The sequence below is a fragment of the uncultured Thiothrix sp. genome, from assembly GCF_937876535.1.
Classification (GTDB): domain Bacteria; phylum Pseudomonadota; class Gammaproteobacteria; order Thiotrichales; family Thiotrichaceae; genus Thiolinea.
Genome location: NZ_CALFHZ010000006.1, coordinates 115,344 through 173,014, shown reverse-complemented (window position 1 = coordinate 173,014; position 57,671 = coordinate 115,344). Strand labels below are relative to the sequence as shown.

56 protein-coding genes and 1 riboswitch (2 of these 57 cut by a window edge) are annotated in these 57,671 nt (G+C 45.0%); of the genes, 14 read left to right on the top strand and 42 right to left on the bottom strand.

All coding sequences use genetic code 11. The features are described from left to right. Together Q0230_RS03170 and Q0230_RS03165 are read right to left on the bottom strand one after the other, a co-directional pair. Positions 1–360: the 5' portion of a hypothetical protein gene (locus Q0230_RS03170; protein WP_298608081.1), read on the bottom strand. Its footprint begins 150 nt before the window's first position; 360 of the gene's 510 nt are visible here — the first part of the coding sequence; its start codon is at positions 358–360; its stop codon lies beyond the left edge, outside the window. Continuing rightward, positions 361–1,122 carry a TatD family hydrolase gene (locus tag Q0230_RS03165; RefSeq protein ID WP_298608220.1) on the bottom strand — a complete coding sequence of 254 codons (762 nt, stop codon included), beginning with the start codon at positions 1,120–1,122 and terminating at the stop codon, positions 361–363. An 85-nt stretch (positions 1,123–1,207) separates the two neighbouring features. Here Q0230_RS03165 and Q0230_RS03160 point away from each other — a divergent pair, with 85 nt between their 5' ends. Then, the gene (locus Q0230_RS03160; RefSeq protein ID WP_298608079.1) at positions 1,208–2,869 is read left to right on the top strand and encodes a mucoidy inhibitor MuiA family protein; all 1,662 of its coding nucleotides are present in this window, start codon (positions 1,208–1,210) and stop codon (positions 2,867–2,869) included. Between the two features lie 4 nt (positions 2,870–2,873). Continuing rightward, the gene (locus tag Q0230_RS03155) at positions 2,874–3,665 is read left to right on the top strand and encodes a metallophosphoesterase (RefSeq protein ID WP_298608077.1); all 792 of its coding nucleotides are present in this window, start codon (positions 2,874–2,876) and stop codon (positions 3,663–3,665) included. On the opposite strand, the gene Q0230_RS03150 is transcribed toward Q0230_RS03155, so the two are convergent. Beyond that, positions 3,662–4,318, bottom strand: a complete 657-nt coding sequence (locus tag Q0230_RS03150; protein ID WP_298608075.1) for a thiopurine S-methyltransferase — start codon at positions 4,316–4,318, stop codon at positions 3,662–3,664. The two genes, Q0230_RS03155 and Q0230_RS03150, sit on opposite strands and share 4 nt — an antisense overlap. A gap of 70 nt (positions 4,319–4,388) precedes the next feature. Here Q0230_RS03150 and bioD point away from each other — a divergent pair, with 70 nt between their 5' ends. After that, positions 4,389–5,036 carry a dethiobiotin synthase gene (gene bioD, locus Q0230_RS03145; RefSeq protein ID WP_298608073.1) on the top strand — a complete coding sequence of 216 codons (648 nt, stop codon included), beginning with the start codon at positions 4,389–4,391 and terminating at the stop codon, positions 5,034–5,036. 5 nt (positions 5,037–5,041) lie between these two features. Here bioD and Q0230_RS03140 read toward each other — a convergent pair whose 3' ends face one another. From Q0230_RS03140 to Q0230_RS03130, 3 genes are read right to left on the bottom strand one after another with little or no spacing between them, the layout of a single operon-like run. After that, complete coding sequence (locus Q0230_RS03140) at positions 5,042–6,229, bottom strand: PilT/PilU family type 4a pilus ATPase (protein ID WP_298608071.1); 1,188 nt, start codon at positions 6,227–6,229, stop codon at positions 5,042–5,044. Continuing rightward, positions 6,230–7,390 carry a PilT/PilU family type 4a pilus ATPase gene (locus Q0230_RS03135; protein ID WP_298608069.1) on the bottom strand — a complete coding sequence of 387 codons (1,161 nt, stop codon included), beginning with the start codon at positions 7,388–7,390 and terminating at the stop codon, positions 6,230–6,232. A 36-nt stretch (positions 7,391–7,426) separates the two neighbouring features. After that, entirely contained in the window at positions 7,427–8,461 is a 1,035-nt protein-coding gene (locus Q0230_RS03130) for a type IV pilus twitching motility protein PilT (RefSeq protein WP_298608067.1), read from the bottom strand. Between the two features lie 52 nt (positions 8,462–8,513). Between Q0230_RS03130 and Q0230_RS03125 the strand changes: the two genes are divergently transcribed. Further along, positions 8,514–9,218, top strand: coding sequence for a YggS family pyridoxal phosphate-dependent enzyme (locus Q0230_RS03125; protein WP_298608065.1), 705 nt, complete (start codon positions 8,514–8,516; stop codon positions 9,216–9,218). On the opposite strand, the gene Q0230_RS03120 is transcribed toward Q0230_RS03125, so the two are convergent. From Q0230_RS03120 to Q0230_RS03100, 5 genes are all read right to left on the bottom strand, one after another. Then, on the bottom strand, positions 9,123–9,806 hold the full coding sequence (locus tag Q0230_RS03120) for a DUF4124 domain-containing protein (protein ID WP_298608063.1): 684 nt from the start codon (positions 9,804–9,806) through the stop codon (positions 9,123–9,125). The two genes, Q0230_RS03125 and Q0230_RS03120, sit on opposite strands and share 96 nt — an antisense overlap. A 133-nt stretch (positions 9,807–9,939) precedes the next feature. After that, the gene (locus Q0230_RS03115) at positions 9,940–11,730 is read right to left on the bottom strand and encodes an acyl-CoA dehydrogenase C-terminal domain-containing protein (protein ID WP_298608061.1); all 1,791 of its coding nucleotides are present in this window, start codon (positions 11,728–11,730) and stop codon (positions 9,940–9,942) included. A gap of 2 nt (positions 11,731–11,732) precedes the next feature. After that, positions 11,733–14,054, bottom strand: coding sequence for a 3-hydroxyacyl-CoA dehydrogenase/enoyl-CoA hydratase family protein (locus Q0230_RS03110; protein ID WP_298608059.1), 2,322 nt, complete (start codon positions 14,052–14,054; stop codon positions 11,733–11,735). After that, a complete protein-coding gene (locus Q0230_RS03105; RefSeq protein WP_298608057.1) occupies positions 14,054–15,178 on the bottom strand; it encodes a thiolase family protein in 1,125 nt (374 codons plus the stop codon). Before Q0230_RS03105 ends, Q0230_RS03110 begins: the two co-directional genes overlap by 1 nt. 57 nt (positions 15,179–15,235) lie before the next feature. Next, positions 15,236–15,628, bottom strand: a complete 393-nt coding sequence (locus Q0230_RS03100) for a MerR family DNA-binding transcriptional regulator (protein WP_298608055.1) — start codon at positions 15,626–15,628, stop codon at positions 15,236–15,238. 339 nt (positions 15,629–15,967) lie between these two features. Here Q0230_RS03100 and Q0230_RS03095 point away from each other — a divergent pair, with 339 nt between their 5' ends. After that, complete coding sequence (locus Q0230_RS03095) at positions 15,968–16,888, top strand: porin (RefSeq protein ID WP_298608053.1); 921 nt, start codon at positions 15,968–15,970, stop codon at positions 16,886–16,888. Between the two features lie 72 nt (positions 16,889–16,960). Here the strand turns inward: Q0230_RS03095 and Q0230_RS03090 are convergent, their stop codons facing one another. The 12 genes from Q0230_RS03090 to Q0230_RS03035 all read right to left on the bottom strand — a co-directional run bounded on the left by Q0230_RS03090 (position 16,961) and on the right by Q0230_RS03035 (position 28,728). Continuing rightward, positions 16,961–18,142: an O-succinylhomoserine sulfhydrylase gene (locus tag Q0230_RS03090; protein WP_298608051.1), complete on the bottom strand. Its 1,182-nt coding sequence runs from the start codon at positions 18,140–18,142 to the stop codon at positions 16,961–16,963. A 192-nt stretch (positions 18,143–18,334) separates the two neighbouring features. Next, positions 18,335–19,027 carry a L,D-transpeptidase gene (locus Q0230_RS03085; protein ID WP_298608049.1) on the bottom strand — a complete coding sequence of 231 codons (693 nt, stop codon included), beginning with the start codon at positions 19,025–19,027 and terminating at the stop codon, positions 18,335–18,337. Further along, positions 18,963–20,468: an amidophosphoribosyltransferase gene (purF, locus tag Q0230_RS03080; RefSeq protein ID WP_298608047.1), complete on the bottom strand. Its 1,506-nt coding sequence runs from the start codon at positions 20,466–20,468 to the stop codon at positions 18,963–18,965. The genes Q0230_RS03085 and purF overlap by 65 nt, the downstream gene beginning before the upstream one ends. Positions 20,469–20,573: 105 nt before the next feature. Then, entirely contained in the window at positions 20,574–21,128 is a 555-nt protein-coding gene (locus Q0230_RS03075) for a CvpA family protein (protein ID WP_298608045.1), read from the bottom strand. Between the two features lie 21 nt (positions 21,129–21,149). After that, on the bottom strand, positions 21,150–22,436 hold the full coding sequence (locus Q0230_RS03070) for an SPOR domain-containing protein (protein ID WP_298608043.1): 1,287 nt from the start codon (positions 22,434–22,436) through the stop codon (positions 21,150–21,152). 59 nt (positions 22,437–22,495) lie between these two features. Further along, positions 22,496–23,794 (bottom strand): bifunctional tetrahydrofolate synthase/dihydrofolate synthase, encoded by a 1,299-nt coding sequence (gene folC / locus Q0230_RS03065; protein WP_298608041.1) that lies wholly within the window; start codon positions 23,792–23,794, stop codon positions 22,496–22,498. Next, on the bottom strand, positions 23,791–24,681 hold the full coding sequence (accD, locus tag Q0230_RS03060; RefSeq protein ID WP_298608218.1) for an acetyl-CoA carboxylase, carboxyltransferase subunit beta: 891 nt from the start codon (positions 24,679–24,681) through the stop codon (positions 23,791–23,793). Before accD ends, folC begins: the two co-directional genes overlap by 4 nt. Positions 24,682–24,697: 16 nt before the next feature. Continuing rightward, on the bottom strand, positions 24,698–25,501 hold the full coding sequence (gene trpA, locus Q0230_RS03055; protein WP_298608039.1) for a tryptophan synthase subunit alpha: 804 nt from the start codon (positions 25,499–25,501) through the stop codon (positions 24,698–24,700). Beyond that, positions 25,498–26,682 (bottom strand): tryptophan synthase subunit beta, encoded by a 1,185-nt coding sequence (gene trpB / locus Q0230_RS03050; RefSeq protein WP_298608215.1) that lies wholly within the window; start codon positions 26,680–26,682, stop codon positions 25,498–25,500. Before trpB ends, trpA begins: the two co-directional genes overlap by 4 nt. Before the next feature lie 149 nt (positions 26,683–26,831). Next, a complete protein-coding gene (locus Q0230_RS03045; protein ID WP_298608037.1) occupies positions 26,832–27,461 on the bottom strand; it encodes a phosphoribosylanthranilate isomerase in 630 nt (209 codons plus the stop codon). After that, the gene (locus tag Q0230_RS03040) at positions 27,461–28,024 is read right to left on the bottom strand and encodes a chalcone isomerase family protein (protein ID WP_298608035.1); all 564 of its coding nucleotides are present in this window, start codon (positions 28,022–28,024) and stop codon (positions 27,461–27,463) included. Before Q0230_RS03040 ends, Q0230_RS03045 begins: the two co-directional genes overlap by 1 nt. Before the next feature lie 125 nt (positions 28,025–28,149). Next, the gene (locus Q0230_RS03035) at positions 28,150–28,728 is read right to left on the bottom strand and encodes a hypothetical protein (RefSeq protein ID WP_298608033.1); all 579 of its coding nucleotides are present in this window, start codon (positions 28,726–28,728) and stop codon (positions 28,150–28,152) included. Between the two features lie 435 nt (positions 28,729–29,163). On the opposite strand from Q0230_RS03035, the gene Q0230_RS03030 reads away from it, so the two are divergent. The 3 genes from Q0230_RS03030 to Q0230_RS03020 are packed head-to-tail and all read left to right on the top strand — an operon-like array spanning position 29,164 to position 31,656. Next, a complete protein-coding gene (locus tag Q0230_RS03030; RefSeq protein WP_298608031.1) occupies positions 29,164–30,066 on the top strand; it encodes a zinc ABC transporter substrate-binding protein in 903 nt (300 codons plus the stop codon). After that, positions 30,059–30,784 (top strand): ABC transporter ATP-binding protein, encoded by a 726-nt coding sequence (locus Q0230_RS03025; RefSeq protein ID WP_298608030.1) that lies wholly within the window; start codon positions 30,059–30,061, stop codon positions 30,782–30,784. Before Q0230_RS03030 ends, Q0230_RS03025 begins: the two co-directional genes overlap by 8 nt. Positions 30,785–30,804: 20 nt before the next feature. Next, positions 30,805–31,656 (top strand): metal ABC transporter permease, encoded by an 852-nt coding sequence (locus Q0230_RS03020; RefSeq protein ID WP_298608028.1) that lies wholly within the window; start codon positions 30,805–30,807, stop codon positions 31,654–31,656. A gap of 137 nt (positions 31,657–31,793) precedes the next feature. Here Q0230_RS03020 and Q0230_RS03015 read toward each other — a convergent pair whose 3' ends face one another. From Q0230_RS03015 to Q0230_RS03005, 3 genes are all read right to left on the bottom strand, one after another. Continuing rightward, entirely contained in the window at positions 31,794–33,851 is a 2,058-nt protein-coding gene (locus Q0230_RS03015) for a molybdopterin oxidoreductase family protein (RefSeq protein WP_298608025.1), read from the bottom strand. 60 nt (positions 33,852–33,911) lie between these two features. Continuing rightward, on the bottom strand, positions 33,912–34,514 hold the full coding sequence (locus tag Q0230_RS03010) for a hypothetical protein (protein ID WP_298608023.1): 603 nt from the start codon (positions 34,512–34,514) through the stop codon (positions 33,912–33,914). 91 nt (positions 34,515–34,605) lie between these two features. Then, positions 34,606–34,827, bottom strand: coding sequence for a hypothetical protein (locus Q0230_RS03005; RefSeq protein WP_298608020.1), 222 nt, complete (start codon positions 34,825–34,827; stop codon positions 34,606–34,608). Between the two features lie 121 nt (positions 34,828–34,948). Here Q0230_RS03005 and Q0230_RS03000 point away from each other — a divergent pair, with 121 nt between their 5' ends. Together Q0230_RS03000 and Q0230_RS02995 are read left to right on the top strand one after the other, a co-directional pair. Continuing rightward, on the top strand, positions 34,949–35,419 hold the full coding sequence (locus tag Q0230_RS03000) for a hypothetical protein (RefSeq protein WP_298608018.1): 471 nt from the start codon (positions 34,949–34,951) through the stop codon (positions 35,417–35,419). A gap of 15 nt (positions 35,420–35,434) precedes the next feature. Beyond that, the gene (locus Q0230_RS02995) at positions 35,435–36,085 is read left to right on the top strand and encodes a hypothetical protein (protein ID WP_298608016.1); all 651 of its coding nucleotides are present in this window, start codon (positions 35,435–35,437) and stop codon (positions 36,083–36,085) included. 77 nt (positions 36,086–36,162) lie between these two features. Here the strand turns inward: Q0230_RS02995 and Q0230_RS02990 are convergent, their stop codons facing one another. Together Q0230_RS02990 and glnK are read right to left on the bottom strand one after the other, a co-directional pair. Then, on the bottom strand, positions 36,163–37,572 hold the full coding sequence (locus Q0230_RS02990; RefSeq protein WP_298608014.1) for an ammonium transporter: 1,410 nt from the start codon (positions 37,570–37,572) through the stop codon (positions 36,163–36,165). Between the two features lie 11 nt (positions 37,573–37,583). After that, positions 37,584–37,922 carry a P-II family nitrogen regulator gene (glnK, locus tag Q0230_RS02985; RefSeq protein WP_298608012.1) on the bottom strand — a complete coding sequence of 113 codons (339 nt, stop codon included), beginning with the start codon at positions 37,920–37,922 and terminating at the stop codon, positions 37,584–37,586. A 228-nt stretch (positions 37,923–38,150) separates the two neighbouring features. On the opposite strand from glnK, the gene Q0230_RS02980 reads away from it, so the two are divergent. Then, positions 38,151–38,426, top strand: coding sequence for an accessory factor UbiK family protein (locus tag Q0230_RS02980; protein WP_298608010.1), 276 nt, complete (start codon positions 38,151–38,153; stop codon positions 38,424–38,426). Between the two features lie 2 nt (positions 38,427–38,428). Here the strand turns inward: Q0230_RS02980 and Q0230_RS02975 are convergent, their stop codons facing one another. Next, positions 38,429–40,000 (bottom strand): flotillin domain-containing protein, encoded by a 1,572-nt coding sequence (locus Q0230_RS02975; protein ID WP_298608008.1) that lies wholly within the window; start codon positions 39,998–40,000, stop codon positions 38,429–38,431. 103 nt (positions 40,001–40,103) lie between these two features. Between Q0230_RS02975 and Q0230_RS02970 the strand changes: the two genes are divergently transcribed. Then, positions 40,104–40,880, top strand: coding sequence for a YdcF family protein (locus Q0230_RS02970; protein ID WP_298608006.1), 777 nt, complete (start codon positions 40,104–40,106; stop codon positions 40,878–40,880). Here the strand turns inward: Q0230_RS02970 and Q0230_RS02965 are convergent, their stop codons facing one another. Continuing rightward, positions 40,881–42,860 carry a U32 family peptidase gene (locus tag Q0230_RS02965; RefSeq protein ID WP_298608004.1) on the bottom strand — a complete coding sequence of 660 codons (1,980 nt, stop codon included), beginning with the start codon at positions 42,858–42,860 and terminating at the stop codon, positions 40,881–40,883. Positions 42,861–42,910: 50 nt separating this feature from the next. Then, positions 42,911–43,129: an isocitrate lyase/phosphoenolpyruvate mutase family protein gene (locus tag Q0230_RS02960; RefSeq protein WP_298608002.1), complete on the bottom strand. Its 219-nt coding sequence runs from the start codon at positions 43,127–43,129 to the stop codon at positions 42,911–42,913. Positions 43,130–43,306: 177 nt separating this feature from the next. On the opposite strand from Q0230_RS02960, the gene Q0230_RS02955 reads away from it, so the two are divergent. Further along, a complete protein-coding gene (locus tag Q0230_RS02955) occupies positions 43,307–45,610 on the top strand; it encodes a M12 family metallo-peptidase (protein ID WP_298608001.1) in 2,304 nt (767 codons plus the stop codon). Between the two features lie 51 nt (positions 45,611–45,661). Here the strand turns inward: Q0230_RS02955 and Q0230_RS02950 are convergent, their stop codons facing one another. Together Q0230_RS02950 and Q0230_RS02945 are read right to left on the bottom strand one after the other, a co-directional pair. Further along, positions 45,662–47,530: a TonB-dependent receptor gene (locus tag Q0230_RS02950; RefSeq protein ID WP_298608000.1), complete on the bottom strand. Its 1,869-nt coding sequence runs from the start codon at positions 47,528–47,530 to the stop codon at positions 45,662–45,664. A 61-nt stretch (positions 47,531–47,591) separates the two neighbouring features. Further along, a riboswitch (cobalamin riboswitch) is annotated at positions 47,592–47,777 on the bottom strand. Positions 47,778–47,827: 50 nt separating this feature from the next. Further along, positions 47,828–48,136, bottom strand: coding sequence for a hypothetical protein (locus Q0230_RS02945; protein WP_298607999.1), 309 nt, complete (start codon positions 48,134–48,136; stop codon positions 47,828–47,830). Between the two features lie 110 nt (positions 48,137–48,246). Here Q0230_RS02945 and Q0230_RS02940 point away from each other — a divergent pair, with 110 nt between their 5' ends. Beyond that, positions 48,247–48,951 (top strand): DUF3108 domain-containing protein, encoded by a 705-nt coding sequence (locus tag Q0230_RS02940; protein WP_298607997.1) that lies wholly within the window; start codon positions 48,247–48,249, stop codon positions 48,949–48,951. A gap of 264 nt (positions 48,952–49,215) precedes the next feature. On the opposite strand, the gene Q0230_RS02935 is transcribed toward Q0230_RS02940, so the two are convergent. The 9 genes from Q0230_RS02935 to Q0230_RS02895 all read right to left on the bottom strand — a co-directional run. Further along, positions 49,216–50,136: a porin gene (locus tag Q0230_RS02935; protein WP_298607996.1), complete on the bottom strand. Its 921-nt coding sequence runs from the start codon at positions 50,134–50,136 to the stop codon at positions 49,216–49,218. Between the two features lie 154 nt (positions 50,137–50,290). Then, positions 50,291–50,683, bottom strand: a complete 393-nt coding sequence (gene rpsI / locus Q0230_RS02930; protein ID WP_298607994.1) for a 30S ribosomal protein S9 — start codon at positions 50,681–50,683, stop codon at positions 50,291–50,293. Positions 50,684–50,689: 6 nt separating this feature from the next. Continuing rightward, positions 50,690–51,130, bottom strand: a complete 441-nt coding sequence (rplM, locus tag Q0230_RS02925) for a 50S ribosomal protein L13 (protein WP_298607991.1) — start codon at positions 51,128–51,130, stop codon at positions 50,690–50,692. A 276-nt stretch (positions 51,131–51,406) separates the two neighbouring features. Continuing rightward, on the bottom strand, positions 51,407–52,477 hold the full coding sequence (locus Q0230_RS02920; RefSeq protein WP_298607988.1) for a glycosyltransferase: 1,071 nt from the start codon (positions 52,475–52,477) through the stop codon (positions 51,407–51,409). A 21-nt stretch (positions 52,478–52,498) separates the two neighbouring features. Further along, positions 52,499–53,401, bottom strand: coding sequence for a glycosyltransferase family 2 protein (locus tag Q0230_RS02915; RefSeq protein WP_298607987.1), 903 nt, complete (start codon positions 53,399–53,401; stop codon positions 52,499–52,501). A 3-nt stretch (positions 53,402–53,404) separates the two neighbouring features. After that, positions 53,405–53,614 (bottom strand): hypothetical protein, encoded by a 210-nt coding sequence (locus Q0230_RS02910; RefSeq protein WP_298607984.1) that lies wholly within the window; start codon positions 53,612–53,614, stop codon positions 53,405–53,407. Between the two features lie 10 nt (positions 53,615–53,624). Continuing rightward, on the bottom strand, positions 53,625–55,694 hold the full coding sequence (locus tag Q0230_RS02905; protein ID WP_298607981.1) for an HAD family hydrolase: 2,070 nt from the start codon (positions 55,692–55,694) through the stop codon (positions 53,625–53,627). Continuing rightward, entirely contained in the window at positions 55,687–56,979 is a 1,293-nt protein-coding gene (locus Q0230_RS02900) for a glycosyltransferase (protein ID WP_298607979.1), read from the bottom strand. The genes Q0230_RS02905 and Q0230_RS02900 overlap by 8 nt, the downstream gene beginning before the upstream one ends. Before the next feature lie 86 nt (positions 56,980–57,065). Continuing rightward, positions 57,066–57,671: the 3' portion of a class I SAM-dependent methyltransferase gene (locus Q0230_RS02895; protein ID WP_298607977.1), read on the bottom strand. 399 nt of this gene lie beyond the right edge of the window; the window shows 606 of its 1,005 coding nt (coding positions 400–1,005); its start codon lies off the right edge, out of view; the stop codon is at positions 57,066–57,068.

Below are 57,671 nucleotides of genomic sequence, written 5' to 3'. Positions count from 1 at the left end.
CCACCAATCCATTGGTGGTGGATTATTCAGCCAAATAGCTTGAAGCGCTGTTTGATCCAAGTTCACTTGTTGCAGACGAGCATTCAGCACGAACTGCGCGACTGGTTCACGACTTGCTTCAAACATGAGCCAACTGGTATTCCCTTCATTGGTGCGGCGGCGGATTGCTTGCGCAGCTTTAATGTCTTCAGGCTTCACACCAAACCAATCAGCTACTGCTTGACGCGCATCAGCTGGCTTCGCCTGCTGATAATTAGACGCACTCACCGGTAAAAACCAATCGGCAATATACGGCGTAAGTGTCAAGCCCATACCGAATAAAATGACGATTCCCATTAAGATTGGAAAAAAATACTTCATCTAACTAATTCCAAATAAGTTTTGTGCATTCGTGGTGGTGATCTTGGCTATAGACTCTACAGGGCAGCCCCGCAACTGAGCCAAAGCGGCTGCAATAACCGGTAACCGTAGTGGCGTATTACGCTGTCCACGCCATAAGCTATCTGGCTGATCCGGAGCATCAGTTTCTAATAGCAACGACTCAAGAGGTACTGTTTTTAACACATGTCTAAGACGCTGTGCGCGCTCATAAGTCAAAGTTCCTCCAGCTCCCAGATAAAAACCTTGAGTAATGAATTGCTCAGCTTGTTGTAAGCTCCCCGCAAAGCTATGCACTACCCCACGTAAACCACCAATCCGCCGAATACAGCTCAAGACGGCATCCACTGAGCGCCTTGCATGTATAATCACTGGCAAATCATACCGCTTAGCCAACTTTAGTTGCATGATAAATAGCTCAGTTTGGCGCTGCACATCCAAGTCTGGTAGGAAAAAATCCAACCCACATTCACCTACAGCAATAACTTGTGAGCGATTTTCCCGAATAAAATCCCCTAACTCTGTGAGGTGTTGCTCAGTATGCTCCGCCAAATAAATCGGGTGTAAGCCATACGCTGCATGTAGCCTAACCTGATCTAGGCATAGGGTTTGAACACCTACCCAGCTTGCTTGAGTAATCGCTGGAATGATTAGATCGCTAACGCCCAAGCCTTGCATCTGGTGCAAAATTTGCAAACGGTCTGGGTCAAAGCTCTGATCATCGAAATGGCAGTGGGTATCAATTAACTGGATGATTTTCCAAGTCCTATTTTTGTTGCTATGCTAGCAGCAACCATAATGAAGAAAAATACTTTGGAGTTTTGACAAATTGCGTATTAGCTCAGTCATAATTAGTAGCCTTTCAGTTACCTTATTCTTACCACAAACCACCTATGCGGATTTGCAAGCTAACTCCAATATTAGCGCGGTTACAATCTACCCAGATAGTGCACGAATTACGCGCATGGTCACTCTTGACTTAGCAGCGGGTGAAACTAAAGTTATTTTACCAGGCTTACCCTTGCAAATGGATGCGACTTCCTTACGGGTATCCGGCTCTAGTACAACCCCAGTGAGTTTAGGCAGCGTGCAACTTGCTGAACAATTAAGTTCAGAAGCCGTGCAAGCCAAAGAACACCAATTAGAAGAAGAAATTCGGCGCTGGCAAGAAAAACGCCAAGAAGTAGCCGATGCTAAAACTCGTGCTGGGCAACAACTGGCCTTTATTCGTGCAACCGGTATGCAACAGCCTAACAAAGATACTCCAGCGCAAGGCACAACCGCCCTACCCTTAACACAATGGCAACAAGCTTGGCAGACCTTGGAAACCGCAACCGCCGAAGCACAAACCAAAGTACGTACCGCGGATAAAACTTTGCAAGAATTTGATCGTGGTTTAGCGCAACTGCAAGCACAGTTAGAGCAAATTGCGACGGGTGAAACCAGTAATCGCACAGCTAGCTTATATGTTAAAGCCGCACAAGCTAGCAATCTAACCCTCAGCTTAAGCTATCAAATTCCAGCCGCTCATTGGTCTCCCGTCTATGAAGCTGAATTAGACAGCAGCACAGGTAAACTTCAATTTAAAACTCAAGCAGCAATTCAACAAAACACGGGTGAAGATTGGTCGAATGTAAAAGTGAATCTGTCTACTCTACGGCCAACCGCTAGTGCGAGCCTACCTGAGCTAAATAGTTGGGTTATTTCTTTGTATGAGCAACCGGTAGTGTCCGAGGCTGCTGCAGATACGCTGCGCATGGCAGCAGCTAATGAAGCAATGCCTGCACCACAAGCAGCACCTATGCCAACAACGCTGGCTAAAGAGCGTCCCGCTATGAAGATGCTTGAAGAAAATAGTGCTTTAGTAAACAGTCGATATAACGTTGAATACCAAGTGCCTGGTGCTTTAACACTAACTTCAGGCAGTGATACACGCCGTGTGACTTTAGAAAGCCAAACCTTGGACGCAAAACTGCAATTAAGTAGCGCCCCACGTCTAGACCCAAGAGCTATTTTAACGACAGAAGCGGCCTATCAAGGTCAAGCTCCACTCATTCCGGGTACAGTCGCCTTATATCGTGATGGCAATTTCATTGGCAATTCACAACTAGCTGAACTAAAAACTGGGGAACTCATGAAATTAGCTTTTGGCGAAGATGATCGGGTAAAAATTCGCTTTCAGCCTATACCAGAAAAAACGACTCAACCTGGCCTCTTAAGCAGTCGCAAGCGCTTAGATTATAGCTACCAAGTCACCATCCAAAATGAACATACGGAAGCCCGCAGCGTCAAAATGTACGATATGCTTCCAGTACCCAATAACTCAGATATTAGTGTGACACCTACTGGTGATATTCCAAGCGCCAAAGACGTTGATAATAAAAAAGGTGTGAATACTTGGGTGCGTGAGCTAGCGGCAGGTGCTAAGGTAGAGCTTAACTATGGTTATAGCATTAGCTATCCACAAGATCAGTCTTTATCTGGGCTTTAAATCAATGGCTGAAACAACTCCACTGCGTATTTGGCAGCTTAGTGACACACACTGCTATGCTGACGATGCTTCTCGCTTAATTTGGTCACCGCTACCTGTTTACCCGAATCAAGCACTGATGCGGGTTTTAAGCTATCTAGGGCAACAGCCACCTTGTGATGCCTTAGTATTGAGTGGTGATCTAGCACAGGAAGAAGTCGCGGCAACTTATCAGCGTATTAACCGCTTGTTAGATAATTTTCCAGCCCCTATTTATGTCTTACCCGGGAATCATGATCATCCTGAGCTGATGCAAGCAGAGCTAAGTAGCTCACATATCCATCTAGTACCACAGGCACAATTAGGGGATTGGCATTTACTATTTTTGGATAGCAGTCGCCCCTTGCACGGAGAAGGCTATTTAACGACAGAAAAGCTAGATACTTTACTCAATACACTTAGTCAGATTCCAACTGAAGAATATGTTGTAGTCTTTCTACACCATCACCCACTACCGATTGGCAGTGCTTGGATGGATAAGATGGGTTTACAGCAGCCAGAGCAGCTTTGGGCGATTTTAACAAACTTTCCTCAGGTGAAGGCTGTAGCTTTCGGCCATATTCATACTGAATTTGTAGGCGCAGTCACGAATCGACAAGGCCAAACCATCGCCGTGTATGGTACACCGGCAACTTGTGTGCAACTGACACATGATGAAACATGTTTAGGGTTTAAACACGCCAATCCGGGTTGGCGTGAGTTAGAATTACATGCGGATGGAAAAATCACCACTCAAGTACATTATTTGGAAGCCTAAGCTTTAGGTTTAAGTAAATAAATACCTTCATATAACTCTTTAGCTCCCTTAGCGATAATGCCATGTTGAGTCTGGCTAATGTCGACACGCGCTAAGGGTTCAATATGATACTGAGTTGCATAATACTGCTCGACTTCTATTGGGGTCACCGAGAAGGGCGGCCCACCCGTGACGGTTTGATCATATTCTAACGTGATTAACAGACTGGGTTTATCAGCTGCAATCTGCTGGAGATGGGCTGCATATTGCTCACGCATATCGGGAGGCAAGGCAATCAAGGCAGCGCGATCATAAATAGCACGACACTCAGCTAAATCCTTAACCGTCAGTTGAAAGAAATCACCCAGCAGAATTTTTAAACCCTCTACTTCCCATAATTCAAACGAACCCTGTTGAGTAATTTGTGGCTCTAATCCATTCTCTGCAAAAAAATCCTTTACCGCAATCGGGCTTAACTCAATCCCTAAAACAGCATACCCTTGTGCTCGCAACCAAAGCATATCAATACTTTTGCCGCATAAAGGTACAAATACGGTGCTACCAGCGGCTAGTTGTAGGCGGGGCCAATAAGTTTGTAGATAAGGATTAATCTCGTCTTGGTGAAAACCAATTTGGTTTTGCTGCCAACGTTCATGCCAAAATCGGGCGCGCATTTTGAAGCTCGCTATGCAGTTGAAAGGCTTGCAGTATAATAGAAAATTTTCTCGACTTAGAGTTTCCCAATTGAATTCAAGTTATTTTGCAGCCTGGTTACAGCAGCTTAGTCAGTTACCGGGTATTTTTATGACTGGCACGGATACAGGGGTAGGTAAAACTTGGATCGGTACACGGCTCTTACAACATTTGCGACAACTTGGAATACAAGTTACACCACGCAAACCAGTGGAATCGGGTTGGTCAACTGAGCAAATTACTGACAGTGATACGTGGAAATTAGCTTTAGCGGCTAGCGGGTTTCAGCCGTTAAACCAAATCTGCCCTAACCGCTTGCTAGCACCCTTATCGCCCCCACGAGCTGCACAATTAGAAGGTAAGCAATTAAAGATTCAGCAACTGGCTCAGCAATGCCGTGAGCATTATCAACCACCAAACTTTCTCTATGTAGAAGGTGCTGGGGGCTTTTACTCGCCTGTCGCAAGTGATGGTTTAAATGCCGATTTAGCGGCTGCTTTAAAGCTACCAATTTTATTAGTGAGTGAAGATCGAGTGGGATGCCTTAATCATATTTTGCTTACAGTCGAAGCCATTCGAACCCGCCAGTTAAGTCTAGCAGGGATTATTCTCAATCCGATTCATCCAGCGCCAGCAGGTATGGACAACCAGCAAGACTTACGAGCCTTGCTAGAGGTGCCGATTATTCGGTGGAGCTAGTTTTTTTAAGTGTCGATAGAGCCAGTAATTTTATTTTTCGTCGATTCCAACACTTTTTCATAGACACTGGGTTCAGTTGGCTTATTTTTATCAGGTGCAAAGCTGCCATTACCGAAGCTAATTTGCCATTCGAGGTTATTACGTGAAGTGGCATATTCCAAGGCATGGGCTTTAGTGATTTTCTGATCACGCAATAAACGGAATAAAGACTGATCAAAGCTCAACATACCATCAGAAGTGCCTTTCTCAATAATCTCTGGTAAATCATTGAAATGTCCCTTACGGATCAACTCGGACACATAAGGTGTATTCACTAACACCTCAGCGGCTAAGTGAATACCCTCACCGCTTGATGCTGGAATCAAACGTTGGGCTACAATCGCCCGTAAGTTCAGAGACAAGTCCATAAGTACTCGATTTTTATCTTCGCTACCAAATAAATACAAAATCCGCTCAAGTGCTTGCACAACATTAATTGCGTGCAAAGTAGATAGCACTAAATGGCCAGTATCCGCAAAGCCTAGGACTGCTCCCATAGTTGAAGCATCACGTGCTTCCCCGACCATAATCATATCGGGTGCTTCGCGCATGGCTTCGCGCATCGCATTCGCATAACTTAAAGTATCAAAGCCGACTTCGCGTTGACCAATAATTGATTGACCATGCCGAAAAGTGTATTCAATAGGATCTTCAATCGTCAGAATATGCCCGCAATGACGTTCATTTCGGTACTGAATCAAGGAGGCCATCGAGGTCGATTTACCAGAACCCGTTGAGCCTACGAACAAGATCAAACCATCGCGGCGCATCACCAGCTCTTTTAACACTTCTGGTAGATTTAAATCGTCGGGATTAGCAATATTGCTGCGAATATGCCGCACCACCATCGAAACTTCGCCACGTTGGAAGTATAAATTCATCCGGAAGCGGCCAATCCCCTTTAAAGCAATCCCTTTATTAAACTCACGAGCCGTATAAAAAGTTTCCATTTCACTGGAAGTTAGAACCTCTTCGGCAAGCTGGCGAATATTGCCGGGCTTCATGGGTTCTTTGCTGATTTTGCGTAAAGAACCACGCACTTTAACCGAAGCATGTGCGCCAGTAGTTAAGTAAATATCTGAAGCCTGCTGTTTAACCATCATGTGTAATAATGGTGATAGGCGCATATCCTCTTCGATTAGATTAGCCATCATTTACCTTCTTACATTATTCGCTACAGGTTCTATTTCCAGATGATCCGTTCCTCGGAAGAAATCGTTCTCTTTAGAGAAACGACTTTCCAATTTCAGACGCAGCCGCAGATCATTCACTGAATCCGCATTACGTAAACCTTCTTGTACAGTAATTTTTCGGGTTTCAATTAAGTCAAATAGTGCTTGGTCAAAAGTACACATGCCGTATTCACGAGACTTTGAGGCCAAAGTTTTCATCCCCGAGACATCGCCTTTCAGGATTAAATCGGCCATCAAGGGTGTATTAATAATGACTTCAACCGCAGGGACTCGTGTTTTTTCATCTACTGAACGGACTAAACGCTGGGAAATAACGGATTTAAGATTGAGCGATAAATCCATCAATAACTGTGGATGACGCTCTTCAGAGAAGAAGTTAAGAATCCGTTCAATCGCTTGGTTAGCGCTATTCGCGTGTAAGGTGGTCAAGCATAAATGCCCGGTTTCAGCATAGGCAATTGCATACTCCATCGTTTCTTTATCACGCACCTCGCCCATTAGAATGACATCAGGCGCTTGTCGTAGAGTATTTTTCAGTGCAATTTCATAGCTAGTGGTATCTAAGCCCACTTCGCGCTGGGTCAGTAAACAGCCTTTATGCTGATGAATAAACTCAATGGGATCCTCGATTGTGACAATATGCCCCCGCGAATTTTCATTCCGATAGTCAAGCATAGCCGCTAAGGATGTGGACTTACCTGAACCTGTTGCCCCAACGAAGATAATTAGGCCGCGTTTAGTTAAGGAAAGATCACGCAAAATCGGTGGTAAATCTAAATCCTCAAACCTGGGAATTTTAGTAGGAATGTGCCGCAACACCATCCCAGAGCAACCACGTTGGGTAAAAGCATTCACACGGAAACGTGCTGTGCCTGGTAAGCTAATCGAGAAATTGCACTCCATTTGCGATTCAAATTGTTGTAGCTGGTAGTCATTCATAATGGAACGCACTAACATACGTGCATTCATTTCTGTCAGAATATTCTGGGTAAGCGGCATCATTTCCCCATTCACTTTTACTGAAGGGGCGGCATCCGCGGTAATAAATAAATCTGAACTGCCTTTTTCGAGCATGCCGCGCAGTAGTTTCTGCACGTAACCCATTGCATTATCGCGATCCACGAGCGTTACTCCTTCTAATCATTCATACCTGTGCACTTAAATGGCATCAGGGTTATCCGCTTTACGACGTGCTGTTTCTTTATCAATAATGCCTTTCATCACTAAGGCTTGGAGTGACTGATCAAGAGTTTGCATGCCATCACCTTGACCGGTTTGCATCGCTGAGCGCATTTGAGCAATTTTGTTTTCACGGATTAAGTTACGAATTGCCCGAGTTCCGATCAAAATCTCATGGGCTGCAACCCGTCCACCATTCCGTTTACGCAGTAAGGTTTGGGAAATAACCGCTTGCAAGGACTCGGAAAGCATCGAGCGCACCATTTCTTTTTCCGCAGCAGGGAAAACGTCCACAATACGGTCGATGGTTTTAGGTGCGCTGGTAGTATGCAAAGTACCGAACACTAAGTGACCCGTTTCAGCCGCAGTCAAAGCTAAGCGAATGGTCTCAAGGTCACGCATCTCCCCAACTAGAATCGTGTCCGGGTCTTCACGTAGCGCTGAGCGTAAGGCCGCCTCGAAGTTTCGGGTATCGCGATGCACTTCACGTTGGTTGACTAAGCTTTTCTTGCTTTGATGGACGAATTCGATTGGGTCTTCGATGGTGAGAATATGACCGTATTCACTGTCATTTTTATAATCAATCATGGCCGCTAAGGTGGTAGATTTCCCCGAACCAGTAGGCCCTGTGACTAAGACTAAACCCCGTGGATTATCGGCAATCTTCTTAAAACTAGTGGGTGCATTCAACTGCTCTAAGGTAAGAACTTTACTTGGAATCGTCCGGAATACTGCGCCTGCTCCACGACCCTGATTAAAAGCATTAACCCGGAAGCGCGCAATCCCAGGAATTTCAAAGGAGAAGTCACACTCCCAAAATTCTTCATAGGCTTTGCGCTGATTATCATTCATGATGTCATACACCATGCTATGAACTTGTTTATGCTCTAGCACCGGTAAGCTGATGCGACGCATTTCGCCATCAACCCGGATCATAGGGGGTAAACCTGCTGACAAGTGCAAGTCAGAGGCATTATTCTTCACACCAAAGGCTAAGAGCTGAGTAATATCCATCGTTACTAAGTTTTTTATAATTTTTAGGATTTAATCAAAGTTAACACAAAGCATGACCATTAAAGACAATCTTCTGATAATCGGAGAACGCATTCGTGCGGCTGAAGCTAAGTATGGCCGCCCTGCAGGGAGCGTTAAATTATTAGCGGTGAGCAAGCATCAAGATTTAGTTGCTTTGCAGGAAGCTTTACAAGCAGAACAATGGGCTTTGGGTGAAAATTACGCACAAGAAATGGCTGAAAAAGCTAGCTACTTAACAGCTTACCCCGTTGAGTGGCATTTTATTGGCCCGATTCAATCTAATAAAACTCGACAGATTGCAGAGCTAGCAACTTGGGTTCATTCCGTCGATCGTCTAAAAATCGCGGAACGGTTGAGTGCACAAAACTCTCAACCTGATCAAGCTATTCAGATTTGTTTACAAGTCAATATCAGTGCTGAAGACAGCAAATCTGGTGTTCAAGGAGAGCAAGTTTTTGAATTAGCAAGAGCGGTGCAGAAACTACCGAACCTGCATTTACGGGGATTGATGGCTATTCCGGCACCCGAGGAGGATTTTGCTAAACAGCGCCAAGCCTTTGCGGCGGTGCGCTGTTTATTAGAAGAGCTAAATCGTGATGGCTTTCAGCTCGATACCTTATCGATGGGTATGACGAATGACTTAGAAGCGGCTATTGCTGAGGGTGCTACTATCGTCCGTATTGGTACTGCTATCTTTGGCGCTAGAACTGTCAGCACGGCGAGTATTCGTTCTTGAGGCTAAAGAATTACGCATCATCGTAAAATTCACTGCTTCGGTATTACCTAAGATTGCGTCTTGCGCATCATGTAAGACTGCAAACACACTATGCTCGCCACGATCAATGCCAGTGACATCAATAGTATCATTGGTAGTTTCACCTACTTGGCGACCATCTACATAAACAACAATGCCATGTCCTTTTTTCAAAGCAGGCTGCAGGTCAATTTTGATTTTTACATCACCGCCATTAGAACGTACAACCTCATCACTACCTGGTACTAAAATGCTGAAATTTTCATAACCCGTAGCAGCAGCTGGTTCATCGGTAGTTTTTAAAACTTGTCTAGTATTAGTGGTCTGATTGGCTGTAGCCTCTGCAACTGGGGCTTGATTGGATGCGGCCTGTGCTTCAACCGGTTTTGGTTTACCTTTAAAGCTTTCTGCTACAGTTAAAACTGGTAAATCAACTGCTTGGATGGAACGTGCATTTTCCGGTGGCTCATCACCATAAACTTGCTTACCATTTGCATCGGTCCAACGATAGATTTCAGCTGAAGCTGAAGTCATAACACATAACAGACTAAGAATGACTAGGGTTCGCACGATTGACACTTCGCGTAGGGGTTACATGAAGTCTCATTCTAGGGAGAGCTAATTCGCTTGTATAAATAGATCAGATGAATGGATATGAAATGATTATAAGCTCCTCACCTAAGGATGAGGAGCTAGGTAGATCTTAAAAGGCTTCCGCGTTAAAACTCATTAAACTGCCACAACCTGACATAATGATGCTCATTAAAGCTCCCGTTTGTGGCAATAGTCGCTCATAATAAAACCGCGCTGTATCCAGTTTAGCTTGATAGAACAAAGCTTCATCACCTGCACGCTTTTCTAAAGCAATCTCAATGGCACGTAGCCAAAGATAAGCTAAAGTCACTAATGCAAATAAGCGTAGATAATCCGTCGCAGCCCCACCCCCCTCTTCAGGATTAGACAAGCCTTTTTCTGCTAACCAGCCAGTGACGGTTTGCAAACGTCCAAACGCTTTGGCTAGGCCTTGCACAAACGGCTGAATTTCAGGGCGACTATCAGCTTGCTTATCGCTTAAATAGTGGCTTACTTCATGGAAGAAAGGCCGTAAATTGCGCCCAAGATGGGCTGGCATTTTCCGCCCTACTAAATCGAGGGCTTGCACGCCATTCGTACCTTCATAGATTTGCGAAATCCGTGCATCGCGCACGAATTGCTCCATCCCCCATTCACGAATAAAGCCATGACCGCCATAAACCTGCATCCCTAGATTGGCAATCTCTGAGCCGCAATCAGTCATAAAGGCTTTTACAATCGGCGTCATTAGCGCGACAAAGTCTTCAGCTGTTTGCTTTTGTACGGGATCGGTCGCATGCAAAGAAATATCCAATTGCCGTGCCATCCAGACCGCTAACATCCGATTGCCTTCGGTATAAGCACGCATGGTCAACAGCATACGACGAATATCAGGATGCACTACTAAGGGGTCAGCTGGTTTATCCGGTTGCGTAGCGCCTTTTAAAGAACGGCCTTGTAAGCGTTCTTTGGCATAAGTCACTGCATTTTGATAGGCGACTTCAGAGATCCCTAAACCTTGCATCCCTACACCGAGGCGAGCAGCATTCATCATCACAAACATGGCTTGCATGCCTTTATGGGGCGAACCAACCAAATAGCCAGTTGCCGCATCAAAGTTCATGACACAAGTCGAGGAAGCTTTAATCCCCATCTTATGCTCAATCGCACCGCAAACCGCGGCATTGCGCTCACCTAAAGACCCATCCGCATTGACGAGAAACTTGGGCACTAAGAATAGACTGATACCTTTGATACCAGCAGGTGCATCTGGTAAACGTGCTAACACCAAATGCACAATATTTTCGGTTAAATCATGCTCACCGGAAGTGATAAAAATCTTAGTGCCTGTAATACGATAGCTACCCTCTACTTGAGGCTCTGCTTTAGTGCGTAGCAAACCCAAATCTGTTCCACAATGCGGCTCAGTGAGACACATCGTCCCACTCCACACACCCTCAACCATTTTCGGCAAGTAGATTGCTTTCATCTCGTCTGTGCCGTAATGCTCAATCGCATTGTAAGCCCCATGTGTCAAACCAGGGTACATACCGAAGGACATATTGGTTGCGCAGATAATCTCTTCAACCATTGTGCCCACGGTATTCGGTAAGCCTTGCCCACCATAATTTGGACTAGTCGTTAAGGCTCCCCAACCATTTTCACAATAAGCTTGATAGGCCTCTTTAAAACCTTTAGGGGTCGTCACTGTGCCATTATCAAAATGACAACCCTCTTCATCTCCGGAGCGATTGAGAGGTTGGAGCACGCTTTCACAGAATTTTCCTGCTTCTGCAAGAATAGTTTCCACTAGCTCATTATTCACTTCCTCAAAACCGGGTAATGCTTGAATATCCGCTGGATTAAACAGCTCACTGTAAGCAAAACGCATATCGCGTAAAGGTGTTTGATAAGTCGGCATGATTAATTCCTCAGCGGTTTGCCCGTTTCTAGCATGGTTTCCATGCGGGCTAATGTATTATTATTGCGCACCAAGTGCATAAAGGCATTGCGTTCTAACTGCAGCAATTGATCTTCGCTGACCTTATCCACCATATCAGTGGAGCCACCACTTAACACATAAGCAAGCTCATTGGAAACCACTTCATCATGTGGTGTGGCTTTACCCATCGCACGGAAATCACTCACGGCCATTCTCATCGCAGTGCATGCTGTAGCCCCAGGCAGATTCAACTCAATCGGCTCAGGTACTTGATAACCTTCCACCATCGCTAAGGCTTTAGCTTTTGCATCGGCTAATAAACGATCGCGGTTCATGGTAATTGCATCGGAAGGACGTAAGAATAAGTAGTCTTGGGCTTCCTGTGCAGATTTAGAAACGGTCGCTGTACTAATCATTTCAAATACTTTGACAACTGGCGGCAGCAAACCACCTGGGCGTTTTTTATTTGTAACCCAACGTTGCAGCATTTCTTTACAACCGCCCCAACCCGGAATAACGCCCACTCCCACCTCAACTAAGCCCATATAGGTTTCAGCATGGGCTTGTAGTGCTGAACAATGCAATAAGACCTCACAGCCACCCCCTAAAGCCATGCCTGCAGGCGCGCCCACAATCGGGAAAGGTGCATACTTCATAGCTTTATACGTATCTTGACCACCTTTCACCATGGACTCGATTTGATCCCAAGAAGCAATATTCGCTGCAAATAACAGCAAACCTAAATTAGCACCTACCGAGAAATTGCTGCCTTCGTTATAAATCACTAAAGCCTTATAATCTTTGGAAACAATGCCAATTGCTTGCTGAATCATTGCGAGGATTTGAGGATCCATCGCATTCATTTTACTGGTGAACTCTAAGCAAATGACGCCATCACCAATATCCCAGAGACTGGCAGAAGCGTTTTTCGCTACAGGCTTGCTTGTGCGCTTAATATCTTCGAGTAATAAGACACCCGCGGGACGTTGGATAGCCTGGTATTGCCCTGTAGTAGCTAAATACTGCAATTTACCGTCTTGAACCCGATAGAAACTACCCACCTCAGCGGCTAATTTAAGCAAAGGCGGAACGGCAGAACCTTCAGCCGCTAGGCGCTCGGCAAAAGCTTTTGCCCCTAACTGGTCAATTAACTCAAATGGGCCGTATTTCCAGTTGTAACCTAAACGCATTGCGGTATCGACGGAGTGAATATCGTCCGCAATTTCAGGCACTAAAGAGGCTGCATAGCTCAGAACTTGTGCTAGCACTTTCCAAGCGTACTCGCCACCTTTGTCTTTATAGCTAACTAAATCAGCTAATTTGCGTGTATTGGCAACACTTTCCAAACGCCCTTCGCGAGATTTGCCATATTCGCCGCTTTGTAGATTAATCGACTCTTTAATCTTCTCGCTACCCGCCCGGTTAAGGCGATAGAACCCACCCTTCCCTTTACGCCCTGTGTAGCCCTCTTGGATCATTTTACTAATTACAGGCGGAATAATCGCTTTAGCATGAAAAGCATCTTCAGCAGGTAAAGTACGCTTCAGGCTCTCCATTAAATGCGGCATTAAATCAATGCCAACTAAATCAGATAAGCCAAACACACCCGTCTTAGGAATACCCATCGGCTTGCCAACCACAGCATCCGCTTCTTCGACGGTTAGCCCTAAATTCATCGCTTCTAAAATCGCGGTTTGAATCCAATAGATACCAATCCGATTAGCAATAAAGCCGGGGCTATCCTTACAACCGACAACACCTTTACCTAATTTAAGGTCACAGAACTGACTAACTTGCTGAACCACTTCAGCCTTCGTTTGTGCACCAGAAGCCACTTCGAGTAAGCGCATATAACGTGGCGGATTAAAGAAGTGCGTAATCATGAACTGCTCAGCAAAACTCGCTGGCAAGCCGGCGACTAAATCATGTAGTGGAATCGTCGAGGTATTCGAAGACACCACCGCATCTGCACGGCGCACCGCATCAATCTTCTTGTACAGATTTTGCTTGAGATCTAAGCGCTCAATAATCGCCTCAATAATCCAATCACAATCAGCGAGCAGATTCATGTGATCTTCAATATTGCCTGTCGTGACCAAGCGCGCATTACGTTTGTGCATGAAAGCAGCGGGATCAGCCTTTAATAATTTTTCAACCGCGGTTTCCGCCACTACATTTCGATTCGTAGCACCTTGAGGGACAATATCGAGTAAGACAACCGGTACACCGGCATTGGCAATGTGAGCGGCAATCCCAGCCCCCATCACACCCGCACCGATGACAGCAACTTTGCGGATTTCCATTACACAGCCTCCAAGATAGTTGCGATGCCTTGACCACCACCAATACATTGAGAAGCTAAGGCAAACTGTTTACCTTCACGTTTTAATAAGGCTGCAGCCTTGCCGGTAATACGCGCACCGGTCGCGCCCAAAGGATGCCCCAAGGCAATTGCACCACCATCTAAGTTAATCTTAGCTAAGTCTAAATTTAGATCACGAATACAGGCTAAGGACTGAGCTGAGAAAGCTTCATTCAGCTCAATGATGTCTAAATCGTTAGCGCTTAAACCCGCACGTTCTAAAGCTTTTTGGCTAGAAAGCACTGGGCCAATCCCCATAATTTCGGGAGCACAACCTGAAATCGCGATGCTTTTAATTCGAGCTAAAATTGGTAAACCATGCGCCTTAGCAAATTCCTCACTACAGACTAAAGTGGCTGAAGCCCCATCGGTTAAAGGTGAAGAAGTGCCCGCTGTCACCGTACCCTTTTCATCGAAAGCGAGCTTTAAGCCAGCCAAAGTTTCAAGGGTGGTTTCAGGGCGAATACAACCATCTTTGGAAACCGCACCAACTGGAATGATTTCCTCGGTTAATTTACCCGCTTGCTGTGCTGCTGCTGCTTTTTGATGACTTGCCACCGCAAAGGCTTCTTGATCAACACGCGAAATTCCATATTTCTTGGCTAAATTCTCAGCCGTGATTCCCATGCTCACATAGGCATTGGGTGTTTCTTCATAAAGCTTAGGATTAGGGGAAGGATTAAAGCCAGCCATCGGCACACGCGTCATAGACTCTACACCCGCACAAATAAAGGCATGACCCGCATTCATTTGAATTGCACCAGCGGCTTGATGAATGCCTTGCATAGAGGAGCCGCAGAAACGATTAACGGTCACACCGCCAACAGAAATAGGCAAGCCTGCCAGAAATACCACTAAACGCGCTACGTTTAAGCCTTGCTCCCCTTCAGGGAAAGCGCAACCCATGATTAAATCTTCGATTTCTTTGCCATCAATGCCAGTTTTGGCAACTAAGCCTTTAACTGCCGTAGCAGCTAATTCGTCAGGACGAACTCTAGCCAGCTCGCCTTTATTCGCTAAAGTAAACGGGGTGCGTGCATAACCTGCAATCACAACTTGTTTCATCTCTGCTCTCCATCCATTACTCGTGAATTAATGAGGAGCCACGGGCTTATTCTGCAGCTAACTGTGTGCTTCATCCTCTAGGCGGCTTAGGCACTCTGATTCAATTTTCATTAATTCGGCGAGTGTCATCGCTAGATCTAGCTGTTGCTGTTTTAATACACTGACTTTTTCCTGAACATTCTTTAGCAAAAATTGCAACTGCCCTGTTTGCTCAGGATCAAGCTCAGTATTATATAAACCAATGAACTCCCTGATCTCCTCCAAGGAGAAACCTAAACGTTTACCGCGCAAAATCAACTTCAAACGTGCGTGATCCTTATAACTATAGACTCGATTAGCCCCCACCCGCTGCGGCTCTAATAGCCCTTTATCTTCATAAAAGCGGATGGTGCGAGCACTAATTTCATACTCGTGTGCTAATTCAGAAATTGTCCAAAGTCTTTGCTGCATAAACACCTCTTGACCAATACTAGAATAAGTTAACGTATACGTCAACAAGGATTAAATTTAAGCAATAACTGTAAAATGTTGCGTTCATCAGGAAAGTAGGTCTTTTACAACAGTGTCATTTATGCTACATAGTGTTACGCAGGGTGACAGAGCTTAAAGGCAAGTTTTTAACGAATAATAGAGCTAGCCGAAAAGCCTTGAGGTGATAGAAAGATTGAGGTTTTTCGTAAGTTAGGTTACCAAATCGAAAAAACTATTTGGATAACAATTGTGTCTCGATAGTGTTGGCTTTATAATACAGTTCGCTGCGTTTATGCAACGGTGGAATGGGAAATTACTATGAAATTGAAAAATTTGACAATCGCCATCGCAATGGCAAGTTTAGCTGCGACATCTTTCGCTGCTCAAGCTGAAGATGGTACTTCTTTCTATGGCTCTGTACGTATTGGTATTAATAACACTGATAATGGTGTTACTTCTACTACACAATTCCAAAACTGGTATTCACGTATGGGCTTTAAAGCTGAAACTGAAGTCGCTGACGGCTTAAAAGGTTTCGGCCACTATGAATTCAGTGTTGATACTGACTCTGCTGACAATTCAAACGGTGCATTAGGCACTCGTAAAGCTTATGTTGGCCTGAAAGGCGGTTTCGGTCGCGTACGTATCGGTCAAGACTATCACACCTTCTATAATACTGTTATCGCTCCAATGGATATCGCTTGGGACGCTGGTGGTATGGGTTCATCTTTCTTAGGTACTTACACTGGCCGTACTGGCGAAGCCCTAACTTATGACACCACTGTGGGTCAAGTTGGCTTAGGCGCTACCATGTATCAAGGTGATGATACTTATAACGACGGTTATGAAATTGGTGCTAGCTTCGATGCAGGCCCTGTGAAAGTTGGCGTTGGTTATAAAGATGCAGATTTCAGCGGTGCTGCTGCTGATACTAGCAAAGCTTATGGTGTTGCTTTAGGTGGTAAAGTAGGTCCTGCAGAATACGGCTTTGCTTATACTGATCGTGACAACACTGGTAACTCTATCGACTTACACTTAGGCTATGCTGGTGCTTACTTAGCTTATGGCCAAGCTGATTTAGACGCTGGTAACAAACCAACTAGTATCGCTCTTGGTTATACTCTGCCAATCGGCAAGAAAACTTCTGCATGGTTCGAAGCTCAACAAACTGATGACGATTTGGGCACCAAAACTAGCGAAGTTACTAAGTTGAAAGCTGCTCTGAAATACGATTTCTAAGTTAGAATTAGTATTTAAGATTATAAAAAAGGATGCTCTAAGCATCCTTTTTTTATGTCTGCTAGATATGGGTTAATTATCTAAGCCACGTTTTAGATCACGTTGAATATCAGCAACCGCTTCCAAGCCTACTGACACCCGAATTAAACCATCGTCAATCCCAACAACTGCACGCTGTTCAGCAGTTAAGCGGCTATGTGTCGTGGTAGCAGGATGAGTAATCGTGCTACGTGTATCACCTAAATTAGCGGTGATTGAAAGCATCCGTGTATTGTCAATAACACGCCAAGCTGCCTCCTGACCGCCTTTGACTACAAAAGAGACTACTCCACCAAAATCACTCTGTTGTTTTTTTGCCAATTCATGCTGAGGATGACTTGGTAAACCTGGATAATAGACACGTTCAATGTCAGGCTGATCACTCAACCATTGCGCTAAAATTAAAGCTTGCTGGCAATGTGCTTGCATTCTAATTTTTAAAGTTTCTAAACCCTTTAAAAAAATCCACGCATTAAAGGGGCTCATAGCTACCCCACCCGAACGCAAGACCCCAAACACGTCTTTGCCTACACGCTCAGCATCACCTACAACAGCGCCACCTAAAGCACGTCCTTGCCCATCTAAGTATTTGGTAGCCGAATGCACAATAATATCAGCACCCAACTCTAACGGGCGCTGTAAGGCAGGTGTGCAAAAACAATTGTCAATCACTAATAGACTATTATTACGATGTGCTAAATCTGCTAACGCACCAATATCAACAATTTCAGTCAAAGGATTAGATGGGGTTTCTGCAAAAAGTAAACGTGTATTACCCTGCAAAGCTTGCTCCCAAGCACTCAAATCTGTGAGCGAGACGAAGCTGACTTGAACTCCAAATTTTTGAATATAATTTTGCAATAGAACCGTAGTCGTTCCAAATACTGAATTCGAGCAAATTAAATGATCACCCGCTTTCAAAAAAGCCAACATCACTGCGAGAACGGCAGACATACCTGAAGAAGTAGCAACACAACTCTCTCCGCCTTCTAAAGCGGCTAAGCGCTCCTGAAAATAACGTACGGTTGGATTGGTCATCCGTGAATAAATATTGCCCGGCTCAGTACCACCAAACCTTGAAGCCGCCTCAGCTGCACTTGCAAAGACAAAACTTGAAGTAGGAAAAATTGCCTCTGCATGTTCGCCTTCAAGAGTACGCTGATGACCTGCACGTACTGCTAAGGTCTCAAACTCCCAATCATCAATTTCATACATTTTTTCAATCCCTAAATAAAAAAGCCGGGATGAGTTCCCGGCTTATAATTTGAACCCATCAATCTCGTTAGGATTGACTCATTCGCTGTTGATTAGCAATACGGATTAGCGCAGATAAATCCATAGTTTGATTACCCCATAAACTAACTACACAGGTAAATTGCCAATTAGCTAACACAGTTAAATCTCAAATTATTTACGTTCTGCGATGAAGACCAGAGTATCTTCGTGGACTCGATCATATAAATCAACTACATCTTGATTACGCATACGAATACAACCGTGTGATGCAGGAGCGCCTAAACGTCCTTCTTCATCTGTACCATGAATATAAATAAAGCGCTGATAAGAATCGACTGCGCCACCTTTATTCTTGCCAGGCTCAAGGCCATCCAACCACATAACCCGTGTAGTCACATTATCTTCACCACTACGTGCACCAGGAGCTGTCAAAATTTTAGCAATACGCCCAGTATTACGGCGTGCTTGAAACACTGTACCTATAGGTGCGCCATCACCAATTTTCTGAGCTAAGCGATGAGCACCTAAAGGTGTTTGATTACTGCCTTTCCGGCTGCCCAACCCTGCCTCAGCAGTAGAAATCACCCACCGATTAGTTACCTGACCGTTTTCAATCAACAAGAGCTTTTGATTACTAGCATCAATCAGGATGACTTGTTGGGTAGAGTAATTTGGAAAACGATTTTGCAGATCCTGTAATAAGCCAGCGATATTTCCATCTTCAGCTGGAGTTTGTTCAAAAGCTGGAGCTGGCTGATTATAAACTTGATTATCTGCACTCACCTTGATACTAAATAGGCTAATCGCTATCGCGCAAGTCAATGGCAGCATCGCGCAGCGAAGTTTGTTGTTTTTGTTGGTCATTACGTTGTGCCTCTAATTCGACAAAATAATCAGCAGTTTCACCGGTCACATACTCACCAGTAAACACGGAGCAATCAAAATTCCGCAAGCGCGGATTCCCTTTCTGAATAGATGCCACTAAGTCACCCAGTGGCAAATAGAATAAACGATCTACCCCAATCGCTTTAGCGACCTCTTCTTCAGTCCGTTCATGGGCAATCAGCTCGCGCGCTGCCGGCATGTCAATCCCATAGATATTCGGGTAGCGAATAGGTGGCGAAGCTGAAGCAAAATAGACTTTCTTGGCTCCAGAATCACGCGCCATTTGCACGATTTCTTCTGAAGTTGTACCACGTACAATGGAGTCATCAACTAAGAGTACATTTTTATCTTTAAATTCTACATGAAGCGGATTTAATTTTTGCCTAACCGATTTTTTCCGCAACTTCTGTCCTGGCATAATGAAAGTACGGCCAATATAGCGATTCTTCATCAAACCTTCACGATAAGGCACACCCAAGGTATAAGCCATTTCTAAAGCAGAAGTCCGGCTGGTATCAGGGATCGGCATAATCACATCAATATCATGATCAGGCCAAACGCGTTGAATATACTCTGCTAATTTATGCCCCATACGCATACGAGTTTTGTGTACGAATACATTATCAATGATGGAATCAGGCCGTGCGAAATACACATACTCAAAAATACACGTATTGTATTGTGGATTGTCACTGCATTGTTGAGTAAATACTTTGCCGTCATGGGTGATAAAAATTGCTTCGCCCGGCTCAATATCGCGCACTAAGCGATAGCCTTGCGCATCTAAGGCCACACTTTCAGAGGCCAACATATATTCATTACCTTGCGCGCTTTCCCGAATACCGTAAACAAGCGGACGAATCCCGTTCGGATCGCGAAATCCAACTAAACCATCACGAGTGAGCATTGCCACTACAGCATAAGCCCCTTTACACCGACGATGCACTCCAGCAACTGCTGAAAAAATATCCTCGGGGCGGACATGATAAGCATCTTGCTTCAATAACTCTTGAGCGAATACATTTAACAGGATTTCGGAATCAGAATTAGTATTAATCTGCCGACGATCTTGCATATACAGATCTTTGCGCAACTCAACTGCATTAGTGAGATTGCCGTTATGCGCTAGTGAAATCCCATACGGGCTATTCACATAAAAAGGCTGTGCTTCTGCAGAAGAAGAAGAGCCAGCCGTTGGATAACGTACATGCCCAATGCCCATCTTACCTATAAGGCTGCGCATATGCTGCTCAAGGAAAACTTCCTTCACTAGGCCATTATCACGTCTGAGATACAACTTACGACCATCACTAGTGACAATCCCTGCTGCATCTTGACCTCGGTGTTGTAAGACGGTTAAGCCATCATAGAGCGCTTGATTCACTGGCTCTTGACTAACAATCCCAATAATTCCACACATACGCAGTTGACCCAACTACAGAAACAAAACGGCATTTTACCCTTCTGGCTAAGAAAAGCCATGCACAGCGCTATTCTGCTATTAAATCAAGTTTATTCGTTTGAATTATTGAGCAGGCTCGGTAGGTGCAGGCTGTTGTGCAGGTAAATGATTAGCAGCACCTTTTTCTAAGAAGTTAGACACATCGGCAGGAATATAGTTTTTTAATTTTACAGCAGCTAACTCAAAAGAAGGCAATAAACGCGAATCCCTCCACCAAGCATTAGCAGGTAGACTGGTTAAGCCTAATAAGACAACTGACAGAGTGACTAATAAAGCCCCACGAAAAGCGCCAAACAAACCACCAAAAAAGCGATCTACTCCACCTAAACCAATCGCAGAAATGGCTGCATTAAATAGATAATTAATGATAGCACCTGCCACCAAAACCCCGAAAAAGATAATGGCAAACGCAATACCTAAACGTACTACCTCACTTTGCACAGCAAAAGGTAGTTGGGCAGCTAAGGGGCGAACATAGAGGAAAGCAAAAGCAGCGGCAGCTATCCAAGTAGCTAGCGACACCGCTTCACGGACAAAGCCACGTATCAAACCAATCAACGCAGATAACACAATTAAAACAATAATGCCTAAATCTACAAGATCAGCAGAAGGTTGCATACGTGGCTTAGCCTTTACAAATTAGTTCTTGGTCACAAAACTATTTTGCACATATTGATTTTGTGCATAACGAGCCTTCATTCTAGCTTGAACGGCTGCTGCATCACCTTTACCCGGATAAGTACCAACACGCACCCGATAAACTGTTTTACCATCCACTTTCGCACTAGCCACGAACACTGGATAGCCCTCACCACTCATAGTCGACTTAATACCATCTGCCTTCGCTTTATCTGAAGTCGCTAAAACTTGGATCACGTAACCACTAGCTGAAGAACTAGCAGCAGTGATTGTAGGTACTGGCTTTTCAACAGGACGAGCAGCAGTTGTAGTTGCACGCTCCACGGTAGCAGGACGGGTAGCACTAGCCGTATTGGTATTACGTGGTTGTGCTACTGGAGCTGGAACAGGACGCTCATTGACTAAGCGTGGATTTTCAGGCTTCAATTCACCTGAAGAAACAGCTGGACGATCTTTGTTACTAGCATTGCCTGCTGAATTATTGCTACCAGCAGCTAATTTATTAGCGCCTGCACTAGAACCGGAAGCTGCTACTTTAGCAGTTTCATTACCACCAGCCGTTTTAGCAGCCTCACCACTAGCAGCTTTACCATTATTACCAGCCGCTACCGTTGCATTCGCCCCCATGCTACCGACGCCTGGTTGTTTTTGGCCATTTTCCACAACCTCACGAACTTCGCCTTTTTTCGGATCACGCACTTGGAAACCGGTGGTATCGCTTTGCATTTGGCTTGTGACACCTTGAACCGCTTGCTTACCCGCTTCAACTGCACCTGCTGCTGCCCCAGTCGCTGCAGCGACTACACCTGCTCCAGCTCCTTGCTCATTAGCTGCTGTTGTGCCAGCACCAGCACCTGCTGGAGTGTTCGTAGAGTTAGGATCAGCAATCGGCATACTAGCATTCGGATCTTGAGCACCTAATACACTTTGTGCTTGTTGCTGAGCAGCTGGATCAGTCGTAGCGGTAGTACCACCTGCAGAGGTAGGTGTGCCAGCACCTGCATTGGTCGAGCCGATCGCATATTCCTGATTAGCACCTGCTGGCTGTACAGCTGGATCAGTAGTAGCAGTGCTAGCTGCAGCTAAACTTTCGCCATTTTGTGCATTCTCTTCTTTAACCCCCGGGAAACCTAGAATGGGTGTCGACTCCTGAGTTTGCTCAGCGATCAGATCCTTCTGTTCAGCTGGCCGGTTTTTACCTTTTAGCAACCACGCTAATAATAATGCAGCAATTAATACTAATACGACTGCACCAATCATGCGTTTGGTTGTTGACTTGTTGTCCATTGTCCCGATACTCCTTAATTAATACACTCAAATGCGCCGAGGGTTTGCGCTCGCAGCACTTAAAAAATACCGTCTAACGCTTGGGATACTACCAGAAATGATCCGAAAATCACCACTCTATCTATAGACGCAGTCTGCAGAGTTACGGTTTTCCAAGCATGACGAATGTCAGAATAAACTTGAAAATTAGTTAAACTAGCAGAGACAAACGCTGATTCAAGGGCGGTAAGAGAAGTAGCTCTGGGAGAATCTAGCGGAAATAGATGCCATTCGTCTACTTTGTCTTGTAAAGGCCGAATAACACCATCGATATCCTTATCAGCTAATATAGAAAAGATCACATAAGTTTTCCCAGCAATTGGATTGTTTTCTAGCCAATTTGCTAAGTTTTCAGCCGCATGAGGGTTATGTGCGACATCAATCCAAATATCGGGTTGGCTTTGTAACTTTTGTAACCTACCGGCTAGCGTGGCATTGCGTAAGCCTTGTTGTAAAGCCAAAAAATCCACTTGTGGCAAGCGTTTAGCTAAACAATGCAAAGCCACGACTGCACAGGCTGCATTATTTAATTGCACTTGGCCTTGCAAACTAGGGCGTGGTAAATCCTGCCATCTTGCCTCACTAGCTGCCTCTGTCGGTTTGAGACGGACTGAAAAGCCTTCCGTTGTGAGGTTTTCTAAAGCAAAATTTTCACCTAACTGTATAAGTTGAGCACCCTTCTCGTCTGCTACTTCGCGAATACTGTGGGGTGGGTTCGGGTCACCACAAATTAAAGGTTTACCCGCTTTAGCAATTCCGGCTTTTTCGCGCCCAATCACTTCGCGGTTACGCCCTAGCCATTCAACATGATCAATCCCAATCGCAGTAATAATGGCCGCATCTGCATCCCACAGATTAGTAGCATCTAAGCGTCCACCTAAACCCACCTCTAGCACAGCGACATCGACTTTCGTTTCAGCGAAAATCCACAAAGCGGCTAAAGTACCAAATTCAAAATAGGTTAGGGAAATCTGCTCACGGGCTAACTCAATCGCCGTAAATGCTTTTACTAATAGTTCATCTTCAACCGGTAGACTATTTAAAGTGATGCGTTCGTTATAGCGCAGAATATGGGGCGAGGTATAAGAGCCGACTTGATAGCCAGCACTGTGGAGAATACTAGTTAAGAGGGCGACAGTTGAACCTTTCCCATTGGTGCCCGCCACGGTAATAATCGGAAAAGCTGGCTTAAGTAGCTGCATACGCGTTGCCACTTTAGCAATACGTTCTAAACCTAAGTCAATCGTGGATACATGCAGAGTCTCTTGCCAAGCAAGCCACTCCGCTAAACCCTGACCGAGTGGAGCTGAACTACTCACGCCGGTACAGGTTGGGGATTAGGATTAGGGCGATGCTGCAAAATAGCGAGCAAATCAGCGATAGTCTCGCGCAGCTTATTCCGATGCACAATTAGATCAATCGCCCCCTTCTGCAATAAAAACTCACTACGTTGGAAACCATCGGGCAAAGTTTCGCGGACTGTTTGCTCAATGACACGAGGCCCTGCAAATCCAACCAGAGCCTTTGGCTCAGCAATATGAATATCGCCTAACATCGCAAAACTGGCTGAGACACCGCCCATCGTCGGATCAGTTAAGACTGAAATGAAGGGCAAGCCTTTTTCACTTAACTTGGTTAAGACGGCACTGGTTTTTGCCATCTGCATTAAAGAGAACAGTGCTTCTTGCATTCGCGCCCCACCACTGGCTGAGAAGCATACAAAAGCTGTTTTTGCCTCTATCGCAGCTTGCGCACCACGTACAAAACGCTCACCTACAACTGACCCCATCGAGCCACCCATGTAACGAAAGTCAAAAGCTGCTACGACCACTGGAATGCCACACACACTGCCTTTCATCACGATCAGAGCGTCTTTTTCATCGGTTTCTTTTTGTGCGGCGACAATACGATCTTTGTACTTTTTAGTATCACGGAATTTGAGCATATCAGTAGGGCCAACCGAGGCACCGATTTCCTCACGTCCTTCTTTATCTAAGAAAATATCTAGACGCTTACGCCCATAAATGCGCATATGAAATTCACACTTCGGGCAAACTTCATTATTGCGCTCTAATTCGGCTTTATATAATACCGACTGGCATTCAGGACATTGACGCCAAAGCCCTTCTGGAATGGATTTTTTTTCTGCTGACCCAGACTCTGTACGAATCCGCGAGGGCAGCAATTTTTCAAACCAACTCATTATTTCATTTACCTTTTATTCAAGCATCTAAAGCGCTACGCATGGATGCTAGCAAGCCACTAATATTTTTTATAATCGCGGTATGATCATCAGGGGTTGCTTCCACTTGTTTAATCAAGGCACTACCAACTACTACTGCATCGGCAACTTGGCCAACTGCCTTCGCGGTCGCGGCATCTTTAATCCCAAACCCCACACCTAAAGGCAACTGCGTATATTCACGCATTTGTTTCAAACGCGCTGCAACCTCAGCAGTATCTAAAGTATTCGCACCCGTCACCCCTTTCAGCGAGACATAATAAATAAAACCACTAGCTGCCTCAGCAATTGCTTGCATTCGATGGGCTGGCGTCGTCGGTGCAACTAAGAAAATAGGGTCTAAACCATGCGTTTTAAAGAGCGGTAAGACTTCTTTACCCTCTTCGGGTGGCAAATCAACCGTTAAGACGCCATCAACACCCGCTGCTTGTGCAGCTTTAGCAAAAGCCTCATAACCCATCATTTCAATGGGATTTAAGTAACCCATTAGCACCACCGGCGTCGTTTGATTGGTTTGGCGAAACTCTTTCACCATAGCTAAAATATCAGTCAAACTAGTGTTATGTACTAAAGAGCGTTCATGCGCTAACTGAATCGTTGGGCCATCTGCCATTGGATCAGAAAAGGGCACACCCAATTCAATAATACTAGCGCCCGCCTCCACCATTTGATGCATGAGCGGTACAGTGATACTTGGATGTGGATCACCTGCTGTTACATAAGGAATTAAGGCTGTTTTACCCTGCGCTTGGAGCGCTTGAAAACAGGCTGCAATCCGGCTCATAGTGTAATCCCCTCTAAGCGTGCAATCGTATTAATATCCTTATCGCCACGACCGGATAAGCACATAATAATGCTTTGATCTTTAGGCATTTTGGGCGCTAGCTCCATTACATAAGCCATCGCATGGCTGCTTTCAAGCGCTGGGATAATGCCTTCCTTACGAGTCAAGGTATGGAAACCCTCCATCGCTTGAGCATCAGTCACTGCTACGTATTGAGCACGGCCTAAATCTTTTAACCATGAATGTTCAGGCCCTACCCCTGGATAATCCAAACCGGCTGAAATCGAATGGGTTTCAATAATTTGCCCATTATCGTCTTCCATCAAATAGGTACGATTTCCATGTAAAACACCGGATTTGCCAGCCGTTAGAGGTGCAGCATGCTTACCCGTAGAAATTCCCGAACCAGCAGCTTCCACCCCATAAATTGCAACAGACTCATCCGCTAAGAAAGGATGGAACAAGCCAATTGCATTCGAGCCACCACCGACACAAGCAACCAAGGCATCAGGCAAGCGACCATCTTGCTCTAAAATTTGCTGGCGGGCTTCACGCCCAATCACTGATTGGAAATCACGCACCATCGCTGGATAAGGATGCGGGCCTGCCACTGTGCCAATAATGTAGAAGGTATTGTCGACATTCGTGACCCAATCACGCATCGCTTCATTCAAAGCATCTTTGAGGGTTTTTGAGCCAGAATGAACGGGTACAACGGTGGCACCCAATAGCTTCATACGGAATACATTCGGTGCTTGACGTTTCACATCTTCGGCACCCATATACACGACACACTCTAAGCCTAAACGCGCTGCAATCGTGGCAGAAGCTACACCATGCTGACCTGCTCCTGTCTCGGCAATAATGCGCGTTTTGCCCATGTGCTTAGCAAGAATGGCTTGACCAATCGTATTATTGATTTTATGCGCGCCTGTATGATTGAGATCTTCACGCTTAAGGAAAATCTTCGCACCACCTAATTCACGGGTTAGGCGCTCGGCAAAATACAGGGGGCTGGGTCGGCCTACATAATGCTTTAAATCATAATCAAACTCAGCCTGAAATTTAGGATCATTCTTTAAAGAATTATAAGCTTGCTCTAATTGATAAATCGGCTCCATCAGCGTTTCTGCGATGAAACGCCCGCCGTAAGCGCCAAAATGCCCTGCTGCGTCCGGCATGGCGTTCCAGTTAAATTCGCTGAACTTCACGAGCTGCTCCTAGGAAATCGGCAGAAAAAAGAAAGGAGCTTAAGTTACCATAAGAGTAGCTAGCCTGCTATGTTGCAAGCTAGCTATCTGAATTGCTAACCAGAATTAAATACTGAAACTCAAAACCTAGCATTTTGAATAAAGGCTTGAACTTTAGCAGCATCTTTAATGCCCGGGCTAATCTCGACGCCACTACTCACATCAACCGCATAAACACGACTGACCTGAATCGCTTCAGCAACATTTTCGGGGCTTAAACCACCTGCTAAAATAATGGGTTTTGGGTAATCTTGTGGCACTTGCGTCCAATCAAAGGTTTCGCCCGTTCCACCTGCGGCACCTGGTGCATGGCTATCCACTAAAAAGCCTTGAGCATCTGGATATTGATCCGCATAAGCCTTAAAACCACCTGAAGCAGCGATACCCTTCATGCCAACTGCTTTTAAGTAAGGACGCTTAAACTGAGCACAATAGCTAGGGGATTCTGAGCCATGAAACTGCAACAAACTTAAAGGCATTGCAGCCAACACGGCTTGTACAAACTCTGCTTCTGCATCCAAAAACAACCCCACCGTAGCTACAAAAGGCGGAACAGCTCTATAAATTTCTGTCGCCTGCTCAATGTGCAGATTGCGTTTACTTTTTGGATAAAACACTAAGCCTAAGGCATCCGCCCCAGCCGCTGATACCATTAAGGCATCAGCAACTGAGGTAATTCCACAGACTTTCACTCGACAACGAGCTGTCACTAACCGCCTCCTAATAAAGCACTCTTCAAATTAGCTTGAACGGGTTTGGCACCTAACCAAATTCCGAAAAAAGCTTGTTTGAAATCAGCCCCAGCAATAGTCGCTGCATTCTTACCGTTTTTAATGATAATGGTATTTTGAGGTTTATAGACGAAATCGTAGACATCACCTTCTTTGATCGGCTGTTTGAAGACTTGAATCAAACTTTCAATCTTCGGTTGAAGTGCATTCAGATTAGCGCCAGCCGATTTTTGGAAACCCTCCCGTACCGCCTCTTCCATATTCTCGCTGGTAATCATACTGGAAGTAATTTCCATACGTAGCGCTAAAGGCTGCTTAGCCTCTAACAGAGCATTAGCATCTTTACTGGGTGTAGTGACATACAAACCGGCTGTATATAAATTGAAAACTAATTTACTACGTACCCCTTTGCCATTCAAGGTTAACGCTTGCCCTGCAAAATTTTGTTTGGCAGGGAAATTATCCGCGGCTTGGCTCGTGAGAGGTAATAAAAGCAACAGCATTAGCGCGGCGCTAAACAAACGATGCATCACTGTGTTCATAGGTTCTCCTCCTTATGGTAATCCAGCTTATCTATAACACGTTGGAGAACAATTTGACTAGCCTATCCCCCTAAAGGTTCAGCGCACTCAACCTTTAGGAAAAATCAGGCATAAACTGCATTAAATTAGGCAGGCAACCAACTACGAATCCGCCCTAACCAAGGATTGCTCTTTTGGCTAGTTTGATCTAGATCGGTGTTTAACACTGGTTGAGTTTCAGTGAATTGAGCTAATTCTTTTTCTAAAGCAAAACGTTCGTCTTGCATTAATTGGATTTGCTTCGCCAATGCAGTGCACTGGCTGGCACGCTCTTCAGTTTCTAACTCAGGATGAGCGCGTAATTCCTGCAGTTCTGTATTAAAGGTCTTTAAGGATTGACCCGCTTTTCTTAAATAAGCTACTAAGCGCATTTCATATAAATGCAAAGCATTATAAGACTGCTGTAACCCTAAATCTGTTTCAGGCTTTAAAGCTGCAAGTCGAAAGCGCAAATGGATTTTTTTCGCAACCACTTCGGTGAGCTGTAGCTTGCTATGTTGTATACCCGATTCGAAGGCCTCTAATTGAGCAGAGAGTGCATAGAAGCTACGTGCTTGAGCTAAACGCTCGCTACCTGCATGCATTTGGGCGCGCGCACCCGTTTGCAGATTTGTAAAAGCTTTGGAGACCTTAGGTAGAGGTAGATACCGAGTGATGGCGTTCATAGCATTTCTCCGAGTTATAATGTAGCTATGCTTTGTATATAGCCACAATAACATTCCTGCGCTTAAAAACTTCTGTGGTTCAGATAATTGATGCCATCATTATGACAAACGTATGGGGCATTTGTTCAGCGCCTAAATAGGGGATATAGCTTGGATTTGATATAAAAAAACCCCTTAAATAAGGGGTCTAATTTAGGACAACTTTAGAGAGCTATACGTCAATAACGGTGGTTGGGAGGTAATCAATAGCTATTGCATATAAGGTACAGTCTATTATCCAGACTCCTAGTTTAAAGCCGAGTACATAAATCACTGCCCTAATGTGATCTATGCACCCCTCGCTTAACTATCTTCCTGATTGAGAAAAATCGCCAAGCTAGCGCGTTTCAGCTACTATCAAGCGCCTTGCATTCTTACCTCCGCTGATTAGTTAGCATGAACATCGTCTTAGCGTTAAATTTTAAGAAATTAGTCGCCATCGGTTGGCTATTTGCTTTAGCCTATTCCAATCCACTTTGGGCTGCTGCACCCTTACAAATCTTCGTGAGTGTGGTGCCACAAAAGTATTTCGCCGAAAAAATTGGTGGTGATCAGGTCAAAGTTGAATCAATGGTACAACCAGGTTTTAGCCCTGAAACTTATGAACCAACCGCTCAGCAAATTAGTGCACTATCCAAAGCTCAGTTATATGTGCGGGTCGGTATGCCTTTCGAAGATGCGTGGATGAAACGCATTCAAGGAGTAAATCCTACGATTCTGTTGGTCGATGCGCGGGATGGCGTTAAATTGCGTAGCCTAGAAGCACATTCACATGCAGGACATGAGGGGCATGCCGAACCGCAAGGGTCTGCACCTGATCCACATTTATGGGTCAGCCCACGGATTGCGAAACAAATGGCGAAGCAACTTGCTGATACCTTTAGCAAATTACGTCCAGAACAAAGCGAGCAATTTAATAAAAACTATACGAATTTTGCTACTGAATTAGATCAGCTTGATCAAGAGTTGATAGAACTATTTAAAGATAAGCAAAACCTCAAATTTATGGTTTTCCATCCTGCTTGGGGTTATCTAGCGGATGCTTATGGCTTACAACAAATCCCGATTGAAGTGGAAGGTAAAGAACCGGGGGCAAAAGCTTTAGCTGCCTTGATTGATGAAGCCAAGCACGCCCAAGTAAAAACTATTTTTGTGCAACCACAATTTAGCCAGCGCGCTGCTGAGCAAGTAGCTAAAGCGATTGGCGGTCACGTCATTTCCATTGACAATTTAGCTGAAGACTATATTCCCAACTTACGTAAAGCCGCTCGCTTAATCGCTGGAGTTGAGCGTGAGTAAAGTGATTGAGCTACACAAGGTAAGTTTTTCTTATGGCCTTGTTCCAGTGCTACAAAATATTGACTTTAGTGTGGAGCAAGGTGAGTTTTTAGGCATTGTTGGCCCTAATGCAGGCGGCAAAAGCACGATGCTCAAACTTATTTTAGGCTTAATTAAACCACAAACGGGTACTGTGACGGTGCTCGGCAAAAAGCCTGCTCAACAGCGCACTCAAATTGGTTATGTGCCGCAATATCCGGGCTTTGCCCGTGACTTCCCGATTACTGTAGAACAAGCTGTGCTACTAGGACGTTTGGGTGCAGGTAGACAGCTAGGTCGCTATAACGCCGCCGATTATGCAGCAGTGCAGCAAGCTTTAGCTGAATTAGAAGCCCAAGATTTAGCTCAGCGCCCGATTAGTGCCTTATCCGGTGGCCAATTACAAAGAATTTTATTAGCCCGTGCTTTAGTTAGTGATCCGAAGATTCTCATTCTAGATGAGCCAACTGCGAATATTGATATGCGTATTGAAAGCGATATTTTCGATCATTTACGCGAATTAAATAAACGCTTAACTATTTTGGTAGTCTCGCATGATATAGCCTTCATTTCAGATTATGTGAGTCGAGTAGCTTGTTTAAATCGCACTTTAGTCTGCCATACCACCGATACTATTGATGGTCATTTGATCCAGCATTTATATGGCGAGCCGATTCGGCGCGTCGCCCATGTTCACTAATTTTAATTACCTCTACCGCCATGACTGAGTTTTTAAGCGCTTTAGTAAGCCAACCCTTTTTACAAATCTCCTTGCTCGCTGGCTTATTAGCTAGTTTAGGCTGCGGAGTGATTGGGACGTTTGTGGTGGTGAAGCGCATCACCTTTTTAGCAGGCGGGATTGCTCACTCCGTTTTAGCAGGTATGGGGGCAGCCGTTTATTTCGGCTTTGATCCACTATTAGGTGCTTTGATTGCAGCCATTGTTTCTGCCCTCTTGATTGGCTGGATTCGCCTCAATTGGAAAACCCAAGAAGATACCTTGATTGGTGCAATCTGGGCGATGGGAATGGCAGTGGGCTTGCTCTTTATTGCCCAAACTCCGGGTTATACCAGCAGTTTAACTAGCTATTTGTTTGGCAATATTTTATTAGTTCCCGAGCAAGATGTCTGGTTTATGGGGATTTTGGATTTAGTACTACTACTGATTGTTGGTCTATTTTACCGTCAGTTCTTAGCTGTGATTTTTGACGAAGAATTCGCACGTTTACGTGGCGTGCCTGTGAGTTTTTTCTATTTATTGCTACTCTGCTTGATCGCTGTCACTGTAGTTCTGTTGATTCATGTGGTGGGGCTAATTTTGGTCATTGCCTTACTTACCTTACCCGCTGCCATTGCTGGGCATTATGTACATTCACTCGGTTGGATGATGCTGATTGCGACTGTATTGGGTAGTAGTTTTACCATCGGCGGCTTAGCGATTTCTTATAGCCCTGATTTACCGGCTGGCCCAACTATTATTCTGCTGGCGGGTAGTGCTTATGTAATCTCTGCTATCTTCAGTCACTATCGCTTAAAGCGTAGAGCGCGCCAGAGTTTATCTGTGTCATCATAGAGACTTCGTTGTTTCATCTGGAGGAGGACTAGGTGAATAAGCCACTCAATACTTGGCTAGAGCGCTTTGGTAATTTCGCCGCATGAGAACCTATCGCCTGGTGAAGATTTAAGCGATCATCAAACTACGAATATTGCTTAGGCGACTTGGACTTCAACTAAACAATCATAAAAGGTAGCCGCTGCGCCTAAGTCGGTGAGTGCCTGGCTCGCCACTTCATTGCAATTTTTGCCATCACTCGACATTTTCTTCCACCAAATCGAATAGGCTAAGACCACACCTTGCTTGATCCGATCTGTAATGACAGCTTTCAACTGAAACGCCCCACGCTCATTAAACACTTTCAACATTTGCCCCTCTTGAATCTGGCGAGCGGTTGCATCAGCTGGATGAATTTCTAAACTCGGCTCAGGCAGTTGCTTGCGTAAGCTATCCACATTCACAAAGCTGCTATTTAAAAAATGTCGGGCAGGAGGTGAAATCAGCTGCAAAGGATAATGTGTTGCTAAGTCTGGATTACTCGCGACTGATTCATAAGGTGGCAAATAATTCGGTAAAGGATCTAAACCTTGTGAAGCTAGTTCCGAAGAAACAAACTCACAACGACCTGAGGGTGTCGGGAAATTGCCCGCTGCAAATGGCGCAGCGGCGACATTTAATTTCTGCCAACCTTGTTGTTGCAAAGTTTCCCAACGGATATTCGCTGTATGCGGATGCTGCCAGTTAAATGCAGCTTGTGCTATAGCCCGATCATCCTCTTGGAAACAGCTTTCAGTGAAACCCATTTTAGCCGCTAAAAGACGGAAAATTTCAGAGTTTGATTTGCACTCACCCAGTGGTTGAATCGCTTGTTGACTCAGTAAGATATAGCGATGCCCGTAAGACTTGTGAATGTCATTATGCTCTAACTGCGTAGTGGCTGGCAGCACAATATCTGCATAATCGACGGTATCAGTTTGGAAATGCTCTAAGACAACCGTAAATAAATCTTCACGCGCAAAACCCTGCGCAACTTTGCTACTTTCAGGAGCAATCGCCACCGGATTACTGTTATACACGAGTACGGCCTCTACCCCATCCTGCAACAGATGATCACCTATCGTACTCATATTCAATAAACGCGGTGTACCGCTTGGATATAAATCAGGACGCTCTAAACCTGCTTTATTGATCGGAAAAAAACCTGAACTAGACAGCAATAAGCCACCTGCTGCGTGTCGCCAAGCACCAATTAAGGACGGTAAACAGCTCACAGCACGAATCGCATTTGCACCACCACGTACTCGCTGTGCCCCATAGCCCAAACGGAAAGCAACCGGTTGTTGATCTTGTAAAGCAGTCTTCGCTATTAAAGCGGCTAAGGCTTCTATTTCGTGCGTGGTTATTCCGCAAATCTTTGCTACATACGCTGGCGTATAGTCGGCTGCCCGCGCCGCTAGCTCTGTAAAACCTAGGGTATAGTGTTCAATATAATCCTGATCCAACCACTGCTCACGAATCAAGATATGCATCAAGCCAAAAGCTAAAGCGGCATCTGTGCCCGGTAAAATAGCGATATGTTGCTGGCATTTTTGTGCAGTAAGCGAACGATGCGGGTCAATGGCAATAACGGTAGCACCTTGACGTTGGGCTGCTTGCACTTTGCGCCAAAGATGTACACCCGTGGTAATGGGGTTGCTGCCCCAAATCAAGATGAGCTTAGCTTGATCAAGCTGCTCTACATCCATACCTACGCCTGCACCATAAGTTGCACGCATTGCTGCTGCACCTGCTGAAGCACAAATGGTACGATCTAAGCGCGAAGCACCCAGCTTATTAAAGAAACGTGCCGCCATTCCTTCTGCTTGTACCAGCCCCATCGTGCCACCATAACTATAGGGCATAATCGCTTCTGGATTACGCGCAGCAATGGTTTTAAGACGAGCAGCAATCGTATCTAAAGCTTCATCCCAGCTAATACGTGCAAATTTGCCTTCACCTTTTCGGCCAATGCGTTTAAGCGGATAGAGTAAACGCTCAGAATGATAGGTACGCTCTAGATAGCGCGCTACTTTGGTGCAAAGTACGCCATCCGTCGTGGGATGCTGTGGATCACCTTCGATTTTAATCGCAAGCCCTGCCGCATTCACTGTGACTCGCATCGCGCAGGTATCAGGGCAATCGTGAGGACAAGCAACTGGAACAGTGAACATCATCAGCATCCTTTAAAACTAACTAGCAGCAACAAAAATTGTGCTGCCAACTAGCATAAGCTATTAAGGGGTGCGACGTAAGCCCAACAATTTTTGTTTCATCGCAGGCCACTCGGCTTGATCAACACCTAATAAACGCACATCAATGCTAGTCCCTGCATGTACATAGTGCAGAGTTAAATCATTTAAGCCACTATCAGTCGTATTCCATTGAGCTTTATCAGGATCATTCGGGACTGCTTCTAAGCTACCTGCTAAAAACTGCTCCATGCCTTCAAGCATTTTCGGATCTTGCATTACTAATTTATTTACGGTGATGGTAGCCGACTGTTCACCAGTGTATTGGCAGCTAAGCTGTGTTCCGCCTGCAAATGGAACTTCCACCGCATTAACAATACTCAGCTTTAAACCTAAGCCTTGATTAAGCTCCTCTACCGTATAGGGGCAGGTAGCTGGATCAACTGGAGGGCTATTAGTAGCCGCTGCATTCGCCGGAGCACCCTGACTAGCAAGCACTCGGGTTGATGCAGTTACCGGCGCTGGTAGAGTATTTACTGTTATGGGGGGTTGCTCAACTGGAGCTTTCGAGGTTGGGGTATCTTCAGAACCAGAGCAAGCTGCTAGTGCTAGACAACTAGCAGCGATTAAAGCGACACGGTAAAACATGGAGGCTCTCGTCACTTGTTAGAATAATAATTAAGTTAGTCTTAACTATCACAAGAGCCTCTATTCCTTTTATGAATTTCCGACGCAGCGTTTAGCCTCTCGGACAAGCCGCAAACTCACAATTTGGTCCAGTACGCCCTACTGAAGTGCGTCCATCCGGGCACAGACGTGCATCCATTGGGCATAGGGTCATACCACCTTGACCTTTCGGGGTAGGCAAAGGGCGTACACCACTCTCTGAAGAGGTAGGAGCCTGACAGGCTGTTAAGCCCAAACCTATAATTATAATTAATCCATTTAGACCTAGTTTCATGGGTACTCTCCTGAGCTAACTAATTTTCACTTATGCAGTTTTGTCATAAGCAGTGCAGAAATTTTTATAATTTGAATGACCAGTTTGCGGTATAAATTCAAATTATCCACTTAGAGAAAATATGAGCAATCTCGTCTTTTATTATCAACATGCCGGCTTATGTCCAGCGTTTAAGCTGCTCAAGCAAACTCTTGAGCATCAACAGCGACATAGCCTGACCACTGAATTCAATGAATTCCGGATTGATATTTACGCGCTTGCTGACTCACCCACCTCACGTCGAATTGCTTTCGACTTTGACTGTACTATTACCGCTGACCCTAAATTTTTTCAAACCTTAATTTCAGCCTATCAAGCCCAAGGTTGGGAACCCTTGGTATGCACTTTACGCGCAGATCATCAAGATGGCATTACAGAAATTAGGGAAACTCTTAAAGATGATAGTATTCCCATCTATACTACCGACGGTCAATTAAAACGCGCATGCTTATATGAGCAAGGCATTGATGTAGGTCTGTGGATAGATGATTATTTTCCGGGCATTGCGCATCCGGGGGCGTGGATCTTGCAAATCAATGGGATCGATTATTGATATAGATAGCTACTCATGAATGTCAGTCAACAAATCCTGCAATGTTTTCTAGAAGGCCAATATGAACGCATGCAGTGTCCCCAGTGTGAAAATACCTTCCTCACTAATGTCTACGCCATGCACTGTGATGGCAAAGATCTCTCTCTTAATTGCAAAAAATGTCATCGGGATTTCTTCGCCGAAACTCAAGCAGGCGAATGGAAGCATTATGTACTGCTCGAAAAATTTTCCTTAGGTCTTGAATATTTCTGCGATGCAATTCAGCAGCAGCAGCTTACTGAGATTCCATTTATTCGCCGCATTGGTCTACTTTCTGAAGACGATGAAGTTTTGCCTTTGGAACAGATTGAGATTTTTACCAAAAACGAACTTGATTATCGGATTATCTATGTGATGGAACGTTTGGAGCATCTCAACGCAGAAGACACTGCTTTCTTCACTGAGCATGTACATGAAATTGATTGGATGGAAGAAAAAGATCGTCTGGAAGTTTGGGGCTGGGTCAAAGAACGTTACGGGCAAGCTTTAGCTGATGATTTACGCCAACTCTGCCGCTATTACCGCGAGCATCAGGATTTTGTTAGCTGGGATTTACATGGCGATAATTTAATGCGTACCCGTCAAGGTAGGATTGTGGTAATGGATCCCTTCACCCCTAAATTCTAATTGCTTAGATCTTGCAATAAAAAAGGCGGGTTCATGCCCCGCCAATTCCTAGAGAAACACACAGATCTAAACTGAGCTTAAATAGTGTAAGCACGCTCACCATGACTGACGGTATCTAAACCTTCACGCTCTTCATCGTGCGTAACCCGTAAGCCAATGGTGTGCTTCAATAGCATCAGAATGACAAAGCTCACCACCCCTGACCACAAAATCGCTACCCCCACGCCCCATAGCTGACTGAAGATTTGTGAGCTGCTATAGGCCGCAACCGTACCTGTAGCATAGTCAAAGACCCCAGAGCCACCCAAAGCTGGATTGATCACAATACCAGTACCAATCGCACCTATGATGCCACCAATACCGTGTACACCGAATACATCTAAGGAGTCGTCATAGCCAAGCATATGTTTCAAGCCAGTGACACCCCATAAGCAAGCTGCTCCCGTGATTAAACCTAAAGCAATCGCCCCCATCGGACCTGCAAAACCAGCCGCTGGCGTAATAGCCACTAAGCCAGAGACAGCGCCGGATACCACCCCCAGTAATGAAGGCTTACCCCGTAATAACCACTCAGCAGCCATCCACGATAAACCTGCCGCAGCAGTAGCGACAATCGTATTCAACATCGCTAAAACAGCAGTGCCCGTCGCCTCTAAGTTAGAACCCGCATTGAAACCGAACCAACCCACCCAGAGTAAAGAAGCACCAATCATGGTCATTACTAAGTTATGCGGAGCCATTGAATCACGGCCATAACCAACCCGCTTACCTACGACAATTGCACCCACTAAAGCCGCCATTGCAGCATTAATATGCACAACGGTACCACCTGCGAAATCTAAAGCGCCTTTAGAAAATAAGAAACCCGCTGGGGCATCATAAGCAGATGGACCACCCCAGAACCAGACCATATGTGCCATTGGTAGATAAGAGAAGGTAAACCACAGTACACAGAAGATTAATAAAGCTGAGAATTTAATCCGCTCAGCAAAACCACCGACGATCAGAGAAACAGTGATAGCCGCAAAGGTCAATTGGAAGATGGCAAAAACCATTTCATGAATCACCACCCCTTTAGTAAAGGTTTCCACTGTGACAGAAGTATCTACCCCTTTTAGGAATAACTTATCAAAACTACCAATAAAGCTATTTAAACTACTGCCATCGGTGAAGGCTAAGCTATAGCCATAGATAACCCACAATAGGGCGATTAAGCAGAAAATGCTAAAGACTTGCGCAAGAACTGAGAGCATATTCTTAGAGCGTACCAAGCCGCCATAGAATAAAGCTAAGCCCGGAATCACCATCATAATGACGAGTAAAGTGGAAACCATCATCCACACCGTATCGCCTTTATCGGGTGTTGGTGCAGTAGATGCAGCAGTCGCAGCTGCATCAGCGGCGGCAGTAGTCACCTCTTGTGCCCCAGCTAGACCGGATAGACCTAACAAAGCCCCTGTTAGCATTAAAGCAAACTTTAAATTCATTCCATCCCCCTTTAGAGCGCTTCGCTACCAGTTTCGCCCGTACGAATCCGTACGACTTGTTCCAACGGCATCACAAAGATTTTGCCATCACCAATTTTCCCGGTATTAGCAGCCTTGCTAATGGCCTCGATCACGCGATCTACTAAGCTGTCATCAATAGCAATTTCGACTTTAATCTTTGGTAAGAAATCAACCACATACTCAGCACCACGATATAATTCAGTATGTCCCTTCTGCCGTCCAAAACCTTTCACTTCAGTCGCAGTGATGCCCTTGACCCCGATTTCACTGAGCGCATCCCGCACATCGTCGAGCTTAAACGGCTTGATAATGGCTGTTATCATCTTCATCAGTAGCACTCCTTTTCTAATGCCATGAAACTGTAAAAACTTGCAGCTTTAAAACTTAAGGCTTGTCTAGCAAGGGCTATGCCAACTTTAAAAAGCGCCTAAAACCCACAGATTGATTTAAACTAGTGTCGATTCGTAAGCACTGCGAACTATCTATGCACCAGAAAAGTGCTTACAAAAATTTTCTATGCACCAGTATTTTCGGCTAAGCCATTAGGAGTCACAGCAATGAGCAATCCTTTAGATGACATGATGAAAAAGTTTTCAGAACTACTACCTGAGCCGGTACGCAATATGCAGGAGGATTTTGAGAAGAATATGCGTGGTGTGATGGAAGCGGGTTTACAAAAAATGAATTTGGTTACCCGCGAAGAATTTGATATTCAAACGGCTGTGCTACAACGCACTCGCGAAAAATTAGAGGCGCTAGAAGCCCGTTTAAATGAATGGGAAAATAAACAGGCTTCCGCAACCAACCAAAACGAACAAGGTGGTGCTAATTAAGTTTAGGCTGCATCGGGTTTATCTTCAGCCTCATCGTTAGAATCACGCGCTGGATGCTTAGAACGTTCGGGAGCAATCTGTTCCCGAATAAACCCCGTTAAACCGTCACTGCTATCGCCTTTTAAATCGACTTCCCGCAGCAAACTATCAATTAAGGGAACTTGTGCACGATAACGTAGCGCACTATCCACAATTTGATCAGCTAAACCACCCTTATTACCACCACCACTCATATTAGCAGAAGATGAACTTGAAACAGCACCTAAACCGTCAATATGCATGATTTTAATACCATCGATATTTTCAATCGGTTTTACACTCTCACGAATAATTTGTGGTAACTGCCGGACAATTTCCATTTTGACTTGCATATCAATTTGGCTTTGCCCAAGAATATTGGCAGCTTCATTTAAAGTACGTTTCCCAATCGCCTCCACTTGATAACGAACTTCCGCGGCTTTTGCTGCTAAGCGCTCTACTTCTGCATTTGCTTCCGCAATAATAGTTTGGCGCTGAGCTTCTTTTTGCGCACTAATTACTTCGATGAGTTTTTTACGCTCTGCTTCGGCTTTTTCACGCGCGGTAGCGATTTCCTCAGTTAAGCGTGCCGCTTCAGCTTTCATTTTGTCGGTCGCCATCCAAGCCTCAGAAATACCCTTTTCAAATTCAGCACGCGCAACTTCCATATCACGCCGCGCCATTTCAATGGCCGTTTCTTTAGCAATGCGAATTTCTTCTAATTCACGCTCTACTCGAAGTTTATTTTCCTCAATATCCTTGGCAGTTTGCGCTTGTAAATCGGCTAAATACTTTTCTTGTTGTTTCTGTGCTTCTACTTCTTGTTGTTGAATATGCAAACGCCGCTGCTCAGCCTCTTTATTTTTCTCTTGGATTTTAATTTTATTTTCTTGCTCAATGTCATTCCGGCGCTTGCGACTTTCTTCGGTAATTTCATCCAGCTTAATTAAACCGCGCGCATCGAATGCATTGTTTTCATCTAAATACTCTCGTGCTGTTTGATCTAAGCGCATTAAAGAAACTGAAACTAACTCCAATCCATTCTTTTGGAACTCAGTATTTAAGTTATTTTCTACATTACTTTCAAAATCCGCGCGTTTTACATGTAATTCATCCAAAGACATGCTAGAAGCAACCGAACGCAGCGCTGCAACGCATTGTGCCTCAACGATTTCTTTCATACGTTCTTGATTTAAGGTGCGATCACCTAAAGTACGTGCCGCAGTAGAAATGGCTGCATGATTTTGTGCAACCCGCAAGAAGAACTCTGCTACCACATCAACCCGCAAAGAATCATGGGTAATCAAGGCATCATGGTTAGAACGCTCCACCTCCACCCGCATGGTTTGCATATTAATCGTCATCATGTCATGCAAGACTGGAAATACCAGCGCACCACTATTCATCACCACATGTTCACCACCAAACCCCGTACGCACAAAAGCACGATCCTTAGTAGAGCGTCGATAAAAAGTGGAGAATAAAGCGATTACGATCAACACGACGGCTAACGCAACCACTCCAGCGTATACGATGGAGTTATTTAAGGAATCCATACTTGTCCAGCCTAGGCAAAGGTAAGTGAAATCCAGTATAAACCCTTCCGAATCGACATGCGCTATTTAGACAATAATTCCCCCTTAGCCCACTGAGCCTCGTATGGATAATGCCCTTCTTAATCGCAGTTTTGAGTTTTTACTCCTGCCCCCTGGCCAATTTCTAGTGTTAGCCTTAATCGCTCTGCTCTGGAGAAAACGCAAAATGCTCGTTTGTAGTCTATTCGCTTTTGCTGCTTTGCAAATTCTTATCCTAAGCTTGCCGATCACTGCTAGCTGGCTACTCGGCGAACTAGAAAAACAATACCCACCGCGCTTCGAACTATGGAAACAAGAACCCTTACCTCAAGCTATTGTCGTGTTAGGCTCAGGACGGAATTTAAACGTTCCAGAATACGCTGGTGGAGAAAGCACTTCCTTAGCGGGCATTGAACGCTTACGTTATGCTGCACATTTACCTCGTGCCACAGGCTTACCGATTCTAGTCACGGGTGGCAGTCCTTTACCGGATGCGCGTAGTGAAGCGGAACTGATGCGCGATGTCTTACAAGATGAGTTTCGCGTCCCTGTAAAATGGCTAGAAACCGAAAGTCACACGACTTGGCAAAACGCACAGTTTACTGATGAAATGCTTTCAAAAGCCGGTATTCACTCAGCTTGGTTAGTCACCCAAGCTTGGCATATGCCACGCAGTTTATATTCCTTTCGGAAGCGCAAACTACAGTATCTTCCTGCCTCGGTGTCTTATAGCGGTGCGATTCAATGGACGGATTACCCTATGAAATTTGTGCCACAGGCAACTGCCTTGGTACGCAGCTCTATTGCCCTGCACGAATGGATCGGCTTGCTGTGGTATTCGTTACGCGACAAGCTGCAATAACTAAGGTTGCGGACGCTGTTTATAGAATGTCAAAGGAATCGAAGTAGCCACTGTACTGGGTGGTGCTTGCTTCAAAATATGCTTTTTCATCTTGCCCATTACATGCATTTCACAAGGGCGACATTCGAATTTCAGGGTGTAAGTTTCGTCGCCATTTTTGAGAATCAAAGGATCAGCGCGCACCTGCCCCATCACCCCTTGCACACCTTTGGCTTGTTTCGGGCAGAGATTATAAGAGAAACGCAGGCAATGTTTGGTGATCATTAAACTCACCTCACCTTCCTCTTCGTGCGCTTCATAGGCTGGCTCAATCACCTCCACGCCGTGCTTACGATAAAACTGCCAAGCCAGCGAGTTATAAACATTAGCGAGATAAGACAGTGAGGTTTCAGGATAGCGTGGCGCTGGTTGCATAGGCGCTTTACGGGGCGGCCGCTGCCAAACCGCTAAGCGTGCTTGCTCTAAAGCTGCCACCGCATCGCGGCGCAATTGATTCAAACTAGACGCAGGCACAAACCACGGTTGGCTCAAGTTAAGCTGAATATCTTGTGCAGTGAAAATCGTATTACCCAATTTGCCTACATTATCGCGCAAACTTGCCCACGCTTTATCCGCTTGGCGAGCTGGTTCTAAAGCCAAATCAAGCGGCACTGTCGCACTAATCATATCCGCATCGGTAAGACTCAAACTCAAGCCAGTCGGTGTTTCATTTAAGCTGATCCACACAGGAATTAAGCGTTCTGCCGATTTTTTTAACAGCGCCAATTCCCACGCATGATCACGATTACGCGACACTTCAGTGCCAAGTTTTAAGCCCACCAAGCTACTCGGATCATTCGGCACAATACGCCAGATCGTTTCACCCTCTTTAGTTTTGCCGCGCTGTTCCACGGTGTTCGCTTGCAAGCCGACCACTTCGCGCTTACGCATGAAGCTCAGGCCATCACCATTTGCCATCATTTCCGGAGTAGCTAGCTCCAGCCAATCTTTACTGACTTGATGGACAGTACCTAAACGCAAGCCGACAAACTTGGGTGAGTCAAATGCTCCAATGTCTGGTTTGCGGGCTGTGGCAAAATAATCGGTACTGCCACGATGAAAGGTTTTGTCGGGATTTGGTTTGAAGAAGATCTCGCTAGAACCAGAACTTGCACGCGCCCATTCAGGCCGCCGTTCCAAAATTTGATCTAATAATTGGCGGTAATGCGCAGTAATATTTTTTACATAGGACACATCTTTATAGCGCCCCTCAATCTTCAGCGAACGCACACCCGCATCGAGTAAAGCCTCCAAATTCGCTGACTGATTATTGTCCTTCATCGACAACAAATGCTTATCGAAAGCAATCACCGCCCCATTTTGCTCGGTGAGGGTATAAGGCAAACGGCAAGCCTGCGAACAATCGCCACGATTCGCACTGCGCCCTGTTTCTGCGTGACTGATATAACATTGCCCTGAAAACGCAACACATAAAGCACCATGAATAAAATACTCAATGGTCGCGCCCTCACCCACCGTTTGAGCAATCTCGCGAATCTGTGGCAAGCTTAACTCACGCGCTAGCACAATCTGCGAAAATCCAGCATCGGCTAAAAACTTGGCTTTGGCAGCAGAACGAATATCGCATTGGGTAGAGGCATGCAATTGAATCGGCGGAATGTCCATCTCCAATAGCGCCATATCCTGCACAATCAATGCATCCACACCCACATTATATAAATCGGTGACTAAACGCCGTGCTGGCTCTAACTCGGCCTCATGCAAAATCGTGTTTAAAGTCACGAAAATGCGTGCATGAAAACGATGCGCAAACTGCACCAATTCAGCAATTTCCGCCACAGTATTACTCGCATTATGCCGCGCACCAAAATCGGGGCCACCGATATAGACCGCATCCGCACCATGCAAAATGGCTTCGCGGCCAATCTCAGCGGTTTTGGCAGGAGAAAGAAGTTCGATTTGGTGGGGTTGCAGACTCATGATGCTTGGCTAAGGAGTTTTAGAATAGAAAATTATAACATTAATATCAGCTACTGCTGCACACTAAAAGAATTGCCTTGTAGACCAACGACCACAGTCAATGGCTTAGGAATCTGCTTTACTAGCTGTTTAATAGTATTCAGATCCCTCACTCCCGGAACAAAAACACAATCAGCACCCGCCTCACAATAGCGCTGTGCACGTTTTAGAGCTTCGGCGAAAGGCTGAGGGTGTTCGACGAGATAACAATCGGTACGCGCAGTTAACACAATGAGCCTTATTGAACTGATTTTGCATAAAGAGCTGCCTGTAAATAAGTCTTATGAGAAAGATTGGCGTAAGGACACATTTAGGGATAAAGTTGCAGCCAACTCCTCATTCTATTTTGCTCTCAAGATATTGATTAGAGCGTAATTCTTTATCAGATTTCAAAGGTATTCATAATCATGAGCTTTGCTAAATTGCTCTTGCGACTAATGTTTTGGACATTAGCAGGAAGCCTCATTGCAACACCGCTACTAGCTGCTGAACCACTTAATTTTAAACAAGTTAATTTTGCGGGCGAACTCTATCAAGCCCAACAAGCCGAGTTAGTTGCAACGCCTTTAAACGCCAGCAAAACAGCTGACCTTCAACTAGAACAGTTTCAAATTTTCACCCCCGATGCCAAGATCACTATCAAAGGTAGTTCTGGAACCCAGAATCTGCCTCTACCACAGACTCATTATTTTCAGGGTAAGGTTGCTGAGCAAGCTAATTCCTCTGCTTTTATGGCCATTGATGCAGATGGTAAGACTCGCTCGATTGTGCAACTAGAAGGGCAAATCTATGTGAGCGGGCATTCCAAAGAACAAGCTGAAGATTTCAATACCCGTGCTTTGATTCCAGAGCAAGACTTCAAACACAAGGATTTTAGCTGTGGTGTAGATGGAAGCAATCAATTTAAACCACCTTTACCTGCAGGGATTAAAGCTAAATTAAAGGCTCCACACCGTGCTCAACTGGGCAATGGCTTAAACTATACCGCTGAACTCATCATTGAAACAGATTATGAGTTTTATAGTTTATTCAACAATACGGCTGCTGCTGCACAATATATCACTGATTTAATGGCTTATGTCTCCAGCATTTATGAGGCCGAAATCAACACCACCCTACGTTTAAAAGAAATCGTGCTTTACACCAGCCCTGATGATCCTTGGGAGGCTTCAAGCACCAGTAGCGCTCTTTATGAACTGCAGTCGTATTACTTAACTAAACGAGTTAGTGTTGCACGTACCACGGTACACTTTTTGAGTGGTAAAAATAGTATGAATGGTGGCATTGCTTTTATTGCAAGTATTTGTACCGCCCCTTCTTACGCAGGCGCGAGCCAAGGCTCTTATGACTTTGGTGTTAGTGGGGGTATGAGTGGTAGCTTTACTCCCAATAGTCCTATGATTGTTTGGGATGCTTATGTGGTTGCGCATGAACTAGGGCATAATTTTGGCAGTTCCCATACACATGCCTATGATGTTGATCACGGTTATAACCTGCCTATTGATTGTTGCTATGCAACCGCTGGTGGTGTTTGCCAAAATTATCAACCAGCTATGAACTTGCCAGGCTTAGGCACATTAACTGGGGGTAGTACTGCTACTCATCCTGGTACTATTATGAGCTATTGCCATTTAGTCAGTGGTGGCTCACAAAATCTCTCAATGAGCTTTGGTACTAATCATCCTTATGGCGTCGATGCATTTCGAGTACCTGAGCAAATGCGCTCCACCGTTGAAACGTATGCAGCAGCCTACCCGCAATGTTTAGTACCTAATGTAACCGTCAGTCCAACTGTTTTCGGTTTTGCTTCTGTCAGCAAATGGCATGAGTCTTTTGTCGCAAATCAAGCTCTCCCACTCATTGGTGATTTCAATGGTGATCATCTGGATGATGTAGCCAGCTTCGCCCAATATACTAGCCATAAAGTGTTTGTAGCGCTGTCGACTGGTACTAAATTAGCAACTAAAACCTTATGGAAAACCCAATTTGCTTTGGCGAATGAAGAGGTTGCGGTTGGTGATTTTAACGGTGATGGCAAAACGGACTTGATGAGCCTAACGCATAATAATTTACGCCAAGTTTATGTAGCTCCTTCTAATGGCAACAGTTTTGACAATCCTCGTTTATGGTTTAGCCTGAAAAGTGCCCAAGATGGCCTACCCGTAATAGGTGACTTTAATGGTGATGGCAAAGATGACTTAGCCACACTTAAACGTGGTAAGGGGTTAATCTTAGTTAGCTTATCGAACGGTAGCTTATTTGGCTCTCAAACGCAGTGGAGTGATGCATTACCTTTAAATGTGCAGCAAATCGTAGTCGGTGATTTCAATGGGGATAAGCAAACTGATTTAGGTTTTAGCTTTAGCAATGGGGAAGTAAAAGTCAGCCTCTCTACTGGCACTAGCTTCACTCCTGCAACCGTTTGGCATACCAGTCTAGCGACTGGAGCTAGCCAATTAGTAGCTGGTGATTTTAATGCTGATGGCAAAGATGATATGGCTAGTTACCTACCCACTGAGTCTGGTGGAATTTACCTAGCTTTGGCTGAAGATGGTAAATTCGGTATCAATCAAAAAGCGCATAACTGGTTTGCACCCTATGATCAAGTGATCAAGGTTGGGCGATTTACCCATGATAGTGCCAGCGATGTAATTAGCTTTACACGTGGCTCGACGGCGGATGTTTGGTTAGCTACTGATTTAAAGCAGTAGCTTAGTTTAAAAGCGGCGACTACTGATGAGTTGCCGCTGTAGTTTATTCCCTTACTTCGGCTGATACTCCAAACTAAGCATCCCATTTACACCGGGCTGGTTATAACCTTTCCGCAGCTCGTAATCTTTATCTAAGACATTAGCTAGTTTCGCACTAACTGCTAAATCACGATTAATCGCATATTTCGCCCGCAAATCTAAAGTGCCAAAACCAGCTAAAGGTTGGAGGTTAGAAGTATCATTATAACGACGACCTTCAGCATGGATAGCAGCCCCCACGGAGACACGCCCTAATTGGCGCTCTGCATCTAGATTAAAAATTTGCTTAGGGCGGTTGATCAATAAATCCCCCGCTTGCTCGCCACTGGCTACTTCTGGTTTTTGGAAAGTGGCATTACCTGAAATTTGCCATTCCCCTAAACGCTGAGCAGCAGACAGTTCTAAACCGGTAATTTTAGCACTGGCCACATTCATCGGTTTCCAAATACCTCCACCGGTATCCCGCCATTGAATCAGGTCGTCGATCTTATTTTGGAAAGCAGAAATTGCCCACTCACCACTAGCTAAACGTCCTGCTACACCCAATTCTAGGTTTTTGCTATTTTCTGGCTTTAAGTCGGCGTTGCCACTGAAGGGATAATAAAGATCATTAAACGTCGGTGCTTTAAAAGCGCTGCCATAAGAGGCCGTTGCACGCAAGCCTTCAGAAAACTCATGCGCAACAGCAACTCCACCAGTAGCCTTTTTGCCAAATTGCTCGTTGTCATCTTGACGGGCAGAAATATCGAATTTATTGTCACCCGCTGTTAGTTGGTAGCTTGCAAATAAGCCAGTGTTTTTGCGCGAGGTCACAGCATAATCAGTCGTACCACTGACCTTATCTTTAACCTGATCTAAGCCCGCTGTCACATTGCCTGCAGCACCTAATTGCATATCAGTTTGCAAGGTAGCGCTCGTGCGTTTGGTTTGGAAACGCTCTTGGAAGACGCTATCTTTGTAACTATCCTGTTTATCGACTGAGTTCCCCAGTTGCGCTGTTATGGTAGTGCTTGCGCCTACAGGTGCACTAAACTTTCCCTGTGTGACTTGCTGTTTAAAGTGATTTTCGTTTTGATATTCACCATCAAACTCACTTTTCCCTTGAGCTTGCATCACACCGGCCTCAGCAGTCATGCCATTTTCAAAGCGATTACCTGCCCGCAGAGAAAAGCTATTATTCCTATAGCCGTCTTTATCCGATTCATACACTTTGCCAGTCGAGAAATCGGGTAAATACACTGTATAGAAATCTTGGGAATTAATTCCATCAGTACGCTCGGTTGCTGCATTCAGATTAAACCAAGTACCTTCACCAGAACCACCACTAATCCCAGCATTCGCTTTAGCAGTATTGAAACTGCCATAAGAGATCGAAGCATTTGGTTGAATACCTTTAGTTCCACTGCCTTTGCGCGTGAATATTTGAATCACACCCCCAATCGCCTCCGAGCCATACAAACTAGAACGAGGTCCCCGCACGATTTCAATGCGCTCTACTTGAGCTAAAGGAAATAACTCTAGTGGCGTAGTACCTAAAGTTGCAGAGCCTACTTTCACACCATCGATAAGTACTAAGACATGGCTATCATTAGTGCCGCGTAAATGGACTGAGGTTTGTTTACCCATATAGCCGCTGCTAGTCAGCGATAAGCCGGGAGTTGTTTCTATGACTTCAGCAATGCTACTGGCTTGGGTTTGTTCAATTTCTTTACGGGTAATGACCGTAACGGGTGCCAAAGTCTCATCAGCAGTTTGTGCTTTCCTACCCGCAGTGATGATAATTTCAATGTCATTATTGGCTGGCTCAGCCCAGACCAATGCAGGAAAAGAAACTGCGCTTAGGCTCACACTGCCTAATACAGTCAGAATAGAGGTTTTCATGGTATGAATTCCTACTTGCCGCGCCCACCGCGCAGCTGGTTGGGAAACATGACATGCAAGTTGCAGTCACAATAAACTAGGCCGGTATCCGGGCTTGTAAGTGACTGTATGTCGATTGCTGCACCTTCCCATGCGCGAGCACAGTGGCTATAGCAGCAAACTTACTGACCGTTGCGGGGGCAGCGCTGGCTTATACCAGCTTCCCGTTTAACACTTCGAAAAATGCACCTAGACGCGCTGGACGTTACGTGATTGCTGGAGAGCTGTCAAACCACGCTAGGCTGAATCTTTATACTTCTACGGTAAATACTGTTTACGAGCGACTGCTCTGCTTAAGATTTTATATCTAGCTAATTCACCGTTCCGCAAAACGACTAGTTCGGTCTCATAAATAACTATATCCGCCCAACTGAACCAAAGACCAGCATCACTCGTGAATACCAATTCATTTGCAGCATTGCTATGCAGGCTTAAAGTCGGGGCACACAGAGAGCCACCTTTTTCACCGAGAGTAGCACTGACTATTGATCCAGAAAAATATAGGTGCTCGTAGATAGTTGAACTCACTAATTCAATGGTTAAACCCGACAATTGATCTAGGATCATGAAGCCATCCGCTAAGCGTGCTAAGTTAGGTACTTGTTAAATTGAACCGAGCAGCTTGCTTTCGGTCAAATTCATTAGTTCAGAACGATTAAAAATACAGGATATCTCGCATGGTTACACAAGCACGTGTTTTAGTCATGGCTGGTCTACTCAGTGTTATCAGTTTACAGGCTGAAGCCGCTGTGACTGCTTATCAAGCAAGCTACAGCGTTGCTAATTCAGGTTTAACCGTTGGTGATACCAACGTAAGTTTGAGCTATAGCAATAATGGCTACACCTTTCAAAAACAAACCAAAGCGAATGGCATGGCTGCCTTGTTAAGTGGCGATACTCTGACTGAGCGTAGTATCGGTAGTAAGCAGGGAGATCAACTGCAAACCCAGCAATACCTGTATCAACATAAAAGCCGCCGTAAAGCGAAAACAGATCAATATACTTTTACCAATCCTACCCAAGTAAAAGGCAATTTAGACAATACGGCTTATACACTCAAAGTACCGGCTGGAACAATTGACCCGCTATTAATTGAATTACGTTTAATTGAAGATATTGCCGCCAACCGACCCTTGAAATACAGCATTACTGAGCGCGGCAAACTCAAAACCTATCAGTTCCAACGCTTAGGCAAAGAAACCATTACCACTTCATTAGGCAAATATACTTGTGAAAAGGTACAAATGACTCGAGATAATGGTGAACGTCAAACTACCTTGTGGCTAGCCTCTGAACTAGGTTATGTCGCTGCGAAAATTCAGCATAATGAAAAAGGTAATATTACTGAAGCAGAGATTACTAAATTTAAAGCAACTCAATAATTCCGTCATGATTTAGAGGAGTTTAATGGATTCTGGTGCTACCTTAAACTAACCGTTGATAAGGCATTAATATGATTCAGTGAGGTAAATTGGCTGCCATTCTTCCTGACTCTAAGCCACCAACAGGGACTGTTTCTATTCTGATAATCTAGAGCCGTCTACTAAAATTAATCCCTAAAAGGATTTCCTTGGTTGTGCCAAATCCTGAAAATAGTAACAGTCACCATCACTATGCGATTAACAAACTAAATACGAATTTAATATTTAAAAACCATACGAAAGCCCCACAGCCGTTGTTTTAACTTTATCGCCCACCAGATGCTCACGATTTTTATTAATACTGTATTCGAAACTCAGAACGGTTTTCTTAGCCAAATGATAATCTACACCTACTGCTGACAAAGTTTCTTTTTGCCCACCATTCTTAGACTTATTTTCACCATATTGGGCTTTGAAGAAAGAATCACCAGCCTGCACGCCACCACTAACTACAAAAGCATCATGCCCACCACCTATTTCAGGGCGAGCCTGCTCAAAAGTCGCGCCAATCTTATGGCCTTCAAAGAAAGTATAAGCGCCGGTTAAACGCGACATTTTCAAGCTGTCTTTGCCTTGCATGGTGGCAAAGGCTGCATAAATACCGTCTTGCGAATAATTGACTACCGCATCAGTAGCGGTAATTTGCCTGTCGCTTGGGCTGAATTTTTTGTCCTTAGTTAGCTCAAGAGCAAAGCCTAATGAACCGAATTTGTTAATATAAGCAAAGCTTTGATTATAGGTGAATTCAGATTTTAGAATGGCATTGTAGTCAGCAAATTGATCGCTAAATAAGTCAACGGGTGCAGAGGAAACTTTAGTCGCCCCGAACTGACGACCCAAACGAATCTCGCCTAACTGCCCACGTAAACCGACCCAAGCCTGACGTGTATCTGTTTTAACTTTATCTGCGTCATCTAGCTTTACGCCTGCCTCTAAAATATAAGTTCCTTCAATCCCTGCGGAGAGTGGGGTAAAACCTTTTACACCTAAACGAGAACCCGTCATTCGGACTTTATCTACACTTTTACCGTTGTCTTTCAGCAATCCGTAATTAGCATTTAAAGTACCAAAAATAGTGGTGTCCGCCCCACTGATTAAAGGAGTAGTCAAGCCAGTCATGGCTAATAAGAACTTAATCCGCTTCATTATCGACTCCGTGCTTGTACTTATTTAATCTTATCTGCCTTTCTGGGTCACAATGGCTACCCCCACATTGAGGCCTAAATTTAGTGAGTCTAATACAAAAAAAGCCACAAATGCGGTAACACTTGTGGCTTTTCGGATAAGCTTGGAGAAAAGATTAACGTTTGGAGAACTGAGTCGCGCGACGTGCTTTGTGCAAACCGACTTTCTTCCGTTCAACTTTACGTGCATCCCGAGTCAGGAAGCCATCTTTCTTCAATGAGCCACGCAAACCTTCGTCATATTGCAGTAAGGCACGAGCAATACCTAAACGAATCGCACCCGCTTGACCTGTGGTACCACCACCAGTCACAGTGACATCACAATCCACTTTGTCAGTTAAGCTGATGCTGTTCAGCGGTTGACGAATCACCATGCGCGCAGTTTCGCGTGCAAAGTATTGATCAATTGGTTGATTGTTGACAGTGATATTGCCACTGCCAGTGCGCAAGAAAACACGAGCAGAAGAAGATTTGCGGCGACCAGTGCCGTAATATTGAGTTGCAGCCATCGAATATTACTCCTTGCCCTTGATGTCCAGCACTAATGGCTGTTGTGCATGATGATTATGCTCTGCACCAGCATAAACTTTCAGTTTACGGTACATAGCACGACCTAATGGGTTCTTAGGTAACATACCTTTAATCGCAAGCTCTACCACACGGCCAGGCGCACGTTGTTGTAATTTCTCAAACGAAAAGGATTTCATATTACCGATATAGCCGGTGTGTTTATGATACATCTTGTCTTGAGCTTTGTTACCGCTCACTGCGACTTTATCCGCATTGATGACAATAATGTAATCCCCTGTATCAACGTGAGGGGTATATTCCGGCTTGTGTTTTCCACGCAAACGCCGGGCTACTTCTGTGGCCAAACGGCCTAACGCCTTACCTTCGGCATCCACGACGTACCAATCGCGTTTTACCTCAGCCGGCTTTGCACTGAATGTTCTCATTCCAAACTCCAAAGAGTATGTAGTAATTATCTGAAAAAATAGACCGCGCATTGTATGGCAAGAAAGGCGCGGAGACAAGGAGTTATCGCGTAAGCAGACAAAAAAAAACGCGACCCTAAAAGCCGCGCAATTACCACCAAAGGAGGATGTATGAAACCTAAGGTTGCCATGCAATATATAGAATATTATAATAAACTAATATTAATAAATACAAGATGGTTACTCTCTCTTTGGCTAGCTGTACCCATCTAGAGATAGGTACAGCCACTAGAATCCTTAAGAAAGAGCACTAATCGGCTTGGATCTTAAGCTTTGCACACTAGGTTTTAATAAACTGCTAGGCACGGATAGCTTCTTAGGTGCCAAAGCCCTATTCAGTTCTCCATATAACCAACTTTGCTCCCAGCTATTAGGCTCTGCGAACCAATAGGCTTTTTGCAAACTAATCCTTTGACACCACTGCGCAGGCAAATACTGATACAACTTCCCTACCCTAAAGCCAATCAGCTTCACTAAGGTTTGTAGAGCCGCTAGCCAAAGCAAACGCTTACGACGCTCACTTAGATAACTAATCAACGAGCGCACATACACCCAAGCTTCTTTATCGGGCTTCCCAATCCCACGTAATAGGGTTGCTTCACTAGCATGGAAGACCCCAATATCAAAATAGCGCCGGAAAATTTGTAGTAGCGAATACTGGTGTGAATGGCGCACTGAGCTTTCTGCAGAATAGACTACTTTCCAACCCGCTAATAATAAACGTGCTGACACATAGCTATCTTCACTGACAATAATATGTTCTGGAAAACCGCCAATACTACGCAACGCACTAGCGCGGTAAGCGGCATACACATCCGAAGAAAAAGCCGCACGGAAGCCTAACTCATCCAAATCCGCTTTACTCCGTACTGCTGAAGCTTCTGGATAGGTATAACTACGGGCATGCTTCTCAATCAAGGATGCATATGGGTGTGGAATATGCCGGCCATAAGCCATCCCTACCTTCGCATCGACCAATTGAGCTAATAGCAACTCCAAAGAATCAGGCTCATCTAAAATCGCATCTTGGGTTAGAAAGATTAAATACTCAGCCCCATGACATAACTCAGCAGCCAATTGCCGCGTACCACCATGATTAAAGGTGTCGGCAGCAATCGAGTAAACCTCTAAACCGGCGGCTAAAGCTTGCTGAGCAGTTTGATCGGTCGACGAAGAGTCAACGACTAGATAACGACCCGCTTGAACGGTTTGTTGCTGAATCCCCTTAATCCATTCACTCCACAACGCACCCGCATTACGCGTTAATACAATGACTGCCACATCAGGACGGCTTATTTTTTTTATCATCTTGTCAAATCCTGCTTAACCTTAAGCGAACAATAGCAAAGCTAAGTTCGCCAAAATCCCCTGTTTAAATAAGCGGTGCTGCACAATCTGCCGCCGCCGTTCCCATCCTTTTAAATATTGCAAACCTGCTAAAGCAGCAACTAACCGATAGTCTGCTCGCGATAACTCATCACCATGTCGCTCTAAGAAAGCCTCAGCTTGCCGACTCCATGCATTCACCCGTAATGTAATTTCGCTTGAAGGTAGTGCTTGTAAATCAGCCCCAATCTGATTATTTCCGTGTTGCCGATAAAACAGCAAAGGCTGTGGCAAAGCGTAAATCCGCCCAAACCAAGCGCACACTAAAGCCAACCAGCGATCGTGTTGAATGGCCTGATCTGGCACTGGAAAGGCCAAATCAGCAGCAGCTCGATTAAAAATACTCGCACAGCCCGAGACGACATTCGTCAGCAAATAAGCTTGTTTAGACTGGTCTTGATCAAATGCATGCATATCCCAAAAGGAGCTTGCGATTAGCGCACGTTGCTCATTTACTACCGCTAAATCAGTATGCACTACTATCGGTTTAACGATACTCAGTTCAGTCTCTAAAGCTTGCAAAGCTGCCAACGAAAACTCAATCTTTTCTGGAAACCAAATATCATCTTGATCACAAAACATTAAATAAGGGGCAGTACTCTGCTCCACTAGGCGGCTAAAGCTTTGGGTGCTACCCAGATGCTCTCCATCAACAATAAACTTACCCAAGTGGTAAGGGTATTCACGCTGCCATTCGAGAATAATTTTATTTGTCTGATCTTGCGAGCCATCATCACGGACTAATAACTCCCAATCTGCAAAACTTTGCCGATTTAAGGAGGCTAATAACTCAGCTAGCCAAGCCTCACCATTCCAAGTCGACAGTAAGATTTGCACTTGAGCCATGATTTAACCTTTACCCAGCCAAACGCGCCACCAACGAAGTGTGCCGCGATTCAAGAGCTGCTGTTTAAGCTTTAAAGCTTGCCAAGCTAGCAAAGCACCAAAACCCGGACTAAAACACCGCCCCCGCCCTGAAGAAAAGCGAAAGGCTTGGGCATAAATAAATAAACGGTGCGGACTCACGATTAAATTCTTAGCTAACTGTGCTGATTTCATTTAGCCGCCCCTATTTCCGCACGCTATGCAAATAAGCCATCCGAAACGCAAAATTTGGTGCGCTGGTGGGAATACTATCTAATAAAGCATAACGCCAAGCAGACTGCTGAACACGTTGCCATAAATGCCGAGGATGCAAAAAATCCTGCCAACGGAGCGCTTTCCGCCCTAACTCCAGCACATGATCATGCCCAAAGTCTTCAGTATGTACTAAGCGGGTTAAATACTGCGTTTCTTCACGACTCGGATAAACGACTGCACGCTCTAACAAGCCATAGACATAGGGGAGTAAATCACTGCTTTTGTAATCCGTTAAGCGCTGCACCGCTTGAAAATGCTCCCAATGCAGCAGCACTCCCTCTTGAATAGCAGCTACCATCCGATTACAAGCAACCTCGGCTAAACGATCTGCTGCCTGAGGTGACTTCAGAACTGGCTCAATTCCATTAGCGGTTTCTTGATAAGCAATCGTGGTCGCTTCTAAAGCCCGCGCGCCTTGCTCAAAAATCTCTTCAAATTCAGCCGGAATGCGCTCACAGGCATTGTCTCGACGAGAATCGTGAATAATGCCTTCGCAATAATTTTGCTTACCAAAATCGTTGTACATCTTCGGCACGAAAGCAAAGTAATAGCCATTCACGACCGGAAAATCAGCACGATGCCCAAAGGCCTGCTTAAGAAATTTTTGGACGGTTCCATTCCAGCCAATATCGACGAGAGCTAACTGTTGATACTGAAAAAACCCCTCTTGCTCTAAATACTTTTCTAGCAGCTCACGATGCCGAGCACCAACTGGGCGAATACAAGCTTGCACTTCAGGATCGGCTAAGAAAGCTAGCAGCCGTGGATCTTGCCAATCCTGAATAGGTTCAGCGAAGTCCTTAAAGCCATGCCGTTTTGCTAAAGGTTGTAAGTCATCCTCTGGCAAGCCATAGACTTTACAGACGGAACGCAAACCTTGCTGCTTTGGATTATAAAAGGCAACTTGAGCTTGCTCGCGTGTTAGGCCATTAGCGGTTGAGGCAGCAGTTATCACCCGCCGCGAGAGATAAAGATACGCATCTTGAGGTTTAGGTTCAGCTAAATGCTGATACATCTGTTGAAACAGATAACCATCACGCGCTACGAAAAATACCTTCTCAACTGGCTTGCGTTGCAAGCGTTCTTGTAGACCTAACATGAAAGTACTAAAAGCAGCCCCTAAGACATCGCGCCCATAGCGAAAATAAAAATCATCGCGCTCAACCGTTAAAGCTTGTAAGCGATTTTGTAGAACCGAAAAGAAATAACGCCCTGACCAAATACTCGCGCGCGTTGCCATACGTACCGCTAAAACCTGCTGATCAATTCGTTTAAGCTCAGCTTTTTCGTAGAACCACACACCTTGTAGACCTTGCGCACAAGCGGCTTGAAAATCAGAACTTGGATTATCGCCTATATGCACCCAAGTGGATTTTTCTAAGTTTTGCTCACTCGCAACCCGCTCATATAAGCTACCAGAGTATTTACATTGCAAACGGTCAGCTGATACATAAACTGCATCAAAGTAGCTGGCTAACCCAAATTTAGTTAGCAGTTCGTGCAGATATGAACCATCTAAATACATATCTGAGATGGCTAAAATGCGTGTATTAGTACGCTTGAGCCATTGCAAGAAAGGTATAACTTCAGGGTTTACATACAAAGCTAAGCTTTCTAACTCCAGCTCTGTGCGGATAATAAAATCAACTAATTCAGGGTTGGGTGCACCTAATAATTGCTCAAGCCAGGCTGGTACTAACTCACTAAAGCGACATTCATAGTCTAGACCTTGTGCCGCTGCTTGCTGACGCAATTTTTGTTCAGTGGTTTGACGCGCTGTCCAAATCGCTTCTGCTTTAAAGGCATTATCTAAGCGTTTGGCTAGTTTACGACATACCGAGCGTTGGACTTGTTCAGGCGTATCAATACGTGCCAATAGGGTGTCAAAAATATCCAAAGAGACTGTTTGCACTTGCCAAGCTTGTAGTTGAGGCTGCAACCAAGCTTGTACTGCTGGCCAATCACGCAAAATCAGCTTCTTACTCACTTGCTTACGCATGGCGCACACTCCGCTTTTCGGGAATTAAGCGCTTTAACCAGCGTAAAGGATTGAGTACAGCATTGCCCAAACGAAAGGCGCGGCTGTTTACCAGCTCCGTTTGTTGTTGACGGAGATTAACCAGAGCTGCATCCCGCTCACTAATCCACTGCTCGCGATCTTTAAGCCATTGCTGCTGGCTTTGAATTAGCTGATCACGCTCGCTAATCCATTGATCACGCTCTTTCACCCAAATGACATGCTTAGCTAACACTTGTTGGAGGCGTTGAATCTGTTGATCGCGCTCTGCTAACCACTGATCTCGATCTTTAAGCCATTGTTGCTGGTAACTAATGAGCTGATCACGTTCAGCAATCCATTGATTACGTTCATGTATCCAGCGATCACGATCATTTACAAGGCGCATTAAAGTTGCTTCACGCGCAACTAAGCGATGATGGAGCGTGCTTAACCATTCCTCGCGGGTATAACGATAGAGATCACGTAGTTGAATCTGTAAACCAGCCAAACTGTTGGTGGTCAACTGCCCAGACAGCGCCGTTAGATTATTGAGGAGCATTTGCATATTCTCCTCAATTGCTGCTAAAGGCTTTTCGCGAATGGTATTATTGGTATGCAAGCGATAATGCAGCAGCGACTCATTCCATAGGCAATGGAGTTTGAACCCAGCCCGATACAAGCGCAGTACATATTCATAATCATGCACATAACGTAAATCGGCGAAACCACCTTGCGCCAAGAAACAATCGCGGCGGAAAAAGAAATTCGAGGTGGTAATGCAGAAATTACCACGCAGCAAAGTACGCAAGCAATCTTGATGCTTTTGATAGTCCGCCACTAAGCCTTGATACCAGGCCCACCAATCAGGCTCGCTTTCGGTTTTAGCGACTGAGTTTGAATCCCATAAGTCGACGCCTGTCACTAAAAAATCACAATGTTGCTGCTCAGCAAGCTTATAGAGGCGTTCTAAGCGTTGTGGATACCAAGCATCATCTGAATTGAGAATAGCAATGTATTTACCTTGTGCGAGGGATAAACCCTCATTCAAGGTCGCAGGAGCACCTTGATTTTGCGTATGTTGAATACAACGGATCGCTAAATGGGGGTGCTGATTAGACCAAGTATTAATTAGCTTCCAGCTTTGATCGCGGGAAGCATCATCAATAATAATTAATTCCCAAGCGGTGAAGCTTTGTGCCGCTACCGAATCAAGCGCCTGTTCAAGCCAAGCGGCGTGATTGTAAGCTGGAATAATAATGCTAATGGCTGGTAGTTGACCACGCATGCGGCTTTCAACCTCGTTATTATTGTTATATTCGCGTTATCCGCTGATGGAGCGAGTTGCTCTAGTAGCCCATCCCTGCAGTGTATTTAGCTCTGGGTTAATCCCTCCTGAACTGGCATTCCTCGCACAAAACTGGCTAGTTTTCGCAGTAAACGCCAGCTGCGAGTGGCATAGACACGCGTCAATTCATCGCCTTTGTCTTGTAGCTGTGTTTTAAGCCAATTCACTTCAGCTTGCTGATCCTTGATTGCAGTCTCTAAACCTTTAATCACCTGCTCTTTTTGCTGCAAATTAGCGAAAATATGCCCCCATGTCTGCCAAGAAGCCGCCATCGGCTTGAGTTGGTGCTCCTTAAATAGATCAGGAGAAGCGGAATCATTTTCTGACTTTTGCTTAGGTAGACTAATCGAGATAATAAATTGATAAGCGACCGCATCGGGTTGGTGGAAATACTCTAAAGCCCGTGGAGTAGCCTCCACGCCCACTTGACGCAAATAACGCGCTATCACTGAATCGGGCAAATCGTGCCAAGTATAGTCCACCTCATTAATCACAAAACCACTGCGTTCAATTAAGGACTTTAAAGAGTTCAGCGTGAAAAATTTTAAATGTGTATCGTCGAGAATGCCCGCTTCTTCATAGCGAAAATCGCCCGTCAGTAGTTCTAAACGTACCGAGGTATGCGCAACATT

Excerpts from the sequence above, each read along its gene's own strand:
- Q0230_RS03155 (WP_298608077.1), top strand. The coding sequence starts at position 2,874 with ATGGCTGAAACAACTCCACTGCGTATTTGGCAGCTTAGTGACACACAC.
- Q0230_RS03150 (WP_298608075.1), bottom strand. The coding sequence starts at position 4,318 with ATGCGCGCCCGATTTTGGCATGAACGTTGGCAGCAAAACCAAATTGGT.
- Q0230_RS03140 (WP_298608071.1), bottom strand. The coding sequence starts at position 6,229 with ATGATGGCTAATCTAATCGAAGAGGATATGCGCCTATCACCATTATTA.
- Q0230_RS03130 (WP_298608067.1), bottom strand. The coding sequence starts at position 8,461 with ATGGATATTACTCAGCTCTTAGCCTTTGGTGTGAAGAATAATGCCTCT.
- Q0230_RS03125 (WP_298608065.1), top strand. The coding sequence starts at position 8,514 with ATGACCATTAAAGACAATCTTCTGATAATCGGAGAACGCATTCGTGCG.
- Q0230_RS03115 (WP_298608061.1), bottom strand. The coding sequence starts at position 11,730 with ATGCCGACTTATCAAACACCTTTACGCGATATGCGTTTTGCTTACAGT.
- Q0230_RS03110 (WP_298608059.1), bottom strand. The coding sequence starts at position 14,054 with ATGGAAATCCGCAAAGTTGCTGTCATCGGTGCGGGTGTGATGGGGGCT.
- Q0230_RS03105 (WP_298608057.1), bottom strand. The coding sequence starts at position 15,178 with ATGAAACAAGTTGTGATTGCAGGTTATGCACGCACCCCGTTTACTTTA.
- Q0230_RS03100 (WP_298608055.1), bottom strand. The coding sequence starts at position 15,628 with ATGCAGCAAAGACTTTGGACAATTTCTGAATTAGCACACGAGTATGAA.
- Q0230_RS03095 (WP_298608053.1), top strand. The coding sequence starts at position 15,968 with ATGAAATTGAAAAATTTGACAATCGCCATCGCAATGGCAAGTTTAGCT.
- Q0230_RS03090 (WP_298608051.1), bottom strand. The coding sequence starts at position 18,142 with ATGTATGAAATTGATGATTGGGAGTTTGAGACCTTAGCAGTACGTGCA.
- Q0230_RS03085 (WP_298608049.1), bottom strand. The coding sequence starts at position 19,027 with ATGACCAACAAAAACAACAAACTTCGCTGCGCGATGCTGCCATTGACT.
- purF (WP_298608047.1), bottom strand. The coding sequence starts at position 20,468 with ATGTGTGGAATTATTGGGATTGTTAGTCAAGAGCCAGTGAATCAAGCG.
- Q0230_RS03075 (WP_298608045.1), bottom strand. The coding sequence starts at position 21,128 with ATGCAACCTTCTGCTGATCTTGTAGATTTAGGCATTATTGTTTTAATT.
- Q0230_RS03070 (WP_298608043.1), bottom strand. The coding sequence starts at position 22,436 with ATGGACAACAAGTCAACAACCAAACGCATGATTGGTGCAGTCGTATTA.
- trpA (WP_298608039.1), bottom strand. The coding sequence starts at position 25,501 with ATGAGCCGGATTGCAGCCTGTTTTCAAGCGCTCCAAGCGCAGGGTAAA.
- trpB (WP_298608215.1), bottom strand. The coding sequence starts at position 26,682 with ATGCCGGACGCAGCAGGGCATTTTGGCGCTTACGGCGGGCGTTTCATC.
- Q0230_RS03040 (WP_298608035.1), bottom strand. The coding sequence starts at position 28,024 with ATGAACACAGTGATGCATCGTTTGTTTAGCGCCGCGCTAATGCTGTTG.
- Q0230_RS03035 (WP_298608033.1), bottom strand. The coding sequence starts at position 28,728 with ATGAACGCCATCACTCGGTATCTACCTCTACCTAAGGTCTCCAAAGCT.
- Q0230_RS03030 (WP_298608031.1), top strand. The coding sequence starts at position 29,164 with ATGAACATCGTCTTAGCGTTAAATTTTAAGAAATTAGTCGCCATCGGT.
- Q0230_RS03020 (WP_298608028.1), top strand. The coding sequence starts at position 30,805 with ATGACTGAGTTTTTAAGCGCTTTAGTAAGCCAACCCTTTTTACAAATC.
- Q0230_RS03015 (WP_298608025.1), bottom strand. The coding sequence starts at position 33,851 with ATGATGTTCACTGTTCCAGTTGCTTGTCCTCACGATTGCCCTGATACC.
- Q0230_RS03010 (WP_298608023.1), bottom strand. The coding sequence starts at position 34,514 with ATGTTTTACCGTGTCGCTTTAATCGCTGCTAGTTGTCTAGCACTAGCA.
- Q0230_RS03005 (WP_298608020.1), bottom strand. The coding sequence starts at position 34,827 with ATGAAACTAGGTCTAAATGGATTAATTATAATTATAGGTTTGGGCTTA.
- Q0230_RS03000 (WP_298608018.1), top strand. The coding sequence starts at position 34,949 with ATGAGCAATCTCGTCTTTTATTATCAACATGCCGGCTTATGTCCAGCG.
- Q0230_RS02995 (WP_298608016.1), top strand. The coding sequence starts at position 35,435 with ATGAATGTCAGTCAACAAATCCTGCAATGTTTTCTAGAAGGCCAATAT.
- Q0230_RS02990 (WP_298608014.1), bottom strand. The coding sequence starts at position 37,572 with ATGAATTTAAAGTTTGCTTTAATGCTAACAGGGGCTTTGTTAGGTCTA.
- glnK (WP_298608012.1), bottom strand. The coding sequence starts at position 37,922 with ATGAAGATGATAACAGCCATTATCAAGCCGTTTAAGCTCGACGATGTG.
- Q0230_RS02980 (WP_298608010.1), top strand. The coding sequence starts at position 38,151 with ATGAGCAATCCTTTAGATGACATGATGAAAAAGTTTTCAGAACTACTA.
- Q0230_RS02975 (WP_298608008.1), bottom strand. The coding sequence starts at position 40,000 with ATGGATTCCTTAAATAACTCCATCGTATACGCTGGAGTGGTTGCGTTA.
- Q0230_RS02970 (WP_298608006.1), top strand. The coding sequence starts at position 40,104 with ATGGATAATGCCCTTCTTAATCGCAGTTTTGAGTTTTTACTCCTGCCC.
- Q0230_RS02965 (WP_298608004.1), bottom strand. The coding sequence starts at position 42,860 with ATGAGTCTGCAACCCCACCAAATCGAACTTCTTTCTCCTGCCAAAACC.
- Q0230_RS02955 (WP_298608001.1), top strand. The coding sequence starts at position 43,307 with ATGAGCTTTGCTAAATTGCTCTTGCGACTAATGTTTTGGACATTAGCA.
- Q0230_RS02950 (WP_298608000.1), bottom strand. The coding sequence starts at position 47,530 with ATGAAAACCTCTATTCTGACTGTATTAGGCAGTGTGAGCCTAAGCGCA.
- Q0230_RS02945 (WP_298607999.1), bottom strand. The coding sequence starts at position 48,136 with ATGATCCTAGATCAATTGTCGGGTTTAACCATTGAATTAGTGAGTTCA.
- Q0230_RS02940 (WP_298607997.1), top strand. The coding sequence starts at position 48,247 with ATGGTTACACAAGCACGTGTTTTAGTCATGGCTGGTCTACTCAGTGTT.
- Q0230_RS02935 (WP_298607996.1), bottom strand. The coding sequence starts at position 50,136 with ATGAAGCGGATTAAGTTCTTATTAGCCATGACTGGCTTGACTACTCCT.
- rpsI (WP_298607994.1), bottom strand. The coding sequence starts at position 50,683 with ATGGCTGCAACTCAATATTACGGCACTGGTCGCCGCAAATCTTCTTCT.
- rplM (WP_298607991.1), bottom strand. The coding sequence starts at position 51,130 with ATGAGAACATTCAGTGCAAAGCCGGCTGAGGTAAAACGCGATTGGTAC.
- Q0230_RS02920 (WP_298607988.1), bottom strand. The coding sequence starts at position 52,477 with ATGATAAAAAAAATAAGCCGTCCTGATGTGGCAGTCATTGTATTAACG.
- Q0230_RS02915 (WP_298607987.1), bottom strand. The coding sequence starts at position 53,401 with ATGGCTCAAGTGCAAATCTTACTGTCGACTTGGAATGGTGAGGCTTGG.
- Q0230_RS02910 (WP_298607984.1), bottom strand. The coding sequence starts at position 53,614 with ATGAAATCAGCACAGTTAGCTAAGAATTTAATCGTGAGTCCGCACCGT.
- Q0230_RS02905 (WP_298607981.1), bottom strand. The coding sequence starts at position 55,694 with ATGCGTAAGCAAGTGAGTAAGAAGCTGATTTTGCGTGATTGGCCAGCA.
- Q0230_RS02900 (WP_298607979.1), bottom strand. The coding sequence starts at position 56,979 with ATGCGTGGTCAACTACCAGCCATTAGCATTATTATTCCAGCTTACAAT.